Annotated in this window: 49 protein-coding genes and 2 tRNA genes; 19 read left to right on the top strand and 32 right to left on the bottom strand. The window is 28.4% G+C overall.

Annotation, left to right across the window (positions count from 1 at the left end):
- Positions 1-410: 410 nt before the first annotated feature.
- From cas2 to dnaX, 18 genes are all read right to left on the bottom strand, one after another.
- Entirely contained in the window at positions 411-677 is a 267-nt protein-coding gene (gene cas2, locus PLW95_01465; GenBank protein HOV21337.1) for a CRISPR-associated endonuclease Cas2, read from the bottom strand.
- Positions 678-1673 (bottom strand): type I-B CRISPR-associated endonuclease Cas1b, encoded by a 996-nt coding sequence (gene cas1b, locus PLW95_01460; protein HOV21336.1) that lies wholly within the window; start codon positions 1671-1673, stop codon positions 678-680. It abuts the gene before it with no gap.
- A 5-nt stretch (positions 1674-1678) separates the two neighbouring features.
- Complete coding sequence (cas4, locus tag PLW95_01455; protein ID HOV21335.1) at positions 1679-2176, bottom strand: CRISPR-associated protein Cas4; 498 nt, start codon at positions 2174-2176, stop codon at positions 1679-1681.
- Positions 2177-2203: 27 nt separating this feature from the next.
- Positions 2204-4621, bottom strand: coding sequence for a CRISPR-associated helicase Cas3' (gene cas3, locus PLW95_01450; GenBank protein ID HOV21334.1), 2418 nt, complete (start codon positions 4619-4621; stop codon positions 2204-2206).
- Entirely contained in the window at positions 4622-5431 is an 810-nt protein-coding gene (cas5b, locus tag PLW95_01445; protein ID HOV21333.1) for a type I-B CRISPR-associated protein Cas5b, read from the bottom strand.
- Positions 5432-5435: 4 nt separating this feature from the next.
- Positions 5436-6413, bottom strand: a complete 978-nt coding sequence (gene cas7b / locus PLW95_01440) for a type I-B CRISPR-associated protein Cas7/Csh2 (protein ID HOV21332.1) — start codon at positions 6411-6413, stop codon at positions 5436-5438.
- Positions 6406-8352 carry a TIGR02556 family CRISPR-associated protein gene (locus tag PLW95_01435; GenBank protein HOV21331.1) on the bottom strand — a complete coding sequence of 649 codons (1947 nt, stop codon included), beginning with the start codon at positions 8350-8352 and terminating at the stop codon, positions 6406-6408. Before PLW95_01435 ends, cas7b begins: the two co-directional genes overlap by 8 nt.
- A gap of 3 nt (positions 8353-8355) precedes the next feature.
- A complete protein-coding gene (locus tag PLW95_01430; GenBank protein ID HOV21330.1) occupies positions 8356-8664 on the bottom strand; it encodes a hypothetical protein in 309 nt (102 codons plus the stop codon).
- Positions 8665-8710: 46 nt separating this feature from the next.
- On the bottom strand, positions 8711-9472 hold the full coding sequence (gene cas6 / locus PLW95_01425; GenBank protein ID HOV21329.1) for a CRISPR-associated endoribonuclease Cas6: 762 nt from the start codon (positions 9470-9472) through the stop codon (positions 8711-8713).
- Between the two features lie 881 nt (positions 9473-10353).
- Positions 10354-11334, bottom strand: a complete 981-nt coding sequence (locus tag PLW95_01420) for a type II secretion system F family protein (protein ID HOV21328.1) — start codon at positions 11332-11334, stop codon at positions 10354-10356.
- A 34-nt stretch (positions 11335-11368) separates the two neighbouring features.
- Entirely contained in the window at positions 11369-12130 is a 762-nt protein-coding gene (locus PLW95_01415) for an MBL fold metallo-hydrolase (protein HOV21327.1), read from the bottom strand.
- A 20-nt stretch (positions 12131-12150) separates the two neighbouring features.
- On the bottom strand, positions 12151-13326 hold the full coding sequence (locus PLW95_01410) for a sigma-70 family RNA polymerase sigma factor (GenBank protein HOV21326.1): 1176 nt from the start codon (positions 13324-13326) through the stop codon (positions 12151-12153).
- A gap of 1 nt (position 13327) precedes the next feature.
- Complete coding sequence (gene dnaG / locus PLW95_01405) at positions 13328-15055, bottom strand: DNA primase (GenBank protein HOV21325.1); 1728 nt, start codon at positions 15053-15055, stop codon at positions 13328-13330.
- A gap of 60 nt (positions 15056-15115) precedes the next feature.
- Positions 15116-15997 carry a lysophospholipid acyltransferase family protein gene (locus PLW95_01400; protein ID HOV21324.1) on the bottom strand — a complete coding sequence of 294 codons (882 nt, stop codon included), beginning with the start codon at positions 15995-15997 and terminating at the stop codon, positions 15116-15118.
- Positions 15997-16590, bottom strand: a complete 594-nt coding sequence (gene recR / locus PLW95_01395; GenBank protein HOV21323.1) for a recombination mediator RecR — start codon at positions 16588-16590, stop codon at positions 15997-15999. The genes PLW95_01400 and recR overlap by 1 nt, the downstream gene beginning before the upstream one ends.
- A gap of 24 nt (positions 16591-16614) precedes the next feature.
- Complete coding sequence (locus tag PLW95_01390) at positions 16615-18909, bottom strand: hypothetical protein (protein HOV21322.1); 2295 nt, start codon at positions 18907-18909, stop codon at positions 16615-16617.
- A 14-nt stretch (positions 18910-18923) separates the two neighbouring features.
- On the bottom strand, positions 18924-19220 hold the full coding sequence (locus PLW95_01385; GenBank protein ID HOV21321.1) for a YbaB/EbfC family nucleoid-associated protein: 297 nt from the start codon (positions 19218-19220) through the stop codon (positions 18924-18926).
- A gap of 3 nt (positions 19221-19223) precedes the next feature.
- The gene (gene dnaX, locus PLW95_01380) at positions 19224-20753 is read right to left on the bottom strand and encodes a DNA polymerase III subunit gamma/tau (GenBank protein ID HOV21320.1); all 1530 of its coding nucleotides are present in this window, start codon (positions 20751-20753) and stop codon (positions 19224-19226) included.
- Between the two features lie 114 nt (positions 20754-20867).
- Between dnaX and PLW95_01375 the strand changes: the two genes are divergently transcribed.
- A tRNA-Cys gene (locus PLW95_01375) sits at positions 20868-20939 on the top strand.
- A gap of 183 nt (positions 20940-21122) precedes the next feature.
- Positions 21123-21392, top strand: a complete 270-nt coding sequence (locus tag PLW95_01370) for an HU family DNA-binding protein (GenBank protein ID HOV21319.1) — start codon at positions 21123-21125, stop codon at positions 21390-21392.
- A gap of 54 nt (positions 21393-21446) precedes the next feature.
- Here the strand turns inward: PLW95_01370 and PLW95_01365 are convergent, their stop codons facing one another.
- The 4 genes from PLW95_01365 to PLW95_01350 form a co-directional block, all read right to left on the bottom strand.
- Complete coding sequence (locus PLW95_01365; GenBank protein ID HOV21318.1) at positions 21447-22067, bottom strand: hypothetical protein; 621 nt, start codon at positions 22065-22067, stop codon at positions 21447-21449.
- A complete protein-coding gene (locus PLW95_01360; protein HOV21317.1) occupies positions 22045-22524 on the bottom strand; it encodes an NYN domain-containing protein in 480 nt (159 codons plus the stop codon). Before PLW95_01360 ends, PLW95_01365 begins: the two co-directional genes overlap by 23 nt.
- A 230-nt stretch (positions 22525-22754) precedes the next feature.
- Positions 22755-25499 (bottom strand): isoleucine--tRNA ligase, encoded by a 2745-nt coding sequence (gene ileS, locus PLW95_01355; protein ID HOV21316.1) that lies wholly within the window; start codon positions 25497-25499, stop codon positions 22755-22757.
- A gap of 19 nt (positions 25500-25518) precedes the next feature.
- Positions 25519-25998: an NAD(P)H-dependent oxidoreductase gene (locus PLW95_01350; GenBank protein ID HOV21315.1), complete on the bottom strand. Its 480-nt coding sequence runs from the start codon at positions 25996-25998 to the stop codon at positions 25519-25521.
- A gap of 104 nt (positions 25999-26102) precedes the next feature.
- Here PLW95_01350 and PLW95_01345 point away from each other — a divergent pair, with 104 nt between their 5' ends.
- Genes PLW95_01345 through PLW95_01335 form a run of 3 tightly spaced genes read left to right on the top strand, consistent with a single transcriptional unit; the run spans position 26103 to position 28388 of the window.
- On the top strand, positions 26103-26291 hold the full coding sequence (locus PLW95_01345) for a ferredoxin (protein ID HOV21314.1): 189 nt from the start codon (positions 26103-26105) through the stop codon (positions 26289-26291).
- A gap of 49 nt (positions 26292-26340) precedes the next feature.
- On the top strand, positions 26341-27825 hold the full coding sequence (gene trpE / locus PLW95_01340) for an anthranilate synthase component I (protein HOV21313.1): 1485 nt from the start codon (positions 26341-26343) through the stop codon (positions 27823-27825).
- On the top strand, positions 27825-28388 hold the full coding sequence (locus tag PLW95_01335) for an aminodeoxychorismate/anthranilate synthase component II (GenBank protein HOV21312.1): 564 nt from the start codon (positions 27825-27827) through the stop codon (positions 28386-28388). The genes trpE and PLW95_01335 overlap by 1 nt, the downstream gene beginning before the upstream one ends.
- On the opposite strand, the gene trxB is transcribed toward PLW95_01335, so the two are convergent.
- Positions 28385-29305 carry a thioredoxin-disulfide reductase gene (gene trxB / locus PLW95_01330; protein ID HOV21311.1) on the bottom strand — a complete coding sequence of 307 codons (921 nt, stop codon included), beginning with the start codon at positions 29303-29305 and terminating at the stop codon, positions 28385-28387. The two genes, PLW95_01335 and trxB, sit on opposite strands and share 4 nt — an antisense overlap.
- Before the next feature lie 206 nt (positions 29306-29511).
- On the opposite strand from trxB, the gene PLW95_01325 reads away from it, so the two are divergent.
- From PLW95_01325 to PLW95_01305, 5 genes are read left to right on the top strand one after another with little or no spacing between them, the layout of a single operon-like run.
- Complete coding sequence (locus tag PLW95_01325) at positions 29512-29847, top strand: hypothetical protein (GenBank protein ID HOV21310.1); 336 nt, start codon at positions 29512-29514, stop codon at positions 29845-29847.
- Between the two features lie 27 nt (positions 29848-29874).
- Positions 29875-30954 (top strand): RIP metalloprotease RseP, encoded by a 1080-nt coding sequence (rseP, locus tag PLW95_01320; GenBank protein HOV21309.1) that lies wholly within the window; start codon positions 29875-29877, stop codon positions 30952-30954.
- A complete protein-coding gene (gene ispG, locus PLW95_01315; GenBank protein HOV21308.1) occupies positions 30951-32024 on the top strand; it encodes a flavodoxin-dependent (E)-4-hydroxy-3-methylbut-2-enyl-diphosphate synthase in 1074 nt (357 codons plus the stop codon). Before rseP ends, ispG begins: the two co-directional genes overlap by 4 nt.
- Positions 32005-32916, top strand: a complete 912-nt coding sequence (locus PLW95_01310) for a Gfo/Idh/MocA family oxidoreductase (protein HOV21307.1) — start codon at positions 32005-32007, stop codon at positions 32914-32916. The genes ispG and PLW95_01310 overlap by 20 nt, the downstream gene beginning before the upstream one ends.
- Before the next feature lie 18 nt (positions 32917-32934).
- Complete coding sequence (locus tag PLW95_01305) at positions 32935-34296, top strand: neutral/alkaline non-lysosomal ceramidase N-terminal domain-containing protein (GenBank protein ID HOV21306.1); 1362 nt, start codon at positions 32935-32937, stop codon at positions 34294-34296.
- Here PLW95_01305 and PLW95_01300 read toward each other — a convergent pair.
- From PLW95_01300 to argJ, 8 genes are all read right to left on the bottom strand, one after another.
- On the bottom strand, positions 34291-35448 hold the full coding sequence (locus tag PLW95_01300; GenBank protein HOV21305.1) for a malic enzyme-like NAD(P)-binding protein: 1158 nt from the start codon (positions 35446-35448) through the stop codon (positions 34291-34293). The genes PLW95_01305 and PLW95_01300 overlap by 6 nt on opposite strands.
- Before the next feature lie 221 nt (positions 35449-35669).
- Positions 35670-37757, bottom strand: a complete 2088-nt coding sequence (locus PLW95_01295; protein ID HOV21304.1) for a sodium-translocating pyrophosphatase — start codon at positions 37755-37757, stop codon at positions 35670-35672.
- 14 nt (positions 37758-37771) lie between these two features.
- The gene (gene pth, locus PLW95_01290; GenBank protein HOV21303.1) at positions 37772-38332 is read right to left on the bottom strand and encodes an aminoacyl-tRNA hydrolase; all 561 of its coding nucleotides are present in this window, start codon (positions 38330-38332) and stop codon (positions 37772-37774) included.
- A complete protein-coding gene (locus PLW95_01285) occupies positions 38329-39018 on the bottom strand; it encodes a 50S ribosomal protein L25 (GenBank protein HOV21302.1) in 690 nt (229 codons plus the stop codon). The genes pth and PLW95_01285 overlap by 4 nt, the downstream gene beginning before the upstream one ends.
- A gap of 15 nt (positions 39019-39033) precedes the next feature.
- A tRNA-Ile gene (locus PLW95_01280) sits at positions 39034-39105 on the bottom strand.
- A gap of 6 nt (positions 39106-39111) precedes the next feature.
- Positions 39112-39783 carry a hypothetical protein gene (locus PLW95_01275; protein ID HOV21301.1) on the bottom strand — a complete coding sequence of 224 codons (672 nt, stop codon included), beginning with the start codon at positions 39781-39783 and terminating at the stop codon, positions 39112-39114.
- 299 nt (positions 39784-40082) lie between these two features.
- Positions 40083-42023, bottom strand: a complete 1941-nt coding sequence (locus PLW95_01270) for a V-type ATPase 116kDa subunit family protein (protein HOV21300.1) — start codon at positions 42021-42023, stop codon at positions 40083-40085.
- On the bottom strand, positions 42020-43222 hold the full coding sequence (gene argJ / locus PLW95_01265; protein ID HOV21299.1) for a bifunctional glutamate N-acetyltransferase/amino-acid acetyltransferase ArgJ: 1203 nt from the start codon (positions 43220-43222) through the stop codon (positions 42020-42022). The genes PLW95_01270 and argJ overlap by 4 nt, the downstream gene beginning before the upstream one ends.
- Before the next feature lie 186 nt (positions 43223-43408).
- On the opposite strand from argJ, the gene PLW95_01260 reads away from it, so the two are divergent.
- The 9 genes from PLW95_01260 (at position 43409) to PLW95_01220 (ending at position 51046) form a co-directional block, all read left to right on the top strand.
- Positions 43409-44497, top strand: coding sequence for an MraY family glycosyltransferase (locus PLW95_01260; protein HOV21298.1), 1089 nt, complete (start codon positions 43409-43411; stop codon positions 44495-44497).
- Complete coding sequence (gene pyrF, locus PLW95_01255) at positions 44472-45140, top strand: orotidine-5'-phosphate decarboxylase (protein ID HOV21297.1); 669 nt, start codon at positions 44472-44474, stop codon at positions 45138-45140. Before PLW95_01260 ends, pyrF begins: the two co-directional genes overlap by 26 nt.
- Entirely contained in the window at positions 45133-46221 is a 1089-nt protein-coding gene (gene alr, locus PLW95_01250) for an alanine racemase (GenBank protein ID HOV21296.1), read from the top strand. The genes pyrF and alr overlap by 8 nt, the downstream gene beginning before the upstream one ends.
- A complete protein-coding gene (locus PLW95_01245) occupies positions 46221-47000 on the top strand; it encodes a polyprenyl synthetase family protein (protein ID HOV21295.1) in 780 nt (259 codons plus the stop codon). Before alr ends, PLW95_01245 begins: the two co-directional genes overlap by 1 nt.
- Positions 47001-47061: 61 nt before the next feature.
- Entirely contained in the window at positions 47062-47817 is a 756-nt protein-coding gene (locus PLW95_01240; protein ID HOV21294.1) for an ABC transporter ATP-binding protein, read from the top strand.
- 3 nt (positions 47818-47820) lie between these two features.
- The gene (locus PLW95_01235) at positions 47821-48585 is read left to right on the top strand and encodes an ABC transporter permease subunit (protein HOV21293.1); all 765 of its coding nucleotides are present in this window, start codon (positions 47821-47823) and stop codon (positions 48583-48585) included.
- Positions 48582-49535, top strand: a complete 954-nt coding sequence (locus tag PLW95_01230) for a tetratricopeptide repeat protein (protein HOV21292.1) — start codon at positions 48582-48584, stop codon at positions 49533-49535. The genes PLW95_01235 and PLW95_01230 overlap by 4 nt, the downstream gene beginning before the upstream one ends.
- Entirely contained in the window at positions 49536-50099 is a 564-nt protein-coding gene (gmk, locus tag PLW95_01225; protein ID HOV21291.1) for a guanylate kinase, read from the top strand.
- Positions 50093-51046, top strand: a complete 954-nt coding sequence (locus tag PLW95_01220) for a Gfo/Idh/MocA family oxidoreductase (GenBank protein HOV21290.1) — start codon at positions 50093-50095, stop codon at positions 51044-51046. The genes gmk and PLW95_01220 overlap by 7 nt, the downstream gene beginning before the upstream one ends.
- Here PLW95_01220 and PLW95_01215 read toward each other — a convergent pair.
- Positions 51039-51242, bottom strand: a complete 204-nt coding sequence (locus PLW95_01215) for a hypothetical protein (GenBank protein HOV21289.1) — start codon at positions 51240-51242, stop codon at positions 51039-51041. The genes PLW95_01220 and PLW95_01215 overlap by 8 nt on opposite strands.
- Positions 51243-51349: the final 107 nt, after the last annotated feature.

Here is a 51349-nt window from a genome sequence, read left to right as displayed (position 1 = left end):
GTAGAGTTTCAATCCCTTATAGGTAGGCTAAAAACTAACATAACTGAAGAGAATATTAAACAAATAAACAAAGTTTCAATCCCTTATAGGTAGGCTAAAAACGCTCACCTTCTGCTATCTGTGAATTTCAAAAATATGGTTTCAATCCCTTATAGGTAGGCTAAAAACTTGTATCGGTGGATGGATTTTATGCAGAGTATCAGGGTTTCAATCCCTTATAGGTAGGCTAAAAACCAATCTTCTCTGCACCAAATAAGAAAACTTTTCAAAGACATTTTTGTTCTATTTATTATAATATATTAAAATTTCTGTCGTGTCAACTATTTTTTTTCTGTCGGTCTCCTGTATTTTTTTCACTATTGGTGATTGACGAATATATAAACTCCTGCAAATTGATAAATCAAAAAATTTTAAAGTATGATACCCTTATTCACTTTTTTTTCGCCAAGAATTTCTCTTTTAGTATATCTTTCATCTTTTAAAATATATATAATGACTGAATCTTCTGTGCTTTTTATTACTTTTTTATTTAATTCTGATTTTAATTTTTCAAGTTTTGGAAATGTTATTTCACCTTCAAATACAGAATTTTGAACCCAATATAAATATTTTCTACATATTTTCAATGCTTTTGAAACTCTTTTTTCATTTATATCATATACAAGTATTGCATACATTTACCACCCACTCACAAATGGTTTATATTCTTCTTCTCCTATAAGATGCTTTTCTATTTTATATAGTTCCATTCGTATTAACCTTCTATATGAAACATTTCTCCCAAGTCCTTTATGTTTTATTGTTGTTCTAAGACGATTATCAAATTCCTCAACAAATATTTGTTTTCCCGGGTCTTTTAGTATTAACCCACCCATTTTATCCTCAAAATGTTTTTGCTGAATAATTTTCTTATTAACAAGAGTAAATATTATTCTATCAACAATTATTGGTTTAAAAATTTCTGCAATATCAAGATTAAGGGTAAATCTTCTAAAATTTGTTGTATGTAAAAAACCAATTCTGGGGTCAAGATGTGTTTTATAAATTTCGCTCAAAACAGCAACATATAATAAACTATTTCCAAAACTTATCAGTGTATTTAATTTATTTCTTGGGGGTCTTCTACTCCTTTTCTCAAAAATAAATTCTTCGTCTTCAAGGATTTTATCAAAAGAAGAATAATAATGTTCTCTGATGTTCCCTTCAATAGCCATTATTTCTTCTATTGAATTACAATTATCAACCTTTTCTTTTAAGTTTTCTATTTCTTTAATATACCCACCAACTTCTTTTCCTCTATTTGAATAGTAAGTTAAAACCTTTTCAATATTTTCTACCGCTCCATTAAAAATTTTTTTTGCAAGAGATATTCTTTTTCTCTCATCATTATAAAACTCTGCCTGTTTAAGAATTATATATCCTGAATTATAATGTTGCCTTGGGTAAAATGAACCAATGTAATATCCATAGTGATTGAAAAAATGAAGAATAATTTCTGTTTGAGATAAAAATTCAAGAAACCTTTTATTTAAATCAACTTCTCCCATTACCATTATTTCGCTTATATTTTCAACTGGAAGATATTTTTTCTCTCCTTCTTTTGTCTCAAAATATAAAGTATTTCCTTTTCTCTGAAACTGCCCATCTGAAAAAACAAATATTGTTTTTTTCATATTTTTTAACTCCAACAGAACTCATCATAAGCACAATTTCTACAAAATTGATTTTTTACCTTTTCTGGTAGTTTATTCTGACTTATTATATTTTTTATTTTTTCTATATCCAGAAGTAATTTTCTCTCATTTTCTTCATTAAGAACAACTTCAATCCTTTTTTTCTCTTTTGGAATTAACAATTCCCCTTTTGCTTCTACCCCTTTTTCTTTTAATTGATATAAATAAAACAGCAATTGCATTTTTGCTGCCTCTAAATATTTTGAACTCTTCTTTACTTCTCCAATAAGAAGTTGTCCGTCCTTACATTTTATGATATCAATTATCATTGACTCTAATTTTATTTCTTTTTTCTCTCTTGGGTAGAATTCTTCACTAATTAATCTTCCAATTTCAATATATGGATTTTCTTGTGATGGTTGAATATTATGAGCCATAAACCACACTTCTCTTTTACAAATAAAATAGTACCAAACAAAAGTTCCTATTATTTTAAATTCCATTGATTTTCACTATTTTATGTTCATAAATTAAAATATTAAGGTATCTATTTCTGAACAAAACCCTGTTTCGGGTGAATAAAAATTTTTAATTTCGTTTTTTGGAATATATCTCATTCCACAAACCTCAGAAGGTAAAAAAATATCTTTATAATTTCTAATAGATATAATATAACTTCTAAATTCTTTACGAATTTTCAAATAATTATTTCGCCGAATTAGAAAATCTCTTTCTTCATATATTTTTTTACAATATCTCTCCCAAATATTTTTTGCATCTTCATCTATTTCTACAAAAATATCAATATATTCTCCCTTCTCTTTAATTAACTGAAAAGCACTTACCATTTTCTCAAATCCATTTCTTACTGGAGGGTTTTTTTCATAAAATCTCAGTTCAAGCATAGATTCCCAAATATATCTTGAAACATCATCATTTATTTTGAATTTTACTTTCTCAAAATAATTGTTAATTAGGTCATAAAAATTGCTTTCGGGTATTTCTTTAGCATTAAGTAATTCCCTTGAAATTTCTGGATGAATTTTCCCATAAACATAACTTGCAAATTGTCCAAGAGAAAAAACATAAAGTTCTTTTTTATCTTTTGTATATTCTCTGTTACATCTTCCTGCAACCTGAATAATTGAATCCAACGGGCCTATATCTCTTATTACTACATCAAAATCTATATCTACCCCTGCTTCGACAACTTGCGTTGAAACTAAAATTGGTATATTGTTTTTATCAAGAAGTGATTTAATCTTTTTTATTCGTTCTGCTCTGTGCTTCGGAATAATACTTGTAGATAAATAAAATAAAGGATTCTTTAATTTATAAGTTTTTATTTTTTCATAAATTTCTTTTGAGGATTTTATAGTATTTGCTACTATAAGATAAGAATTTTCTTGGTTATAGTTTTCTATAAACCATTTAATAAAATCGTCTATATTTTTCTTTTCTAAATCTGCTTTAATTAAAACACGGTTTAACTTTTCAAAATAAGTTTTAGGATTTTTTACAATTTCTGTGGCATATTCCTCTTTTAAAATTAATGGTTTTGTAGCGGTAAGTAAAATAAAGTAACATCCAAAATATTCAGCAACTATTTTTATAACTTTTTCAACCAAATCCCAATATTCAATTGGAATATTTTGAACTTCGTCAAGAAGAATTATACTTCCTGCAATATTATGATATTTCTTTAAAAAACTATTTTTAAAACCAATTATTGTGTGAAGAAGTTGAATAAAAGTAGTAATTACTACTTCTGAGTTCCATGATTCAATCAAAAGTAAGGACTCATCTAAAGGTTTAAGTTCATCTCCTTCTTTATACTCTAAATCGGATAAATAATGATGTTTCAGAATATAAGCAGTTTCATTCTCTTTAAAATCTTCTATTTCAGAACAAAGCACATTCCGAATTACTTCATAATTTTGTTCTATAATTGTTATAAATGGTAAAGAATATATAATTCTCGGCATATATCCTTTTTCTTTTTCTATACGAGTTCTAAGATTTAATGCCACAGAGAAAGAAGTTAAAGTTTTCCCTGACCCTGTGGGGGCTGTTAATGTATAAAGATGATTTTCAAGAGATACTTCTTCAATTTTTAATATAGATTCCTTGTAAATTTGATTTCGTATTATATCCATAGTTTTTCTTGAACAAAGATTAAACTGTTTTTCTCTATATCTATCAACTAAATCAGGCATTAACTTTTTTCTTTTTATTATAGAAACATTCCCAGCATCTCTTTTATCAGAATCAATAAGAATTGAATATAAAAGTAAGGTAAATAGGAAAAGGGCAATTTTAATTCCATCTCCTTCATTTTCATAATTTTGCCTTAATTCATTTAATTTTTTTAATATACTTAACCATGTATTTAAGAAATCTTTTATATCGCTTGCTCCCACCATTTCTTTATATTCATTTTCTATGATACTTATCCTATTTGGTCGTTTAAAATCTTCTATTTGTTTATACGTCATTTGTAATTTTTCTCTTGTGCGAGGTTCCGCGTAGGAAAAACAAGGGGGATTTTTAAAATCTTTGTAAGAAGGAATATCTTCTCCAATTGACCTTAAATCTCCATGATGATGAAGAACAATAAAATATCCAATTAAAGGAATATAAGAATAACTCTTAAAATTATTATTTACATCAAGATATTCTTGAATTTGCCATGCAGTAAATATTGCAGAGATAAAAGAATGCTGTGATAATTTATTTTCCTTTTGATTTATTAGATATTCCTGAAAAAAAGATGTATATTTCCCAAAATCATGAGAAATACCTATAAGATAGGATATATCCGAAAAAAAACATTTGTCTTTTATTGGTAATTCACATATAATATGCCTACTTTCTTCTCCAACTCCTTTCAGATGGTGTTTTAACTCTTTTTTACCCCCCTTTTCGCCTATATGTGAGTAGAATTTCATTTAACTTTCCATAAAAACAATATTTTCTTCTATCTCTTTTTTCTCAGAGTTATTATAATTTATTTTATAGTAATTCTCTTTAATTTTTAATTTAATGTTACTATTATTTTTTTCGTAAAGAAAATTTGCTCCTTTCTTAAAATTCCTTTGTGAATCAAATTCAAGAGGCATTTGTTCTTTTATGTATTGTAAAATTTTTCCTGAATCCTCTTCAAAAATAAGACCCCCCTCTTGAATTTTTTCTGTATTTACAACAGTTACTAAATCTGTTGTAGTATCTTTTTTAGAAGCATATACCATAATATCAGTTTCTTCAAGGCAGTCAATAAACTCTAATTCTCCAATAAATTCACTTAACCCTAAATAAGGTGGATAGACAAATTTTTTTTCTTTTAATACTTTCTTTAATTGTTCAAAAACTTGCTCTTTGTGATAAAAGTATATCCGATATTTAAGTTCTTCAAAACCTCTGTCTGGTAATATTATTTCTAAAGGTATCTGTGTATGTCCAGCACTAAGATTTACTCCTTTTATTCCACCTTTATCACTTTTTGTCTGTATATAATTAACTGTTTGCATAATTTTTCTCACTGGCGTTCTTATTGAGATTGCTATCTTACATTTTTCAGTACTAAATTCTTCATAATATTGGTCTCTTTCCCTACCTAAAATTCCTGCAATTAAACCTGTAATAGTTGTTCTTGGAGGAAATGAATATGAAAGCGAAGATGAATTGGTGTAAAACTTCCGGAAATGCGCTACTGCCCCTTTTATATCAAAAATAAGAAGTCTATCTATCTTATATTCCATTTATTTACTCCTCTGAATGAGGTAAATCTATAATCTTATCTTTAAAGCCATTTTCTATAAGTTCTTTAAAAATTTGCCCTTCTTTTAATTTTAAATCATCATCTTGCCAGAGATATATTTTATTAATCTTACTTTTATTATTTGTGACTAAATTTACTAACTTGTTTACTTCTAATTCAAACTCGTTTATATCTCGCAAATTATCATCAGGTTCTATCTTAATATATCTTCTTAAATCACCTAAAAAAGTTGTGTTATCTATATATTCAATCCTTACCAATAATCTTGGTTTCTGTCCAATTTTACTTCTGGTAGTTGCTTCTTGTGGTATTGATTTTAATAAGGCATTATCCAATATCTTTATATCTTGTTCTGAAAACATAGTTTTTTCTGCTCGTTTTCCACTAATTATCCCGTAAAAAGCAATTAAAGAATAATAAACTCGCCAATCCTTACCCATTGTGCTATATTCCTCACCTCTTCCTGCAAGCATAGAAGTTATAGTTGATGACTCTACAATTTGAACTTTGTTTAAAGAATATCCCCAATTAAACTGAACTGGTCCTGTAAAAGCATTAGATGCTCCTTTTGCTATTCCCTTTTTTGCCTTGATAGGCATAGTTGCTCCAAACATTCTGACATCAATAACTCTTTGTAATAGCCATTTAATATGTTTTTCTTCAAGTTTATTAATTTCAACTCCTCCTTTTTTCCCATTTTCTTCATAATTTTCAAAAAGTTTCTCTACCCTTTTTGTAGCATCGACTGTCATATCATCTATCTTGCTCACAAAAACTTCATATCCCTGTGCATATAAATAATCCCTTATGTATCTTTTTAACCTTACATCACTTACAAGATTCCTGCTAGTTTGATAATCCATACGCGGTTTATTCTCATCATCAGGGTCACCATTCGGATTACATAACTTTGCATCGTAAATAAAAATAATATCTGAATTTTTAATTTTTTCTTCATTCATTTTCTACCTCCTCATTTTTATTTTCTTTTAATTTGTTTTCATCAATTTTCTTCAACATATTATAAGCATATCCTGAAAGAATATAAAAAACATTTTCTTGATTAGAAAGTTGCCAGTTGTTTAGATTTTTATCCAATAATCTTTTACATTCAGCAAAAATTTGTTCATTATAAAGAATATTTCTTTTATACTGTTTTAATTTTTCAAAAACCTCATTAGTTAATCTTAAAATTTTTTTTACATCCATTCCTTGATAAACAAGTTTATTAAGAATTGGTTTATTCGGATTTTCTTTACTCCACTGGGCATTCCCAATTTCTCCTATCAGATATCCAAGTAGAAAAAGTGCAGATTGTTCTTCTCCATATCCCATTTCTTCAATATACTTTTTCATACCTTCGGAAAGTAAAGAAGTATCTATGTTATTCATATTATCACCTCCTCTTTGTAAAAGTTTTAGTTTCTTTAAATAGAGCAAAAGAAGATTTGCCTCTAATACCGAATAAATTAATCCAGTATCAGTATCTTTTGGCTTTTTTATATTATAACTATCAAATTTCCCAAATCTATAAACACCTATTAGGTCAACAAACTGTTTAATTAAAAATTTGTAAGATATAGATTTTGTTGAAAAAATAGCATCGTAGAAATCTAATACTTTCTTATAGTCCCCTATTTCTTGTTTACTTATCCTCACTGGAAAAAGATAATACATTCTTTCTAAATTCAAATACCATCTGTTATCTTCCCCAAAAATTTTTTTTGCTATTTCATATATTTCATTTTCCTTTTCTTTTAAAAAATCTAATCTGCTGGGTGGAACATCTAGTATTAGTTTAAGAATTTTAAATTCACTTTGATATTTTCTATAATACAGAAGATTTAAAATAAAGTTATTTTTATGTTGCTGAAATTCACTATACTCTTCTAATCTATCTTGAAATTTTCTTAAACCTTCAAGATTTACAACAGAATTCAAAGATTGTTTTATGTATTCTGCCCATTTGTCAAGTTTCTTTATGGGAAATGATATATCTCCAAAAATAAATTGTGGAATTATATAAAGATTTAAACCAACTTTTGTCCTCATCTTATTTTTTATAAAAGATTCCCCAACAAGAATTTTTTTATAACATTCTTCACAAAGAGTAAAATTTTTCAAAAATCCTTTTTCCTCTAACTCTGAAGCAAAACTAATTTTATCTGTTATATAATAACTAAATTTAAATCTCATATCTTTTGTAACTTCTTTTTCTTTTTGACAAAGGAAACATCTCCCTCTAATTGTTTTAGAAAACAACTTTTTTATTAAAGAATCTTCTAAATGTTTTCTATATTCTGGGAAATCAGATATCAGTTGATTATCAATTTTTAAATTGAAAAGTCCTATTTGTTTTTTAGTAAGATTTTTTTCTCTTTTCAAATATTCAAAAATTTCATTTTTAACAGTATTAACTAATTTTTTAGGATTATTATTTACTTCTTCTAATATTTGTTCTATACTTTTAGATGAAATTCTTATTTTTTCTATATCCAATATATACTGATATTTTTTATTCTGTTTACTATGGTCTCCCAAATCGTAATAAAACTTATTTTTCACTTTTTCTAAGAGTTTTTTTAATTCCCCATCAGAAATTGCCTCTATAACATTAGGAATTGTTTGTGATATTAAATATTCCAAATTATTCGTTGTAAACCTGTCTTGAGGATTATTTGACAAAGCATTACCTATCCATAAATATTTTTTAGGTGTATCGTCTTTCATTTCTTCAAAATCAAAGGTTACAGTTTCTTCATCAGTATTAAAATCAATAATAACAATATACTGTTCCTCCCCATTTATTTTTTTAGGTACTTCAACCAAATTTTCTAAAAACTTATCAGGGGAAGTATTAGATAAAATTTTCTCTCCGATTTCTTTAATTGCCTCTATCATTTTTTATTCCTCAGGGGTTTTAAGTTCAAGGTCATTATATTCTAACCATTTAAGAACACGCCTTTTTTCATAATGTTTTTCCCAGAAATTTATTGTTTTTGGATGTAGACCTTTTTTATTGTGGATAACTTTTTTTATGAGATAGTCAGGATAAATTCTAATCAGCCATTTCAGAGATGGAACATCACCATAATCCAATACTCTTTTGATAATAAATGTAGAGTGCTTTTCTATATCTAAATCTTCTTTTCTGACATCCCAGAAGAGTTTTTTTACATATTCAGGAATTGTTTTTTTGTTTTTATTTTCCATTTCCTTTTTTTATTTTAAGATAAATCATGTATTCTGGCAATATCAATCACCCCCTAACTTCCTTTTCAGAAAATAGAAGTAGTTCAAAACAACCAAATCCCTGAGGGTTTTTACTCCCAATACCACAATCATAAGCAACTTTTAAAATTTCTCCTTCTCCTTTTATTTTAAATTTCCCCATCCATCCCTTTATAATTGTCCCTTTATAATTTATAATTTTGAGATTTGAGGTATTAATGTCTATTGGAGTTATTTCAAAATTATTTATTTCAGTTTCTTCCTGATAAATTAGAAAATATTTTTTCTTCAAATTTTCTACAATAAGAGATTGAAATTCCTTTTCTGCTGGTGAATAATAATATGTTTTTTTCTTATTGTTTTCTCCTTTTAATGTAGAATAGACGGTAACAGGGGATAGCATTTTTATTTCATATTCTTTTTTTGAAAAATTAGGATAGAATTGGACTTCTACGCCTTCTATGTAAATAAAGTTATTATTTAAAATAAAGATGTTTTTTTTCACAAGAGTCTCAGCAAAACATTCTAAAATTTCTTCTTTTGGAGAGGATAGTATAAAAGAAATTGGAGGGGAGAAAATAAAATTTTCTTGTTCTTTTCTGAATTTCCCATTTATTCTTGAAAATGTGAAAAGTTTAAAACTTCTTTTTTCATATATATAACCATCTTTGTGAAGAAAATTACTTAAAAAGGTATTTAAATTCCTGTATATAAAACTTTGAAGAATATAATTGTAAGAAATTGGGAGTATAATTTCTTTTTCAGAAAAAAATGTTATATTGAGCCTCATTTTAAAAAATTATACTCTGATAAATTTTTACTTTCAAATTTATGAATTGAGATATACTAAATTTATTATAAAATTTCATAATAACTTTTGACAAATAACCTATTTATGGTCAAGTAATATGAAAATATCCGAAGTATCCTTCGGATATTTCCCTTCCTTTATAAACCTAAAATCCTGTAATATTAATAACTATTTTCTTATCTGATAAAATCTATTGAAAAATCAGGAATTGAAACAGATGACATTTAAATTTTAAATAGTTATATAGAATAGAAAATAGGGAAGAATGTTTATGTATATGAAGGAGAAAGTTATTGGGATAAAAAGAAGAAACAAGCGAGACAATTTTTAAGTTTCCTTTCTTTTATTCTACATTCAGGTGTTTGTAAAATTATGAGAGAAAAAGATATTTTTAAAGATTATACTCTTATAAAACTTCTTTATGAATTAAAAAAATCAAAATAGTAGAGATGGAAAATGGTAAAATATTTTTGACTGAAATTTCTAAAAAACAAAAAGCGATATTTTCCCAAATTCCGCCATAATTAGGCACTAAGTAAGTTTATTATATCATATATTCATCACAGCAACAGGGTTTTTTAACAAAGGTAGATGCTATACTTAATGCCTATATGAACATTATAAGAAGAAAATATGTCTTTATCCCCATTTGAGTTTATACATACAGTAAAAACAATATGAATATCTTAATGTCCAAAAATATGGGAATTTAGGATTTTAAAACTTGAGAAAGAAATTGAAGTTCTTGAAGTCCTGATTATTGATACTAAAGTAGAACACCTATGGCAGAGAGAATTAAGAGACCTGAGCGATATAAAAAATAAATTAGAGATTTGTTTAAGAGTTCTGACAAGCAGAAGTTAGAGAAAAGAATTTATTGTTTTTATATATCCGGAGTAAAAAGAAATTATTATATAACCAACATAAGCAGCAACTATAAGATAAATAACAACAGGAATAACTTTTAATATCTGGTTTATTATAAATTTTGTTTCTTCTTCTGTGTATTGGATAACTTTTTCAATTGTTTTATCCATATTTCCGCTTATTTCTCCTGTTTCAATCATCCCTTTAACTTCATCTGGTAAAAATTGATTATTTTTAATTGCTTCTGAAACAGGTATATTTTCTTTTAATAAAGCAAAATTTTTATCAAATTGTTTCTTTATTGTTTCATTTCCTATAACCTCTGTTGCATCTCTAAATGAACTTATAATATCAATTCCTGCTTTATACAAAATAACAAATGTTTTTAAAAATATAACTACTTGAAAATTTACTAAGATTTTTCCTAAAAAGGGGATTTTTATAATTATTTCGTCTAACTTTTCTCTCAAATTTCTCTTTTTATAAATATCAGGTAGATAACCAAAAACAAAAATACTTCCATAGATAATAATAAAAGGAATAATAATTTTACCCAAAAATGGGAAAAATCCCTTTAAGAAAAGAGTAGGGATGGCAGGAATAATAATTGCTAAATTTAAAAGTATAAATGGATAAGTTAAACCAGAAATAATGTTTCTTCTTATATTTTCAAGAAAAGAAAAATAGTCAGATAGAGAAAGGAGTGTCTCAGGAAGATTTCCTGATTTAATTCCAGCAGAAATACTCTTTATTTCAAAATTAGAAAAGAGAGAGAAATTTTTCATTGCTTCTGATAAATTTTTCCCTTTTGATATCTCTCTTTTTATAAAAGAAACAATCTCTTTTTGATGTAAGGGGTTATTCTTTTCAAGATTGGAAATAGCAGAAATTATATCAAATCCAGAAGAAAGCAAAGAGGATAATCTAAAATAAAATTCTTTTTTCCCAGAAAATATATTTTTTAACAAGAACAATTTTTTCCCTTTTGAAATACTTTTATATAAGAGTTTAAATTTCAAGATTCATTCCATCATATGCAATTATAACATCTGTTTTTGCCCTTTTGCTTATTTCTCCCTGTTTTTCCCATATTTTATTTTTAATCATTGTCATACCAAAATGTGTAATAATTGCCTTTTGGGGTTTTATTTGAGATATTATATCTTCTGCTTCCTGTAAAGAAAGGTGTAAAACATTTTCTTTTTTTTCATATAAAACAGTATTTATAATGAGAATATCACTTCCTTTATATTTTTCTATAATTTCTGGGAAAAAAGCAGTATCCGGGATATAAGAAATAACAGGTATATTTGCGCTTTTTAATTTAAATCCATATGTTTCTACTCCATGTTTATGTCTTACAGGTATTTCAAATTTTATATCTTTTAAATTATACTCTTTTCCCTCTTGTAAAATTTCTATTTTTTCAGGGAAGTTTCTTATGTATTTTAATATAACAGGGTCATTTGAGATAGCATCCAATGGAGTAAAAACAATTCCTTGCTTTTCTCTACCTCCTTCTGTCATTGCCTCAATCATTAAATTTATTTCACAGGAATGGTCTAAATGTTTATGAGAAAGGTATATTCCATCTAATTTTTCTGGGTGCAGTTTTGGTTTGCTTTTAATTATTCTAAAAAGGCAACAGGGACCAGGGTCAACAATAAAATTTGTGTTATTTATTGAAAACCACATTCCACCACTTGCTCTTAATTGTTTCAACATTACAAATCTTGCCCCTGCGGTCCCAAGGAATTTTATAAATGACATCTTTCTCCATTTCTATTATATTACTTGGTAGGTATTGATGTTTCAAAACTTCCTTCAAGAAATAATGCTAATTTTTTTGAATGAATTGAATTTTTTAATTTTTGTATTGCTTTTGATTCTATTTGTCTTATTCTTTCCCTTGTTAAATTGAAATAATCTCCAACTTCTTCTAATGTTCTTGAATATCTTTTTTCATCAAGACCAAACCTTAATCTTATAATAATTTCTTCCCTTTCATCCAAAACCTTTAATGCTTTTTCAATTTCTTCTGCAAGAAGAGATTGTTTTACTCGCTTTAATGGATTGGGACTCTTGTTATCTTCTATAAAATCACCAATTGTTGCTCTTTCTTCATCTCCAACAGGTAAATCAATAGATATAGGGTCTGGTCTCATAGACCTTCTTATATTTTTTATTTTCCCAACAGGTATTTTCAGTTTTTTTGCAATTTCTTCATCTTCTAATTCACCATTATTTCCTTGATTAGATTTTGCTTCTAATTTTTTCAGTTTATTTATTTTTTCAATCATATGGACAGGAATTCTTATAGTAGATGAATGGTCGGCAATTGCTCTTGTTATTGCCTGTCTTATCCACCATGTTGCATAAGTACTGAATTTAAAGCCAGTTTTATATTTGAATTTTTCAACTGCTTTCATAAGTCCAATATTGCCTTCTTGAATTAGGTCAAGAATTGAAAGTTTAGGATTGTTATATCTTTTTGCAATATTTATAACAAGACGAAGATTTGATTTTATCAAGAGTCCCCTTAATTCATTTAGTTGTTGACAACAATTCATGTATTGAACCTGGGAGATTTTTTTTCTTTTTTTCATTTGATTTATTTTTTTCTTCATTTCTTCAATACCTTTTGCAAGCTCAACCTCTTTTTCATGAGTTAGAAGAGAATAACTACCAGCAATTTTCATATATGACCTTAAAGCATTTTTTGCTTCCTCAGTATCAATTATTTTTTCTTTCTCAATAGAAAAAGGTTCTTTTTCATCAATATCAATATCCCAGTGGTCTAATTCATCAAAAAGATTATCTATTTCTGACTGGTCTGTTATATCAATTGGTAGGATATCATTTATTTCTTCTAATGAGAGATGTTTTTTCTTTCTTCCTAATTCAATTATCTCAGAAATTTTTTTCTTTTGTTCTCCTTTAGAAAGATTCTTCTTATTTCTTCCCATTTTACCTCCCTTTTTGCAATTGATATATTATTGTTTGTATTTCTTCTAATTCATTTTTTGAAGGAGAAGGACCCTTTTCAAATATTTCTTTTTTTCTCTTATTGAGGGTTTCCTTTAAAGATATTTCTTCTACTTTCTTTAAGCAATCATCAAAAATTTTTCTTTTTTTATCTTCTGAGATAAGATTATCTTCAATTGCAACATTTGAAATAAGATTTAAAATCTGCTCATCATCAATTATTCCTATTATATTTGCAACAGTTGGTTTTATGTTTTTGTTTATCAATATTTCAACTGCTTCAACAACTTTTTTTAATTTTTCTGTCAATTTCTCTTTTTTCTCAATTATTTGTTCTAAATATGTCTGGTCGTTTAAAATAATATCAAGAAGATAAATTTCCGCATTTGGTTTAAGAGGTTTTTTTTGCACTGGTTTTATTTCTTCTTTTGATTGGCTGTTTTCTTCTACATATTTTTCAATTGTTTCTTGTGGGATAGATGTTTTTGATGATAGATATTTTATATATTCTTCTTTTTCAATTTCATCAGGTATAACAGATAATAATTTACTTATTTCTTTTATAATAATGGATTTTCCTCTTGGAGAATTTATATCAAAATTTTTACTTTCATTGGTAATCATAAAATCAATAAAGTTTTGAGAGTTATTTAACAATTTTATAAATGAACTTGTACCAAATTCATCTATAAATTTATCAGGGTCAAAACCAGTTGGAAGAGGGCATAACTTTACTTCAAATCCGCTTTTCAGAATATTTTCAAGTCCTCTAATAGATGCATTTATTCCAGCAGTATCAGAATCAAAAACAAGTAAAATTTTATCAGTGAACCTTTTTAATATATTTAAGTGTCCTTCTGTTAAAGATGTTCCCATAGGTGCAACAACATTTTTTATGTTATTACTCAATAGTTTTAGAACATCAAAATATCCTTCAACGATAATTGCATAGTTATTCTCTTTTATTGTTTCTTTTGCCCAGTTTATTCCATAGAGAGTTCTGCTTTTATTAAAAATTATATTTTCTTTTGTATTTAAATATTTTGGCAGACCATTTTCTTCTATTGTTCTACCACCAAAACCAACTATATCATTATTGGTGTTTATTATAGGAAATATTATTCTATTGGTGAATACATCTTTTTCTCCATTCTCTGAAATAAGACCACTTTTTATGAAAACATCTTTTGCCAGAGAATGTTCATTTATTTTTTTTAAGAGAAAATTTCTATCATAAGGAGCATAACCAAGAGAAAAATTTTTTATTGCTATATCATCAAAATTTCTATTGTACAGATATTCAGATGCCTGTTTTCCCTGGGAAGAAAAAAGTACCTCAGAATAAATTTTTAAAGCAAACTCATTTGCTTTTACTATTTCCTGTTTATCTTTATTTGAAATTTGTTTTGTTTGAAAATTTATTTCTATACCAACTTCTTTTGCAATTTTGACAACAGATTCCGGGAAAGAAATATTTTCAATATTCATTATAAACTTAAAAACATCACCACCTATTCCACATCCAAAACAATGGAAAATTTGTTTTTCAGGATTTACAAAAAAAGATGGGGTTTTTTCTGTATGGAATGGACAAATACCTCTATAATTCTTACCACTTTTTTTAAGATTTACATATCTTGAAATAATTTCAACAATATCAACTTTTTCACTTACCCTCACAATCTCTTCTTGTGAGATATATCCTTTCATTAAACTGGTAACCTCCACATTTTTCCTTGTTATACCTTTGTGTTTTTTGAGTGTCAATAGTTAGGCGGAATTATCCCAGACATTTGAAAAGTTTAACCATTGAGATGGGTAGGCAAGAATAAGTTCTTCAATTATATTTGCCCCTTTTTGAGTTAAAAATTTAATTTTCTCTTCTTCTGTCAAATTTGAAGGTGGCTTTTCTATTTCCCTGAAAAACATTCTATAATTTTTCCCTTCCATAATTAAAAAACCTGCAATGTATTCGGCTTTTGTTTTAATAAATAAAGTTGCAGGACCTCTCGGGAATAATACATTTTCTCCCATGAATTTCACATATATTCCCTTTTCCGTAAATGGTCTATCCCCAAGTATTGCAAGAACCCTGTTTTCTCTTAATGCTTTTATTATATGTTTTGGATTACTTCCTGTAAGTATTACATCCACTCCTTTATCTTTTCTTCTTTCAACATAAATTTTTGTTACAGAAGGGGATAGATAAGGAATAGCAATAGCACTGACTTTATATCCAAGAATTGAAGCAACAATACCAGCAAGTTCCCAGTTTCCAATATGAGCAGTTAAAGCAATAACTCCTTTACCTTTTTCAAGACATTTATCAAGTAGATTGAAATTTTCTAAAAAAACCTTATTTTTAACAACTTCTATATCCCATTTTGGTATATTAAAAAAATCAGTCATATATTTAGCAAAATTCAAATATGCTTTTTTGGTTATTTTTATAACATCATAACTTTTATAATCAATTCCAAACTTTTTTTTTCTATATGCAAGTGTTTTTTTTATATTATTTCTGACAGTTTTTCTTAAAGAGGGAAAAAAAATATATCTTAATCTTGCGATTTGTTCAGCAATGAAATAAGCAACTTTTAAAGGCAAATGAATACCTAAAAAACAACAAAATTTGTAAATTAAACAAAACATTATAGTCCTCTTCTTCCTTCAATAGATTTTTTTATTGTTTGAAGGTCAACATATTCAATTTCTGCCCCAACAGGTAGGCCATAACCAATTCTTGAATGCGGGATATTCAATTTCTTGAGGATTTCAGATATATAAGCGGCAGTATCTTCTCCTTCTTTTGTTGTACTCGTTGCAATTATGACTTCTTTTGTCTTTTCTTTTTGAACTCTTTCAATAAGTTGCGGAATTCTTAAGTCATCAGGGTCTGTTTTATCAAGAAAGGAAATTCTTCCCCATAAAACATGGTATTTCCCTTTGAAAGATGCCTTTTCAAAAATTACCAGGTCTTTAATATTTTCTACAACACATATTATATTTTCTCTTGTTGTATCTTTACAGACATTACATATATTATCTTCAGAAAGATTAAAACAATTCTGACATATTTTTATTTTCTTTTTCAGGTTGGCAAGGTTTTCTACAAAATTATCAATGAATTCATTATCACCTGTAATTAAAAAATTCGCAATTCTTTCTGCACTTTTAGGTCCTATACCAGGTAATTTTGAAAAATTTTCAATAAGTTTTTCAACAATTTCAGGATAGTATTTCATTGGTTATATTTAGGCACAAACTTTTCAACAATTGCAATCTTTTTCCATTTGTCCAAAATTTATGATTTTCTTAACTACCTTCTTTTTAAATTTCAATGGCACTGCTATAACAAGGGTATTATAATTACCATCTTTTGATATATGCAAACCATCCGTCTTTTTAACATAAATGTTTTCAGGAGCATAAATAAATACTGTTCCACTTTCCCCTTTAGGTCTTTCAACTGTAAAACAGCATTCCATTTTTTTAGAATTATATTCAAAATCCTTAATTTCCATTTCCCCCATCATAATATGCATATCTGTTCCAAGTATTACTGGTTGTTCTTTATCTTTTACAAATCTCAAAACTGTAACACTTTCTTGTCGGACATTTATATCAATATTATCTATTCTCTTGCCTTCAAACTTTTCATTCCAGAAATCCCACACTAAATAACTTTGTCCTTTTTCCATTCCAAGAGTTTCAAAAGGCACTTTTATATTTTTAGGAACCGGGTCAAAATTGTATATTGCAAGAACTTTATATTCACCCCATGGTTTAACAATAGAGCGTAAAAATAATTTTGGATAATCAGGTGAAACAGATGTAAAAAGGTCTACAGGAAAACCAATTTCTTTACTTCTTGGTAATGTTTTTTTAATAATGTTTAATCTTTCTTCACTAATATTACGAATATCATCACCTAATATTGTTGGTCCACCACTGAATGCGTGAATAGTAGCATGTATTTGTGCGTGAGTAAGTGGGATAGGTTTATCTACTGTAAGAAGATTTGAAGAGTCAGCAATGTAAAATTTCCGGTGTGTGAAATAATTGGCTGCCTGTGAAAGCAATGCTTCTTTAGGTCCTGTCCAGAAATCACATTTGTTAATTACATAGGAAGCAGGATAAAAAAAGGACTCTTTATTAATATCCCTTCCTTCTCCAAAATCATTACCAACACGAACTCCATCAAGTATTCCTGCATTGTGAAGTTGAGGACCTGTAGAACTTAACAAATATGTGTCTTTCCCAGCAGTTTTTTTTAATATTTTAAGAGCATTTGTATATACCTCTGGACCTGCTACGAGTTTTTTATTAAAATGTTTTTTATAAGGAAAACGATGAATATTGCCTGCTCCCGCTTCAAGAAAATCCACCATATAATACCTTATTCCCCATTTTCTATATGTTTTAAAAACATTTTTAAGAAATTTTATTGTTTTTGGATGAGATGGGTCAAGAGCGTAAATACAAGGACGCTCTTTCTTAGGTAATTTACCTGCATCTCCGTGCCTCCATTCTTCACAAACTATCATTTTTTCACCTTCAAGATTTTGTAAAATAGCATCTTCCAACTCTTTCAATAAATCCGTAAGGGAACTACAGAGATAAAATGGTGCTATCCAGAAACCAGGCAAAAATCCTTTACTACGGACCATCTTTATAAATTTTTTCCTACCACAAGGAATATGCTTATAATTCCATTTAAGCCAGTTACCAGGTAGACCGCCTTCAAAATTATGCATACTTGTCCATAAATATTTAAATCCAAATCCAGCAAGGCGTTTATTTATAGCATTAAGATTTTCAGAAACAACTTTTGCATAATTATCTTTCCCATCAAATATAGCCCAGGCACAACCATTAAATCCTAATGGAGTATTTTCCCAGATGTCCGGTTTTATTATATCTTTTACTTTATCTGCCCAGTTTTCAAGTTGTGTATAAGGATTATCACCAACTATTATACGAAATATCTCTGTGGATGTTGATTTACCCGGTGCCAGTTCCCATCCTGCAAAATCACAATATGCTTGCAATCCATCAAGACCATGGACTGACCTTTTAACTACAAGTTTGGTATTGCACCTTTGGAAAGTCAGAAAAGCACCTTGGAGAGATAAATTCTTTGTATTATTGCAGAATTGAACTATTACTTGACTATTTTCAGGCATTTCGGGGTCATCTATTCTATAAACTTTCTGCCCATATATTTGTAATGGAAAAACAGCAACTTCATCTTGTTCATTCCTAAATCCTTCAATTTTAGTATCCAATAAAAATACTTTACCAAGTTTAACTGCTCTCTTACCATAATTCATTATTTTTGATTCAATAACCTGTTCTCCATTACTTTCCTTAAAAAATATCTCCCACTCAATATTTTTTTCTGGAAACTTACAATGCAAAATAAAATTAGATTTATCCTTAATTGAAATTTCTGAAGATACACTTTTAAGGATACCATCATCAACATCAAGAGACATCAAACATTCCTTAAACAAAATCTCATTTAAACAAAAACTTATAAGTCCATTTTCAATTTTAACCATTTTTTCTTGTATTATTAAAAAGGTAATTTAAAAGAACCTAATTGAGACCCGACTTCTGTTGCCATCCATTTTTCAACTTCTTTCTGACATTGAGAAAATGTTTTTTTAATAATTTTTTCAATATATGCTTTATTTTCCTTTTTTAAAATATCTTCTTTTATTTCAATAGATATAAGTTCCATCTTTCCATTAACTTTTATTTTAACTTCATCATTTGGAGATGATGATTCAAATATTTTAGACCTCATAAGTTGTTCAATTTTATTTGCCTGTTGTTTTAATTGTGCTAATTGTTTTAAGTTATCAAACATTTTTTATTCCTCCTTTTCAATTATTTGTCCATTGAATTCTTCAAGGATTTTTTTTACATCTTCATCTTCAATTATATTTTTTTTTGTATCATTTTTCAACAATGTCTCAATCTTTATGTTTTTCCCTGTTAATTTACTTATTATTTTTTCAATTTCTTTTTTATTTTCATCAGCCCTTTTTTTGTGAAAATTAAACTTTTTTTCATAAGAGATAAAAACAGTATCATTTTCAAATTTTTCAACTTTTCCTTCTCTTATCGCTGCTTCCAATATTCTGCTTTTGTTCTTTATTTCTTTTAAAATTATATCCCAATTTCCAATTATGTCATCTATTAAGTTTTCTCTGCTTTCCTTCTCTATTATCATCTCTTTTGTATCTTTTTTTATTTCCTCTTTTGTTTCTTCTTTTATATTTTTTTCTTTCTTTGTTATTTCAAAAATATCTACCTGTTGGTTTTCATTATTTTTAATTTCTTTTCCAAGAATAGAAGAAAGTTTAAAAAGAAGAATTTCTGATAATAGTATCGGTTGTGTTTCTCTTCTTAATTTTTCTTTAAATTCAATAACAATTGAACTTGCCTGTAATAATTCATCAGTTGTTATATTATCAAAAGAAGAAAAAATTTCTTTTTTTTCTCCACCTTCAATTTTGTAAAAAAGAATATCTCTAAATCGTTTAATAATACCTTCCATTATAAGAGATGGGTCTTTACCCAGTGAAATTAAATTATGTAGAAATACAATAGCATCTTTAACTTTTTTTTCAACTAAAAGTTTCAAAATTTCATCTATCCCTTTTTCATCAACTATCCCTAAAAGTTTTCTTACATCTTCAATTTTAATGTTGTTTTCTGAAAAAACAATCAACTGGTCTATTATACTTAAAACATCTCTTAAAGAGCCATTAGCAAATTCAGAAATTTCTTCTATGGCTTTTTTTTCTATTGTGAAATTTTCTTTTTTGCTAATTTCTAAAACCTTATTTTCTATTTCTTTCAACGTAAGTGGTTTAAAATCAAATCTCTGACATCTTGAAATAATTGTTGGCGGTATTTTTTCAGGAGCAGTTGTTGCAAATATAAATTTTACATATTCAGGTGGTTCTTCAAGCGTTTTTAAAAGTGCATTAAATGCTTCTGTTGTTAACATATGAACTTCATCAATTACATAAATTTTATATCTTGCTTTTGATGGTCTTAAATTTACATTCTCTCTTAATGTTCTTATTTCATCTATCCCCCTATTTGAAGCACCATCTATCTCAATTACATCTAAACTTGTTCCTAATGAAATTTCATTACAAATTTCGCACTTATTGCATGGATTTATAGTTGGACCATTTTGGCAATTTAATGCTTTTGCGAAAACCCTTGCCATTGATGTTTTTCCACTTCCTCTTGGTCCAGCAAAAAGGTAAGCATATGCAGTTTTATTTTTTTCAATTGCTTTTTTTAATGTTTCTACTATATTTTCCTGTCCAACAAATTCATCAAAATTAAGAGGTCTATATTTTCTTGCTAAAACCTTATACATTTTTTCTCCAATAATTTTAAAATTGTTCTTTACATCCTGAAAGTAATTTTATATCATAATTATATAGAAGTGTAAAAATATTTTATGAGAAGTTATATTTCCAGAAATATAATAGGCCTGGTAGCCAAGTGGCAAGGCAGCGGTCTGCAAAATCGCTATTCGCCGGTTCAAATCCGGCCCAGGCCTCTTTCTCCCATTAGGAAAATTATTCTGTTCGGGAAATTGCAAATTTTAAAAGTCGGAATTCCTTGATAGTAAAGAAAATTTTTGACAAATAATTTTAAATCCTTTATCATATTTGAAATTCCTCTTGACAAATTTTTAAAATAGTTTATAAATATATAAAAAACAGAAAGGAGGTGAGAAAAAATGAATAAAGGACAATTGGTAGATGAAGTCGCAAAAGTTGTTTGCTCAAAAAAAGAAGCAGTTGCAGCCGTTGATGCTGTTATAGAAGCAATTAAAAAGGCGTTGAAGAAAGGAGATGTTGTTACATTGGTGGGATTTGGGACATTTAAAGTAGCAAAAAGAAAAGCAAGAACAGGAAGAAATCCTCAAACAGGTGCAACAATTAAAATTCCAGCCAAGAAAGTTCCTGTTTTCAGACCAGGAAGTGAATTGAAAGAAGCAGTAAAGTAAAATTGAAATGAAGAAAGCGGACTTTATTCTAAAAAGTCCGCTTTCTTTTTTAACTTATTTCTTTTCATCTTTGCGAAAAGAAATTATAGCAGAAGTTACATCTGCTCTCGTTCTCTCAACAATTCCTCTCATATAATCAATCTGTCTTCTTAATCCTCTTGTTAAAGCATCTGTATATTGAAATTCCAAAACAAAATAATAAATTTCATCAATTATTTCAAGATATAATTCAATTTCTTCAATTTCTCCACTTCTTATTTTATCAAGTATATATCTTCTTATTTCTCCTGTACTTTCGCATAAACCATGTAAAAAACTTTTTACATCAAAATCATCTTTGTTAAATTCAGGAATTTTTTTGTCTCTTATGAGATATAAAGTTATAAGTGCTTCTATTATTTCTTTTTCAGCAGAGTGAAGAAAACCAGCATAATATATTTCTGGGAAATTAGATAATAATTTTTTTGCTTTTTTAAGGATTTTAAGTCCATTTTCTATTTCTTCTTCTGCCTCTTTTATTTTTCCCTGATGGATTTCTTTAACTGATTTAAATGCACTTCTTCCTATTTCTCTTACCAGTTTCAAAGTTTCTTCTCTCACATTATCCTGTTGTTCAAAAAAATCCCTAAATTCATTTTCCAATTTTTTCAAATTAAGTATTTTTTCGTAGTTCATAATAGTTTTTTAATTCCTCCTCTATTTTCTTTTTTTTACTATAACTTATTTTTTTTTCTATTGGACCTTTTGGCTTATTATTTCCTTTTGGATTTACAGTATTCAGAAATGTATCAACTGACATAACATTACATCCAAAAAGTTTAGATGATATTTGAACCTGTTTATCATCTGAAACAACTGTTATTTCTTCATTTCTTTTTCCTTTTTCAAGTATTTTTTTAATATATTCATCTGCTGTTATCTCACCAGAAAAGAATGTTTTTATTCTTTTATCTCTTAAAAAAGGGAAATCAGATGTATTAAAACCATCCAATACAACAGAAAAAATTACAGATAGATGGTTTGCTTTATAATTATCAAGGATTTGATAAAGTGACAATTTCCCCTTTAAGTCCCCTTCTTTCCCTAAATATGAACTTTTAATAACATTATAACCATCAATTAAGTATTTCATTTTTTAAACTTCCCAGAGTGCTGTTTATAATTTATGCACATATGCACAAAGCGAGTATTTCAGCGTCCACTGGTATTGTAGCGGATTAAAAGTGTAAAATGTAAAACGAAAAGTGCAAAACGAAAATGTAAAATTCAAAACTGACAATAGAAAAAAATTTAAAATTGTTTCGTTTTAAATTTTAAGTTGTAGTTTTAAATTTAGCACTTTAAATTTTAAGTTTATACTCTCTACTCACTACTTTCTAATCTGTTAACATTCTCTTTTATTACTTTTATACACTTATCACATAAGTCAGGAAATTCAGTATTTCTCCCTACTTCTGGAAAATATCCCCAGCATCTCTGACATTTTTTATAATCTGTCTTTTCAACAATTATTTCTTCTTTCCCTTCTATAAAATTAACTTGAGAAACCATTAAAAGTTTTTCTATATTCTGGAAACTTTTTAAAAACTCAATTTGTTCTTTTTCAGTTTTTATTGTAACTTTAACTTCTAAACTGCTACCTATCAATTTTTCTTCTCTTTTTTCTTCTATTTTTTTCAAAATATCTTTCCTTACCTGAAAAAATTGTTCCCATCTATCAAGCAATTTTTTATCCGGTTCCCCTAAATCTGGCCAGGTGTTAAGGAAAATACTCTCTTTGTCTTTCCATTTTAAAAATTGATATGCTTCTTCTGATGTAAATGAAAGAACAGGTGATATAATCATAAGAAGAGATGAGAGAATTTCTAAAAGAACCTGTTGTGCTGTTTTTCTCTCTTTTGAATTTTTACCATAAGTGTAAAGTCGGTCTTTAAGATAGTCAAGATAAAAAGAAGAAAGAGAGATATTACAGAAGTTATTTATTTCTTCAAATCCCTTATTGAAATTAAATGAATTGTAATAATTATCAACTTTTCTGACAACTTCTTTAAGTTTGTTGATTGCCCATCTATCAACTTCAAAAAGATTGTCATACTCAATTTTCTCTTCAATTTCAAAATCATATAAATTACCAAGTAAAAATCTTATTGTATTTCTTATATTTCTATATGTTTTTGAAAGATTTTTTATAATTTCTTCTGATATTCTAATATCTTTTTGATAGTTCTCACTTACTGCCCATAATCTTAATATCTCTGCTCCATATTTTTTAATTATCTGGTCTGGTGTTATAACATTTCCAATTGATTTACTCATTTTTTTGCCTTCTGCATCAACAACAAATCCATGTGTAACAACATCTTTATAAGGTGCTTTCCCTTTTGTTCCACAGGAGACAATTAAAGATGTCTGAAACCATCCTCTATGTTGGTCACTGCCTTCTAAATAAAGGTCTGCTGGCCATTTAAGTCCATATTTTTCTTTCAAGACAGATATATTACTTACTCCTGAATCAAACCATACATCAAGAATATCTTTTTCTTTCTCAAACTCATTACCTCCACAATAAGGACAGAGGAAATTTTCCGGTAAGAGTTGTTTTTCTTCTTTTTCAAACCATATATCTGAACCATTTTCTCTTATTTGTTGTTCAATTTCTTTTATTGTCTCTTCTGTGATAATTGGTTTTTTACAATTTTTACAATAAAAAACTGGAATTGGAACTCCCCATATTCGTTGTCTTGATAAACACCAATCAGGCCTTAATTCAACCATTGAATATATTCTGTTTTTCCCTTCTGGAGGAAACCAATTTACTTTTTCAATTTCTTTTTTTAACAATTCCCTTAAATTTTTGTGGTCCACTTTAAGGAACCACTGTTTTGTGCTTCTATAAATTACTGGCTTTTTACATCTCCAGCAATGAGGATAAGAATGAACAATCTCTTCTTCTAAAAATAAATTTCCTTCTTTCTGGAGTTTTGCTATTATTAATTTATCTGCATCAAAAACAACTTTACCAGCAAATTCCTTTACCTCATCTGTAAAAGTTCCTTTTTCATCAACAGGAGATAAAATTTCAAGTCCATTTTTAATCCCTGCATTATAGTCCTCTTCTCCATGCCCGGGTGCAATATGAACACAGCCAGTTCCTTCCTGGTCTGAAACAAAGGAAGCCATTATTACTTTTGATTTTCTTTTTATAATAGGTCCTTCATATAAAACTCCTTCTAAATCAGTCCCTTTAACAACTTTTTTAATATTCCCTTTAATGCCTTTTTTCTCAAGTAATTGGGAAACAAACTTTTCTCCTATAATTAAGTCCTCTTTTTCTGTTTGGACAATAGCATAATTAAGTGTAGGTGAAAGAGCAATACCTGTATTTGAAGGTAAAGTCCATGGAGTGGTTGTCCAGATAAGAAAATATGTATTATCTCTGAAATTATTTTTATTATCCTGAATAACCTTAAACTTCACATATATTGAAGGTGATTTTATATCATAATATTCAATTTCTGCTTCTGCTAATGCTGTTTCACAATTTATACACCAGAAAATTGGTTTATATGTTTGATAAATATAACCAGAAAGAGATAGTTGTCCAAATGTTTTTATAATATCTCCTTCATACTCCTTATCAAGTGTTAAATATGGTTCTTCCCATTCACCAAGAACTCCAAGTCGCTTAAATTCTTCTCTCTGGATATTTACAAATTGTTTTGCAAAAACACCTGCTTTTTTTCTAAAATCAATTTTATCTACTTGATTTTTCTTTAATTTTAATTGTGTAAAAATTTGATGTTCAATAGGCATACCATGACAATCCCAGCCAGGTTTATATGGAGAATAATATCCTTTTAATGATTTATATTTTATTACTATATCCTTCAAGATTTTATTTAAAGCAGTCCCTAAATGAATATGTCCATTTGCATAAGGAGGACCATCATGAAGAATATATTTTTCTCCATTTTCATTTTTTTTAATTATTTTTTTGTAAATTTCCTTTTCTTCCCATATTTTTAAAAAATGTGGTTCTCTTTCACTTAAATTTGCTTTCATTGGGAAATCAGTCCTTGGTAAGTAAACTGTTTTTGAATAATCCATTTTTTTTCCTTTATGTAAATTATTTATCAAATAATTTCTTTACTAACTTTCCTATCTTTTTCCCATAAGCCCTGCATTCATTTAAAACATTTTTATCTGGAAAACCAACTGATACAGGTCCATAATGACCTGATGAAATATTTCCTTGAATAACCATTCCGTGAACTAACATCATTTGCAAAAGTCCTAAAATTGTTGTTTCATTTCCACCAGCAATATTTGCAGAAGAGGCAAAAGCACCGCCAACTTTACCTTCAAGTTTTCCAAAATGCACTACACTTTCATCAAAGAACTTTTTTATTTCTGAACACACAAGCCCAAAATATGTAGGAGAACCAACAATTATTCCATCAGCAGTAAGCAGGTCATCAACTTTTATATCTGTTATTGATTTTAATTCAACATTTTGTATTATTTCTTTTACTCCATCATAAATACTTTCTGCCATTTTTTTTGTATTACCTGTTTTAGAAGAATAAATAATAACTACTTTGCTCATAATACCTCCTTGTCAAAAATTGAATTTTATTTTAACATATTTTATCTTTTTTGTTGACAAATTAAAACAATATTATTATAATTTTGCAAAAAAAGGAGGCAAAAGTGAGAGTAAAAATTGATGAAAGTTTATGCACTGGTTGTGGTCTTTGTGTGGATATTTGTCCAGAGATTTTTGAGATGGAAGACGATGTTTCAAATGTAAAAATAAAAGAAATTTCATCTGATTTAGAAGAAAAAGTTAAAGAAGCAGCAGAGAGTTGTCCAGTTGAAGCAATAATTATTGAGGAATAATTTTCTTGCTGGAGGTCCGTCCTAAAAAAGAGGGCGGACCTTATATAAAATGAAAATATATCCTGATTACAATGTTTTTTCATATCTAAGCAAAAAATATAATATAATTCCTATTTGTAGAGAAATAATTGGTGATATTGAAACACCTGTCTCTGCATTTATGAAAATAAAAAGTGGTGTTTATAATTTTCTTCTTGAAAGTGCTGAACAGGAAGAAAGGACAGGAAGGTATTCATTTATAGGGACGGGTCCAGAATTAATTATAAAAGGGAAAAATAATGAGATTGAAATTTATGACAATACAACCGGAGAAAGCAAAAAATTATATAACAACCAACCACTTAAAATAATTGATGAATATCTTAAAAAATTTAAAACACCAATTTTACCACAACTTCCTCCTTTTACAGGTGGTTTTATTGGTTTTATTTCTTATGACTTTATAAGAACAATAGAAAAATTGCCCTCACTTTCTTATGATGACCTGAAAGTTCCTGATTTCATATTTATCCTTTCAAAAGATATCATAGTTTTTGACCATTTCAAAAGAAGAATTTTACTTATTACAAATTTATCAATTGAAAAAGAAAATAAATCATTAAAAAGTTTATATGATGAGGGAATTGAAAAATTAGAAAAGATGAAAGTAAAATTAGAAAAGCCACTTTATATGGTTGAACCATTAAAGAAAAAGCAAATAACAAAAGAATTTAAAAGCAATTTTTCACAGAAGCAATTTTTAGAAAGTGTAAAAAAAATAAAAAAATATATAAAAAATGGAGATATAATTCAATGTGTTCCTTCTCAAAGGTGGGAAAAAAAATTGGATACACAACCATTAAATATTTATAGAAGTTTAAGGATGATTAATCCTTCTACATATATGTTCTTTTTACAGATGGAGGATACAAATTTAATTGGTTCTTCTCCGGAAATTCTTGTAAGACAGGAAGGAACAAAAGCAATTTTAAGACCAATTGCAGGAACAAGAAAAAGGGGTAAAGATGAAAAAGAAGATAAAAAACTTGAAAATCAACTAATAAATGATGAAAAAGAAAAGGCAGAACATATAATGCTTGTTGATTTAGGAAGAAATGACCTTGGAAAGGTCTGTATTCCAGGTAGTGTTAAAGTTACTGACTTTATGAAAATAGAAAAATATTCTCATGTTATGCATCTTGTTTCAAATATTGAAGGAATTATAAAAAAAGGTAAGAGTCCGATAGACCTTTTAATATCAACTTTTCCTGCTGGAACAGTAACAGGGGCACCTAAAATAAGGGCAATGGAGATAATAGAAGAAATTGAGCCAACAAGAAGAGGACCTTATGCAGGAGCAGTTGGATATTTTAGTTTTCAGAAAAATATGGATTTTTGTATTACAATAAGAACTATTGTTATTTCAAAAGAAAAAGCATATATTCAAGCAGGTGCAGGAATTGTTGCTGATTCAATACCTACAAGAGAATATTATGAAACAATAAATAAAAGTAAAGGTCCAATGGAGGCGTATGAGATTTCAGGGGAAATATAATGGTTCTTTTAATAGATAATTATGATTCATTTGTGTACAATCTTTATCAATATATTGGAGAATTAGGCGAAAAGATAGTTGTTTATAGAAATGATAAAATAAAAATAGAAGAAATAAAGAAAATTGCACCTTCAAGAATAATTATATCTCCTGGACCGGGCAGACCTGAAAATGCAGGAGTTTCCTGTGAAATAATTGAAAAATTTGCCGGACAAATTCCAATTTTAGGCGTTTGTTTAGGACACCAATGTATTGGGTATGTCTTTGGTGGGAAAATTATTGGAGCACAAAAATTGATGCATGGAAAAACATCACAGATATATCATAAAGGCAAAAACATTTATAAAAATTTGAAAAATCCATTTCAAGCAACAAGATACCATTCACTTATAATAGAAAAAAAGTCAATTCCTTCTGTTTTAGAAATTGATGCATGGAGTGAAGATGAAGAAATTATGGGAATAAGGCATAAAAATTATAAAATTTATGGAGTGCAATTTCATCCTGAATCAATTTTAACAGAAGAAGGGAAAAAACTAATAAAAAACTTTTTAGATATTTAATCAAGAGAATCAAGATATTTTTCAGCAAAAAAGGCAGCGATTGCTCCTTCTCCACAGGCAGTTATTATTTGATATAAATCCTTCTTTATAACATCACCACAGGCAAAAACACCTTTTGTAGATGTCTCCATTTTTTCATTTACTATTAAATATCCAGATGGATTTGATTTAAGTTTTCCTTTTAAAAATTCAACATTTGGTTTCTGCCCAACTGAAATAAAAATACCATCAACTTTTAATTCCATTTTTTCATCTGTTTTTGTATTTCTTAATAAGAGATATTCAACTTTTTCTTTACCTATAATTTCTTCAACAACAAAAGGAACAATTGGGGAAATTTTTTCATTATTTTCAATCAGTTCTTGAAGATATTTTGAACCTCTGAACTGTTCTCTTCTGTGAACTAAATAACACCTATTAACAAATCTTGTAAGATAAATTGCTTCTTTTAAGGCAGAATCCCCTCCACCAATAACAGCGATATTTTTGTTTTTAAAGAAAAATCCATCACATACAGCACAATAGGAAACACCCTTACCTATAAAAACATCTTCTCCTTTTACCCCTAATTTTTTTCTTGAACTCCCTGTTGCAATTATAAATACATCTGTATCAATAAATTTACCATCTGAAAGAAAAATTGTTTTTCTGTCTTTTTTAAAGTCAATATCAACTACTTCTTTTGTAATTATTTCTCCTCCTAAATTTAAAAATTGTTTTTTCATCCTTTCTGCGAGTTCAAGTCCATTTATACCATCTGGAAAACCAGGATAGTTCTCTATTGTCTCTGTAATTAACATATTTCCACCAGGAGAAAATTTTTCTATTATTGTTGTTTTTATTTTGCTTCTTAAAGCATAAATTCCTGCTGTAATACCTGCTGGTCCTGCTCCAATTATATATATTTCTTTTTCCATTTTAAATATCGCAGAGTTTATTATACCACATTATTAAATAAGAAATGTTAACAAATTTTTCCTCAATTTATGTAAATAAAAAAACAAGTTTAAAATGACAGAATTTTACATATATTTATTAAAATCTCGTAATTTTTCCCTAAGGTATATTTTAATAAATTTGACAGGATATTAAAGAAAAAGTAAAATTTTCCAAAAGGAGGAAAATGGAACAACAAAATATTCAAGAAGGTAAGTCAATTGCATGGCTTTCATATTTAGGGATACTTATTTTAATTCCAGTTCTTATTCAAAAAGATAATCCTTACACAAAATTTCATATAAAACAGGGACTTATTCTTTTGATAATTTCTATTGGCTGGTGGTTTATTCACTTTATTTTTATGTTTATCCCATTTTTAAGGACAATTTTTTATTTCCTTTCTTATCTTGTTTATATGTTTGTTTTTGTTCTTATGATAATAGGGATTGTTAATTCTTTACAGGGAAAAACAGATTGTCTTCCTTTAATTGGCAAATATGGTGAGAAAATAAACTTTTAAATTATATCTAAATGGGAAATATCTAAAATGATTATCTCAATAATAGCAGTCATTTTTTTATTTTCAGTTATAATTTTTGTTCACGAAGGTGGACATTTCTTATTTGCAAAAAGTGCAGGAGTAAAAATTGAAACATTTTCACTTGGTTTTGGTCCAAAACTTTTCTCATGGAAAAGGGGAGAGACCCTTTATCAGATATGCCTGATTCCCTTTGGTGGATATGTTAAAATGGCAGGAGAAGAATATTTAGATAAAGGAGAATTTGAAAAATGGGAATACATGGGAAAACCACCAGGAGTAAGAAGTAGAATTTTAGTGGGAGGTTCTTTAAATAATTTAATTCTTGGTTTTTTACTTCTTATACCATCTTTTATGCTTGGCTTACCTGGTTATGATGGAACTAAAATAGGTGGATTTGTTGAAAATATGCCAGCAGAAAAAGTGGGACTGAAAGTTGGAGATGAAATAGTTGAAATTAATGGGAAAAAATGTAAGGAATGGTTTGATGTTTTAACAGTTATAAAAAAAGAAGCAAAAAAAAACCCGGAAAAAGAAATTGAATTAAAAGTAAAAAGAGACAACAAAATATTACAATTTAAAATTAAACCAGTATCTTACACAGAAGATACGCTTACTGGAGAAAAAGAAAAAGTATATGTTATAGGGATATTACCAAAAGAAATAGAAGAAAAATATCCTTTTCAGCAGGCAGTGATAAGAGCAGGAAAAGAATTTTATAAAATGTCTTATAGTGTTTTTCTTGCTTTTAAGATGTTAATTAAAAAAGAAGTTTCAACGAAGCTTTTATCAGGACCAGTTGGTATAGCACAATGGTCAGCAGAAATTGTTCACTATGGAATTTCAAAATATATTTATTTTATTGCTTTTATAAGTATAAACCTGGGAATTATAAATCTTTTTCCAATTCCCCTTTTTGATGGTGGGCATCTTGTTGGTCTTTTTTTTGAAAAAATTACTGGGTTTAGAGCAAAAAGAAGATTTCTTGAAATTGTCCAGTATGTAGGAGTAATTCTTTTAATAACTCTTGCTTTATATGTTACATACAATGATATTTTAAGAGTTATCAGTTCTCTAATTAAAAAATGATAAGAAAAAACACAAGAAAAATAAAAATTGGTAATATTTATGTTGGTGGAGATAGTCCAGTTATTATTCAGGGGATGACAAAAGTTCCAACTTCAAATATTTCCTTTTTATTAAAAGAAAGCAAAAAACTTGAAAATGAGGGAGCAGAGATTATCAGAATATCTATTCTTAATGAAAAGGATACTGACTCAATAAAGGTTCTAAAAAAAGAAATAAAAGTTCCAATTGTTGCGGATATTCATTATAATAAGAAACTTGCTCTTTATTCAATTGAAAAAGGGATTGATAAAATAAGAATAAATCCTGGGAATATGAAGAGAAATGATTTAAAAGAGATTATAAAACAGGCAAAAAATAAAAATATCCCAATAAGAATAGGAATAAACTCGGGTTCAATTAAAGTTAAAAGATCTCTTGTAGAAAATGTAATTGAAAAGACAACAGAAACCACAAAATTTTTTCAGGATAATGATTTTAATGATATTATTATTTCTGCAAAAACCCCGTTTGTAAAAGAAACAATAGAAATTTATAGAAAATTGGCAGAAAAATTTAATTATCCCTTACATTTAGGAATAACAGAAGCAGGTAAAGGGTACATGGCAGAAAGTAAATCAATTCTTGGTATTGGTATTCTTCTAAATGAAGGTATTGGTGACACAATTCGTGTTTCATTAACAGAAAGTTCTGTAAAAGAAATAAAAATTGCTCAATCAATTTTACAGGCATTGGGGTTAAGAAGGTTTGAGCCAGAAATTATTTCCTGTCCGACATGTGGTAGAATTCAGGTAGCCCTTTTTGATGTTTTAAAAAAAGTTGAAAAAGAGATTTTGAGATTGAATAAAAAATATCCCTTTGTTAAAAATTTAAAAATTGCAGTTATGGGATGCAGTGTAAATGGCCCAGGAGAAGCAAAACAGGCAGATATTGGAATAGCAGGAGGTGTTGGGAAATTTGCTTTTTTTAAAAAGGGTATTATAATTGGGACATATAAAAAAGAAGAAATTATAAATAAATTGATAAAAGAAATTATTAAAATGGAGGAGAAAAATGGAAGAAAAAGAAATTAGAATTGGAATTATTGGTTTTGATACTTCGCATGTCACTGCTTTTACGAAACTTTTGAGTGATAAAAATGACCCTTATTATGTAAAGGGAGGAAAAGTTGTTTGTGGTTATCCTTCTTTCAGTCCCGACCTTGAAGCAAGTTATTCAAGAGTTGATGGCTTTAAAAAAGAATTAGTTGAGAAATGGGGAGTTGAAATAGTCAATTCAATTGAAGAATTGCTTGATAAGGTTGATGCAGTACTTCTTGAAAGTGTTGATGGAAGAAGACATTTAAAAGAGGCAAAGCCAGTTATAGAGGCAAGAAAGCCACTTTTTATTGATAAACCAATGGCAGCAAATTATAAAGATGCAGAAGAAATTTTTAAATATGCAAATAAGTTTAACTGTCCTGTTTTTTCATCATCATCATTAAGGTATGATTATAATATTCAGAATGTAAAGAAACAAGTCGGGAATGTTTTTGGATGTGATGCATTTTCACCTGCTTCACTTGACCCAACTAATCCTGGATTATTCTGGTATGGTATTCATGGAGTTGAAATTCTTTACACATTTATGGGGATTGGATGTAAACAGGTAATTTGTGAAGTAACAAATGATTTTCATTTTGTTGTAGGAAAGTGGAATGATGGAAGAATAGGTTCAATGAGGGGATTAAGAAAAGGAGCATATGAATATGGAGCAACTGTCCTAGAAGAAAAAAATGTATATCAGGTTATTTATTCAAAAGAAGTTCCTCTTTATTCACAATTGTTAAAAGAAATTATGAAATTTTTTCAAACTGGTAAATCACCTGTGGCAGAAGAAGAAACACTTGAAATTATGAAATTTATCCAGGCATCTCTTGTAAGTGAAAAAGAAAACAGAAAAGTAAATTTGTCAGAAATTAAGTGAATTTACAAAGGAGGAAAAATGAAAGTTGGATTTGGAAAGGTTGTAATTACACCTCCTGTTGGTTCTTCTCTTCAAGGTTATTTTCAGGATAGAAGGAGTGTTGATATAAGAGATGACCTATATGCAAGTTGTGTTGTTTTTGATGATAATGATGATATTTTTGTTGTAATTAGTTGTGATTTATGTAATTTATCAGATAATATAACAAAAAAAGTAAGAGAAATTTTATTGAAAGAAAATGGAATAAAAAAAGGCAATGTTTTAATTCATGCAACACATACTCATACAGGTCCTGTTGTTGATTTTACGGAAGAATCAATTTATACAAAAGGATTTTATATTGAAAAAAGTTATCTTGAAGTTCTCCCATTTTATATTGCTTCAAGTGTAAAAATTGCTTTAAGAAGAAGGCAGGAGGCAAAAATAGCAGTTGGTAAAAATGAAGTTGATGGAATATCTTTTAATAGAAGATATTTAATGAAAGATGGAAGAGTTATCACAAACCCTTTCAATCAAATTGAAAATATAGTAAAACCAGCAGGAGAAGTTGATAAAACATTGACATTTTTAAAGATAGACGACAATGAAAGCGGGAAAATAAAAGGAATTATTGTAAATTTTGCTCTTCATCCTGATACACTCGGTGATAATTTAATATCTTCTGATTGGCCTGGTTTTTTAAGGGATGAATTAAAAAAGGAATTTGGAGAAATTGAAGTTATTGTATTAAATGGTCCATCAGGTGATATAAATCATATAAATCCATTTGATTATAAAACAAGAAGTACAAACATTGGGAAAGAGATAGCAAAAAAAATAAGCGAGAAGGTAAAAGAAAAAATAGATGTGAAAGCAACAGAAATTAAAAAGATACAGCCATTTTATTTTCCAATGAACTTAGATTATAGAGAAATTACTGAAAAGGTATATAGAAAGGCAAAAGAAATTTTAAAAAAGGAGAAAAAAACTTTCCTTAAATATATGATTGCTTCAGGAATAGTAAGTATATATAAAGAGAAAAGGAAAAATAAAAGTATTAAAGTTGACTTAAATGGTGTTAAAATTGGAGATAAAACCATACTTATTGGTATTTGTGGAGAAATTTTTGTAGAAATAGGGATGAATATTAAAAAAATTTTAGGAATTGAGAATACAATAATTGCTCAAAATTCAAATTGGCATTTAGGATATATTCCAACAAAGAGAGCATTCCAGCAATATGAAAAAAATCTTGAAATAAAAGAAATTGAGGATATAGACCTTACAGAAGCAATAGGCATAAATACAAGTTATGAAACATTACCGATGGCAAGCAAAGTGAACAAAAATACAGAAGAAAAAATATACTCAACCATTTCAAAAATTAAGGCAATTTCATAAATAGGCAGAAGATACTTTTTCAGAGACCTTTTTTGCTACTTTTTTATCAAGAGGAGACGGAATTATATAAGAAGGAGAAAGTTTATTTTCAGGAATATAATTTGCAATAGCATAACTTGCTGCTAATTTCATTTCATCTGTTATTTTTTTTGCTCTTATATCTAAGGCACCTCTAAAAATACCAGGAAAAGCAAGTAGGTTATTTATTTGATTTGGAAAATCACTTCTTCCTGTCCCAACAATAAAAGCACCCGCTTTTTTTGCTTTATCAGGCATTATTTCAGGTATTGGATTTGCCATAGCAAAAATTATTGAATTTTTATTCATTTTTTTTACCATTTCTTCATTTAATATATCAGGTCCTGAAACACCTATAAAAACATCACTTCCTTCAATTACTTCATTGAGTGTTCCCTTTTTGCTTTTTTTTGATAGGTATTTAGTTATTTCTTCTTTTGCAGAATTCATATTTTCTTTTCTACCTTTATAAATTACTCCAACTCTATCACATAAAAATATTTCTCTTACTCCTGTTTTATAAAGCATTTTTGTTATTGCAATACCTGCTGCTCCTGCTCCATTTATTACAACTTTAATTTTGTTAAATTTCTTATTAGTCAATTTTAAGGCATTTATAAGTCCTGCTAAAACAACAACAGCAGTTCCATGCTGGTCATCATGAAAGACAGGTATATCAAGTATTTTTTCTAATTTTTTTTCTATTGAAAAACATCTTGGGGAAGAAATATCTTCAAGATTTATACCACCAAAAACAGGAGAAATAAGAGATATGGTTTTTACTATATCTTCAATTTTCTGGGATTTTATACAAATTGGGAAAGCATCAACATCACCAAATTCCTTAAACAAAATTGCTTTTCCTTCCATTACTGGTAAGGATGCATCTGCTCCAATATTCCCTAACCCTAAAACAGCACTTCCATCAGTAACAATAGCAACTAAATTCCATTTTGAAGTGTATTTATAAATTTTTGAAATATCTTTTTTTATTTCTTCACAGGGACCTGCTACTCCTGGGGTATAGGCAAGTGATAGGTCATTTTTATCTAGTAAAGGGACTTTTGATTTTATTTCAATTTTCCCTTTTGCTTTTTTATGTAGTTGAATTGACTTTTCAAATATATTTTTCATTTATTTAAAATAAATATTTTAAAAATGTAAAATGTAAAGCGTAAAGTGTAAAACTAAAATGTAAAGTTCAAAACGCGTATTTTAGCGTCCGATGCGCTTTTTAGCGGACGAAATACAAAAGATAAAAACTTTTTAAATTTTAAGTTGTATCTTTAACTTTTCCGCTTTTAGTTATAATTTTACATCCTCCAAAAAGATGAACGGATGGAAAAACGCACTTTCTATTTAAAAAGAGAATTTTTGACAATAAAACTGGCAAAAACAATTGAAATAATTGAGATTAATTTTATAAGAATATTTAATGATGGACCTGCTGTATCCTTAAATGGGTCTCCAACTGTATCACCTGTAACTGCTGCCTTATGCACTTCTGTTCCTTTCCCACCCAAATTCCCTTTTTCAATATATTTTTTTGCATTATCCCAACTTGCTCCAGAATTTGCCATCATAATTGCAACTGCAAAACCACTTGTTACTGCCCCTACAAGCAATCCAATAACTCCTTCTGTCCCTAAAAGTATTCCAACAATAATTGGTAAAATGACCGTGAAAACTGTTGGAATAACCATTTCTTTTTGTGCTGCTTTTGTGCATATATCAACTGCTTTTGCATAGTCAGGTTTTGCTTTTCCTTCAATAAGTCCTTTAATTTCTCTAAATTGTCTTCTTACTTCTTCAACAATTTTCTGTGCTGCTCTTCCAACTGCTCTTAAAGCCATTGATGAAAAGAAAAAAGGATACATTGCTCCTATGAAGATACCTAAAAGGAGTCGTACATTCATAATTGAAAAATCAATTTTTCCTCCTAAGAGAACTACCTGGTCTTTATAAGCAGCAATTAAGGCAAGAGCAGTTAAAGCAGCAGAACCAATTGCAAATCCCTTTCCTGTTGCAGCAGTTGTATTTCCAAGCGCATCAAGAGAATCTGTTCTTTGTCTTACAAAAGATGGTTGATGTGTCATTTCTGCATTTCCACCAGCATTGTCAGCAACTGGCCCATAACTATCAGTTGCAAGTGTAATTCCAAGTGTACTTAACATTCCTACACCAGCAAGCCCAATTCCATAAAGCCCAAGAGCAGGGTCGGCAAATCCGCCTGGTAATATATAAGCACATAAAGTTGCAACTACAACCGTTAAAACAGGAGCAATAGTGGAAAACATCCCTGTTGCAAGTCCTTCAATTATAACAGTTGCATGTCCTGTTTTTGCTGCTATTGCAACATTTCTTGTTGGGCTATAATTGTCTGATGTGAAATATTCTGTAAAAAATCCAATTATAACACCTGCGAATATCCCACTTATAACAGAACCATAAAGTCCAATATATCCCCTGCCAAGAATTTTAATAATTACAAAATACGAAATAATAAATGTAAGAATTGATGCTAAATAAGTTCCTCTTCTTAAGGCCTTTAATAAGTTTGCCTGACTTGCTTCTTCACCAACTTTAACAAATAAAGAACCAATTATTGAACATATAACCCCAACTGTTGCTATTACCATAGGAACTGCAATCCCTTTAATTGAAAGTCCAGCAGCATAAGCAAGAGCCATTGTTGCAATTATTGAATCAGTATATGATTCATAAAGGTCTGCTCCCATACCTGCTATATCTCCAACATTATCTCCAACATTATCTGCAATTACAGCGGGATTACGAGGGTCATCCTCTGGAATCCCTGCCTCTACTTTTCCAACAAGGTCTGCTCCAACATCTGCTCCTTTTGTATAAATTCCACCTCCAACTCTTGCAAAAAGTGCCTGAGAACTTGCTCCCATTCCAAAACATATCATAGTTGAAGTTATATTTTTTAATTTTTCTTCAAGAGGTAGGTGTCTATAAACAAAATTCAAAATATTATACCAGATACTTATATCAAATAAAGCAAACCCAACAACAACAAGTCCCATAACAAAACCAGCAGAAAAGGCAATTCTTAATGCCTTATTTAGAGATGTCTTAGCAGCAAAGGTTGTTCTTGAAGATGATTTTGTTGCAACTGTCATCCCAATATACCCGCTTAAAGCAGAAAAGAACCCTCCTGTAAGAAAAGCAAATGGAACAAAAATAGGCAGATATTTCAAAAAAGCAAGAAGAAGAAGAATTATAAAAACAATCCCAAAAAACATGCTAACGCCTTTATACTGCCTTTTTAAATATGCTCTTGCTCCTGTTCTGACTGCTTCTGCAACTTCTATCATTTCAGGAGTTCCTTCTTTTTCTTTTAATATCCCTTTTACAATAAAAACAGTATATCCCAATGCAAAAACAGAACCAATAATTGTAATTACCTGAGACCAATCCATTTTTGCCTCCTTCCTTATCTATTATAAATTGTCATTGCTCTTTCAATTCCTGACCTTATTATTTCTTCTATTGCACCTACTGCTTTTTCTATTGAACTTTTTATAAGTTCTTTTTCTTCTTCTTCAAAAGGAGAAAGAACATAATCAACATAAGTTATTTCTATTTTCCCCTTTCCTATTCCTATTCTTATACGGTAGAAATTTTTTGTCTCAACTGTATTAAATATTGAAATTATTCCTTTATGTCCATTATCTCCTTTATCAAATACAATTTTAATTTTTCCTGTCTCTATTCCTAAATCGTCATGGATAACAATTACATTTTCAACATCTACTTTATATGTATCAAGAACTTTCTTAAAAGATATTCCACTTTCATTAATATATGTTCTTGGTTTTACCAGGATTGTTTCTTTCCCGCCAAGAGAAATTTCATAAGAAATAAAATATCTATGTTTTTTTTCTGTATAATTTTCAAATTTGTCTAAAAAATTCTCAATTACCATCAAGCCGGCATTATGTCTTGTATTCTTATACTCATTTCCAGGGTTGCCAATACCAAAAAAAATTTTCACTTCTCTTCTTTTTCCTTTTCTTTTTCTTTTCTTCTTTCTTCAACTTTTTCTTCAGTTATAACTTCTGGTTCTTTTTTCACCTCTTCTTTTTCTACTGCTTCTTCTTCAACTTCAACAACTTTTGGAGCAAGAACAGATATAACTACCCTTTCTCCATTTTCAACTATTCTTATTTTTTTGTCTGTTTTAATATCTTTAACAAGTAATGTGTTGCCTATATCAAGAGAAGAAATATCAATTTCAAGAAAAGAAGGCGCATCTTTTGGAAGGCATTCAATTGTTATTTCTCTCATTTCTTCATCAAGAATTCCCCCTTTTTCAGTACCTGGAGCAGTTCCTATAAAATGAAGTGGAACTGTAATGAATATTGGTTTATCCATACTTACTCTATAAAAATCAAGATGCGTAATATTTTCCTTTATAGGGTTCACCTGAATTTCTTTTAATACAACTTTCACATTTTCTTTCTTCCCTGATTTTTCATCAATTATCAGGTCTGCCATAATACTATGTGATTCTATGTGTCTTATTGTTTTTTCTGTGTCCTTTCTTTTTAGTTTTAGCAACAAAGGGGGCTCTTTTGCTCCATAAAGAACAGCAGGGATATACTCATTTTTTCTCAATTTTCTTGTTATTTTTTTACCTGTTCCTTCTCTTATTTCAGCAGAAAATTCAATTTTTTCCATAACTTTCTCCTTTAATGGGCACGGGTGGATTCGAACCACCAGCCCCCGCGTTATCAGCACGGTGCTCTGCCCTTGAGCTACGCGCCCTTTAATTTATTCCTTCTTGTCCTTTTTAAAATGGTCTTCTAAATAATTTTTGATAATATCTTTACAACCAAGTGCAAAGGCAAGAGCAATTCCAAAACAGAAAGAACCTAAAACAATTATAAAAACATTTGCTATAAATGTGGGAGCAATTCCTATTTGTTGTAAAGCAATAACTGCCCCAAATGCAACAATTGAAATATGAGTAACTTTACCAAGAAGAGATGCTTTTTCTATTCCCATATTTCCTGCTGATGTTCTAACTATCCCGTTGAAAAAATTTCCAAGAAAAACAGAAAATATAAAAATAAGAAGCCCTAAGATGAATTTTGGTATAAAACCAAGTAAAGTGTTTATAACTTCCTCTGGAATTAAAATACCGGCAAAGTCAACTGCAATAAAGATAACTACAAGCATCAAAAGCCAGTACACACCAATACCAATCAATTCAGAAATGTCTCTTGTAACATTTCCTTTTTCAAGGAGTCCTTTAAGACCTGAGTCCTCACCCAACTTATCAATTTTTATTACCTTAAAAAATCTTATAATCAAATTTTTTAAAAGTCGTGCAATAAGCCATCCAATAAGAAAAATTAACACTGCTGCAATTACTTTTGACAGTCCGAGCCAGAATTTCTGTGCCAATGCCACTGTCGGGCTCCATATACTTTCTTTTCCCATATTCTCCTCCTTTTCATTTATTTGGTTCTGCCAAAATTGGCTATAGATTTTATAGTTCTTTTCTTTGTCTTTTAATGCTTTTATAAGTCTTTATATCCCTCCTCTTTTTTCTTTCTTCCCTCTCCCCTTGGGGAGAGGCTCGCCCGTAGGGTCCTCGCTTTTGGCTACGGATCCCTCTGGGCATAGCCCAACGGGTGAGCATATGAACTACGCCCGAGGGGTATGGGTGAGGGGGAATTTCATCTTTCTTTCATCTATTTTTTGACACTACCATTTATTTTACCTTTTTTTTCTTAAAATTAAAAATTTTTAAGATATGTATAAATCCGTTTCTCTGAAAATGGGCTAAATGGCTTTCCTCCTCCCTGATAAAACTTTGTAAAGAATTCAAGATATTGTAATCTACTTGTGTGAACATAACTACCCAATAAGTTTATTGCAAGATTCCCAAAGTGTCCAAGCAAAAATATTATAACAGCAAATAAAGGTCCTATAAATGGAATACCACCTGCCATAAATACAATTTGATTTACAACAATAGCAAGAACAGTTGATGTTAATCCAAGTCCAAAAAGACGACTATAACTTAAAACATCTCCTAATAAGTTACCTGCAATAACTGAATAAGCACTATAAATAGCCCAGAAACCCTTTATAAGAAGCCCCTTTTGTGAGGTTGCATTTACAGCCATAATTGTCAGAAAATTTAGAATAACAATAAAAATAGGAATATAAAAAAATATACCTGTTTTTAGCCCTTTTAAGAAAAGGAAAACAAGGACTCCTGCAAAAATCTGTACTGAAAGAGTTGAAGTTGCAAGTAATATATCTGTTATTACTTTGTTTTTTATTGAATTATAAAGATTTAATATCAAACCCCAGATTATTTGAATATAACCAATAATTAAAGCCCATGCAAGAAAAATTAAAGCATTATTTCCTTCTTTTAATGGGTCTAAAATTATAAATGAACTTAATGTTTTCGTAATAATGGACTTTTCTGGTAATTTGCTTATTATATCTCCAAACCATCCTCCCGTAAGAGCCCCAATTATTATAGCCCCTATCCCACCATATATAAGAAGTTTAAGAAATTTAATAAAAGAAGGATAGAACTTAAATTTTCTCATTAAAATTAAAGAAAGCAAAATCAGTAATATTCCATAGCCAGCATCAGAAGTACAGAAACCAAAAGAAATAACAAAAAATAAAGAAAGGGCAAATGTTGGGTCCATATTTTTATAAATAGGTCTTCCATATAGGTCAGTAACAACCTCAAATGGTTCAATTAAGGGCGGATTTTCAAGTACTATAGGTACATCTTCATCTTTTTGTGGTGGAACAATATGAAGAAAACTATCTGGTGATGTTTCTTTAATGGCCTCCTTTAATTTTTCAATATCTTTTTCTTTAATCCAGCCACAAAAACATTTTATAAATTTTGAAGAGGTAACTTTCTCTTTTGTTTTTAAATAATCGAGCAATGAAATATAATGGTCATAAATAACAAAGATTTCATTCTTAATTTTTTTTATATTTTCACCTATATACTTTTCAAAATTATTAATTTTTTCTAAATTTTTCTTTTTTGTTTTTAGAAGTTTTTTTATAATATCTTCTGGATATTTATTCCACTTTTTTACTTCAATTATTTCTCCTTTATTTTCTTTTATCTTCTCAAAAATTTCTTCTTTCTTTCCAGAAGGGAAAACAATTAAATAGAATATTTCTTTTTTATCCTGATATACTTTTTCAAAAAGAATATCTTCAGATATTAAAGAAATAGGTTTTTTTGATGTAAAAATGTAAAAAGAAAAATTTTTCAAAGAAAAAAGAGTTGCAAAATTTAATTTTATATTTTTAAATTTATTCAGTTGGTTTATTATTGTTTCTATTTTCCTATCCACTATTTTCCTTCTTTCAATTTCATCATTTAATTTTTTGAAATTATCAAATGTTTCATCAACTAAGAAATTAGATATTATTTTTTGTTCCTGACTTTCTGTAAGTAAAATTTTTCCACTAAATTCTTTACCATCAATTTTTTTAACAATGCCTTTAAGAAATTCAATTTTATTTATTTTTTCTTCAATGGAAATTACCCTCTCTTTTAAATTTTCAAAACCATATTCTTTTTCTAATTGGTTAATTTCCACAATACCTTTTTTTTGTAGTGTTCTTAAAAGTTTGTTTTCATCTCCAAGAAAAAATAGATGAAACTTCAACATTTTAGCAATCATTCGTATTCCTTGTTTATTTTTATATATTTTTCTGTCATATCACATCCAAAAGAAGATGTCTGGTATTTTCCCTGTTTTAAGTCAATTTCTATCAAAATTTCTTTATCCTGTAATTTTTGTCTCAGTAGATTGTTATCAAAATTAATTACATTCCCATTTTGAAAAATGTTTATTCCACAAATTTTAAGTTCTAATTTTTCTGGATTAAACTTTACTTTACAACTACCAACTGATGCAATGATTCTACCCCAGTTTGGTTGACACCCATAAATTGCTGTTTTAACAAGATTGGAACCACACACTTTTTTCGCAACTTTCTTTACATCTTTTTCGCACCAGCCACCTTTAACTTTCACTTCAATGAATTTTGTTGCTCCTTCTCCATCTTTAGCAATCATTTTTGCTAAGTTTATACATACATTTTCTAATGACTGGTAAAATTTAAAATATTCATCCGTATTATAATGAATCCTTTTATTTCTTGCTGCTCCATTTGCTAAACATATAACCATATCATTTGTACTTGTATCATTATCAACTACCAACATATTGAATGACTTATCTACTGCTTGTTTTAAAGCAGTTTCAAGTGCATCTCTTTCAATAACTGCATCTGTTGTTATAAAAGACAGCATTGTTGCCATATCTGGATTTATCATACCTGCTCCTTTTGCCATACCCCCAATAAAAATTTCTTTTTTTCTTCCTTTTATACCGGTATTTATCTGAAATTCTTTTAAAAAAGTATCGGTTGTAATTATACCTTCTGCTGCGGCAGTATGTCCAGAACAAGATAATGAATTTATAAGTTCATCAAGAGAAGAAATTATTTTTTGATAGGGTAAAGGAGCACCGATAATACCTGTTGAACCAAAAAGTATATTTTCTTCTTTTACTTTTAATTTTTCTGCTAATTTTCCAACTACTTCTTTTGTTTTTATATAATTTTCTTTCCCATTGCAAGCATTAGCATTTCCGCTATTCACAATAATAGAATGTATTGGATTTTTTATATTTTTCATAGTTACTATCAAACTATATGACTTGAATTTATTTGTTGTAAAAGTTCCAACTGCTACACAAGGTAATTTTGAATATATTAAGGAAAGGTCTTTTCCCTCTTTTTTTATTCCACTATAAATACCAGAAGATAAAAACCCATCTGCATAAGTAATCCCGCCTCTTTTATTATTTCTCATCTTTTTCCTTTTCCATCTTTAATACCTGCGATATTTTTACTGAATTATCTTTTTTGCTGTTCCTCTTAGAATATTCATATTATACACCATTTTATTCAATTTGGCATTTTATTTATTGTCTGAAATTTAAATGGTTAAAAATACTTATGTCTTGAAAAACTTCTTTTTTCTTTTATAATTTATTTTATGTGGAATGTTGTTTATCTTTTGGGTTTTTTAGGAAGTTTTTTGTTGTCAATTTTTTTTACTCCTTTTTCCGGGAAAATTGCTAGAAAATTTAATATTATTGACATACCTTCTGAAAGAAAGATTCACAAAGTTCCAACTCCTCTTTTAGGTGGTCTTGGAATTTTTCTTTCAATTCTTGCTACTGTTCTTTTAGGTATTCTATTTGTAAGATTAAATATTATTTTCTTACAATTGAAAATTTATATTCCTGGAATTATTCAGTCATTACCAAAACTTTTGTTAATTTTATCAATTGGTTTTATTGTTGTTCTTTTTGGTATTTTTGATGATATTTTCCATCTTAAGCCATTTGTCAAATTATCCTTACAAATTTTTGTATCAATTGCTTTATTTTTCTCAGGAATAAAAATTTCTCTTTTCATTCCTAACAATTTTATTTCTTTTATTATAACAACTGGATGGGTCATTTTTATGATGAATAGTTTTAATCTTTTGGATAATATGGATGGACTAAGTGCTGGAGTTTCCTTAATTTCCGGGTTTATACTTTTTATTTTTGCAGTACAGATGGGACAACTTTTTGTAAGTACATTACTATCTGTTTTCCTAGGGGCTATTTCAGGATTTTTGATTTATAATTTCCCTCCTGCAAAAATTTTTATGGGAGAATCTGGAAGTAGTTTTTTAGGTTTTTTTCTTGCAACAATTTCAATTATTATTACTTTTTATAAGTATGAGACAACAAATCCATACCTGCCAATTTTTGCTCCTCTTGTTATTTTTTCTGTTCCATTTTTTGATACAATTTCAATTATCTGGATAAGAAAAAAGAGAAAATTACCTATATTTAAAGCAGATAAAAACCATATTTCCCATCGTTTAGTTAATTTAGGGATGAATAAAAAACAGGCAGTTATTTTTATTTATTTTCTGACAATTTGTACAGGACTTGGAGCGTTATTGATGAAAAATTTAAACATATGGGGATGTTTAATTATTATAATTCAGGTTATAATAATTCTTTCAATAGTAGGTATACTTGAACTTGTGGGGAGAAAAAATGGCAAATTTAATAATATCTCTTGATATAACAGAAGAAGAAAAAATGGATTTTATAATTGAAAAAACAGAAAATTATGTTGGCTGGTATAAAATTGGTCCAGTTGCTTTTTTAAAATTTGGTTTCTGTTTAATTGACAAATTAAAAAAGAAAAACAAAAAAATTTTTTTTGATTTTAAATTTTTTGATATTCCTAATACAGTAAAAAATGCAGTAAGAAATTGCTGTGATATTGGTATTGATATGATTTCTCTACATATTTTAGGTGGACAGGAAATGATAAAAGAAGCAATTGAGGAGAGAGAGAAAACAAACAAAATTACAAAACTTATTGGAATAACTGTTTTAACATCTTTAACAGAAAATGACTTTGGATTTTCAAATATAAAGAAAAAAGTTTCAATATTAGGAGAAAATGCTTTTAATTGGGGACTTGATGGAGTTGTAGTTGGAGGAGAAGAAATTTCTGTTTTGAGAAAATATCCTTATTTACTTGTTGTTCCAGGAGTGAGATTAAAAAAGGAAAATGACGACCAGCAGAGAATAATAACTCCTAAACAGGCAGTAAAAGAAGGGGCTGATTTTATTGTTGTTGGTAGACCTGTTTATGATAGTAAAGAACCAGAAGATTGTGTTAAAAAAATATTACAGGAGATAAAAAATGGATAGATGGATTGAAATTGATTGTGGAAAAATAATTGAAAATATAAAAAAGATAAAAAATTTTACAAAAAGAAAGTTTATGGCAACAGTAAAAAGTGATTTTTATGGGATGGGTGCAAAATATGTTTCAAAAAAAATTGAAAGTGTAGTTGATTATTTTGGAGTTGCAATACCTTCAGAAGGTATTGAGTTAAGAGAAATTGGAATTAAAAAACCAATCCTTGTTTTAGGACCAATTTTACCTTCTGATGTTGAAGAACTTATAATGAGAGATATTGAAATTACATTATGCAGTGATGATGTTTTTGAGCAGTTAAAAAGAGTTTCTAAAAAAAGACAAAAAAAGGCAGTTGTTCATATAAAAATAGACACAGGAATGGGAAGGATAGGTATTCAAAAAGAAGAAGCAGAAAATTTTATAAAAAAAGTAAAAGAAGAAAAAAACATTTTTACCAAAGGGATTTATACTCATCTTGCAACTGCTGAATGGGAAAATAAGGAATATGCAAAATACCAAATAGGAAACTTTTACAGTGTTCTTGAAAAAGTAAATGAACTTAAAAATATACCTTTGAAACATATAGCAAATTCCGCAGCAATAATAAACCTGCCTGAAACATATAAGAATTTTGATATGATTAGAATAGGACTATTAACTCTTGGAATCTATCCTTCAAAAGAACTTGCAAAGAAATTAAAACTCCAACCAGCATTAAAGGGATTCTGTAAAGTCCTTTTTTTGAAAGAATTACCAGAAGGGAGATATTTAAGTTATGGAATTACTTATAAGACAGAAAAGAAAACAAAAGTTGCAACACTCGGCATTGGATATGGAGATGGGCTAAGAAGATTTCTCTCAAACAAGTTTGAGCTTAAATGGAATAACAAAAAAATAAAGATAATTGGTAATATCTGTATGGACCAGACACTTGTAGATGTAAGTGGAAAAAATGTTAAAATAGGAGATGAAATATATATTTTTGGTGATAATTTTGAAATTGAAAATATGGCAAAAATAGGTAATACCGTTCCACAGGAAATTTTATGTGGTTTTGGCGCCAGACGGATGCAAAAAGTTTATAAATAATGGATAAAATAAAAAAATTAAAAAAGGAAATTGAATATTATCTTGATAAATATCTACCATCTGAAAAAATAACACCTTCTATATTGCATAAAGCAATGAGATATTCTATTTTTTCAGGTGGAAAAAGATTAAGGCCTATAATAATTCTTCTTGTTGGAGAAATTTTAAATATTGATAAAAGAAAATTGATGCCTTTTGCCTGTGGAGTAGAATTTATTCATAATTTTTCTCTTATTCATGATGACCTACCTGCAATGGATAATGATGATTATAGAAGAGGAAAACTTACCTGTCATAAAAAATTTGGAGAAGATATAGCAATTTTAGCAGGTGATTCACTTATTGCTCTTGGTTTTCAAGTTATTGCAGGGACAAAAATATCTTCTCTTATTAGTTATGTTGCAAAAGCAATTGGTTCAGAAGGCATGGCAGGTGGACAGGTTCTTGATATTATTTCCAAGGATAAAAATGTTAGCGATAAATTTAAAAGACAAAGAGATGAAAAAAAAACAGGTAAATTATTTGAGGTGTGTTTTTTGGGCCCAACTTTTTTCAAAAGAGTAAATGATAAAGAGAAAAAACAACTTTTAAAAATTTCTAAAAATTTTGGAATTGGATTTCAGATAAGAGATGATATAGAAGATAAAGAAGGTGATATAAAAAAATTAAAAAGTAAATTATCTTTTATACATAAACAACTTAAAAAAGATATTGAATTATTTGGTAAAAAAGGAACTTCTCTTCTGTCTATTATTGATGAACTTTTTAGATTAGATTAAAAGAATATTTGACAATTGTTCTTAATTGGTATAAACTAATGAAACAAATTGGAGGTGTTTTATGGCAATTATAGAGACAAATGACCTTACAAAAATTTATGTTCTCGGAAGAGGGAAAGAAGTAGTAGGTTTAAATAAAGTAAGTTTAAAAGTTGAAGAAGGAGAAATATTCGGAATTCTTGGACCAAATGGTTCAGGAAAGACAACATGTCTTAAACTTTTACTTGGAATTTTATTTCCTACTGAAGGAGAAATAAGTATAATGGGGAAAAATCAATTTGATGTTGAAGTTAAAGAAAATATTGGGTTTTTGCCTGAAAATCCCTATTATTATGACTATCTTACTGGTCCTGAACTTCTTTATTTTTATGGACGGCTTTTTAATATGAATAAAGAGGAAATAAAAGAAAGAACTGAATATTTGATTTCTCTTGTTAAATTATCAGAAGTAAAAAAATTAACATTAAGACATTATTCAAAAGGGATGCTTGAAAGAATTGGTTTAGCAGCAGCACTTATCAATGACCCTAAAATACTTATACTTGATGAACCGACAACAGGGCTTGACCCGATTGGATGCCTAGAAACAAGGGACTTATTAATTCAGTTAAAAAAACAGGGAAAAACAATTTTACTTTCAAGCCATTTTCTTTCAGAAGTTGAAAGAGTTTGTAGTAGAATAGGTATTTTTCATAGAGGTTATCTTCTTACAACAGGTACTCTTGAAGGATTGATTTCTCAATATAATGCAAACAACCTTGAGGAACTTTTTGTTAAAACAATAGAAGAATTTGATAGTAATTATAAAAAGGAGTGAGGGATGAGAAAAGTATGGGTTATTGCAGTTAATACATTTAAAGAATCATTAAGAAAAAAAACATTGTATATACTTGTTGTTTTTGCTTTGATTGTAATAGGCACTTCAAAATTCTTTTCTTTTCTCACAGCAGAAGAAGAACTTAAAATGATTAAAGATGTGAGTTTTTCTACAATAGAATTTTTTGGTGCTTTAATTGCAATATTTGGTGCTTTGGGTGCTTTATCAGGGGAAATAGAGAAAAGGACAATTTATACACTTCTAACAAAACCAGTTACAAGAAGAAATTTATTCATTGGAAAATTTTTAGGTATGTGTTTGATAATTTTAGTTAATTTTATTCTTATCAGTTTGTTTTTTATAGGGCTTCTTGTTTTCAAAAAAAGCCCACCAGATGTTGAAACATTTAAAACACTTCTTTTAATATATTTTGAACTTGTTTTAATAAGTACGATAACTTTAAGTGTTGCTACTTTTGCATCAGATGCTTTTAACATTATTTTTTCCTTTTTCCTTTATATAATTGGTCATTTAACTTCTTATGGAAGACAACTTGTTGATAGAACAGAAAGTGTTATATTAAAAGGTTTAGGTCAGATGCTTTATACAATTGTTCCAAATTATGAAAACTTTGCGATAAGAGATAAAGTTGTACTTGGAGTTCCTGTTTCATGGAGTTATGTTTTAAAGACATTAACTTATGGGATTTTATATACATTCATTGTTATACTTATTGGTCTTTATTTCTTCCAGAAGAGGGAAGTATGAGAAAAAACAAAATTAATAGTAAAAACTGGGTTTTTCTTTTTACTGCAATTTTATTATACATTCCATTAGGATTTTTGCAGGTGAGTATTGATTATAATAAAAAATTAGAAAATCTTGAAAGTGGACTATTACTTATGCCAGGACAGGTAGCAGGCAGTTTAGTTCTTTCTGGTTTTAAGGGATTGGCAGCAGACCTATTATGGTTAAATATAGAAAATTATTGGCACGAAGGACAGCACTATAAAATGCTACCTCTTTTAGAATCAATTGCATGGTTACAACCCCAATATGTTACTGTTTGGTCTGTTGGTGGTTGGCATATGTCTTACAATATTTTTGCCCAGGTTAAAATTAATAAAGAAAACTTGATAGAAGAGTATAAAGAAAAAGTTAAAAATTTACCTGAAAAAGATAAAAAGGACTTACATAACATAATTAAAATAGGGGAGAAATTAAATTTTTTGATTGAGAATTTGGGATTAAAAGAAGGGATGGAGGAAGATAGAATAACGAAATTGCTTACAGAGTTGGGTAATTACCAGTACTTTTTGGATAATTATAAGGTAAATGAGGAAAATAAATTTTTTATTGATGCCTTAAAAGAATTTATAGGTATAGTTGATGAGATGCTTTATTGGTACAATCAGGGAATTGAATTTTTAAAAAAAGGGGTTGCCTATAATCCTGAAAAATATGACCTTTATTTTGAACTTGGATGGACATATTATCACAAAGGCAAGGATTACAAAAATGCTGTCAGGTATTTAGAAAAAGCAATAAAATTTCCTCATCCTGATTATGTTGATGATGTTTTAGCACATGCATATGAGAAAAATGGGCAAATTGACCTTGCTATGAAGCAATGGGAAAAGTTATTAAATACTGGATTCAAAAGTATTGCTGAAAGAGCAATACAAGAGTTAGAAACAAAAGGAAAATTTACTCCATAAATGGGCGGCAAAATTTTTGTTATTTCTGCTCCTTCTGGAACTGGGAAAACCACTATTCAAAAGCAATTAGTTAAATTATTACCATATCTTAAAACTGTTATAACTTATACTACAAGAAAACCAAGAATTGGTGAGAAGGATGGAATTGATTATAATTTTGTGCCTATAGAAAAGTTTAAAAAAATGATTGAAAAAGATGAATTTCTTGAATATGCAAATGTTTATGGAAATTTCTACGGTACACCCAAAAAAGAAGTAATAGAAAAATTAAAAAAAGATGAAAATGTCTTACTTGTGATTGATACTCAAGGTGGAATGAATATTAAAAAGATATTTCCAGATGCAATTTTAATTGGTATCTTACCTCCTTCTATAAAAGAACAGGAAGAAAGATTGAGAAAAAGAGGTGACCTGAGTGAAGAGGAAATAAAGAAAAGAATAAAATTAGCAAAATATGAAAGGAAAATATTGATGAAGTATTATAATTATAGAGTAATAAACAAAGATATTGAAGAAACAGTTGAAAAAATAAAAAAAATTATTGAAAGGTCAAAAAAATGGTGAAAGTATGTATTATTGGAGCAGGAGGAATGGCAAATTTAGTTCATTATCCTTCACTTTCAAAAATTGAAAATGCTGAAATTATAGGTATATGTGATTTGAATGAAGAACGATTAAGAAAAACATCAGAAAAATATAAAATTTCAAATGTTTATACTGACTATAAAAAAATGCTTGAAGAAAAAAGTCCTGATGCTATCTATATAATAATGCCACCACACCATCTTTTTGATATCGTTATTCATTGTTTAAACAAATGCCTTAATGTTTTTATAGAAAAACCACCTGGAATAACACTTGAACAGACAAAACAAATGGCAAAATTGGCAGAAAAAAAGGGTGTTTTGACAATGGTCGGTTTTCAAAGGAGATTTGCCCCTTTAATAGTAGAAGGGAAAAAAAGAATAGAAGAAAAAGGGGAAGTTATATTAACACAGGCAAATTTTTTTAAAAATTATTTGGGCCAACCACCTTATTACAATGGGGCAATTGATATTTTGACCTGCGATGTTATTCACTCAGTTGACCTTTTAAGGTATATTGGAGGAGATGTAAAAAAAGTTAAAAGTATTGTTAAAGGGCTATTTGCTGATTATAATAACATTTTTTGTTCTTTAATTGAATTTTCTTCAGGAGCAATAGGGATTTTATCTGCAAACTGGACGAGTGGAAAAAGGGTTTTTTCTTTAGAAATACATGGTAAAGGGATTGTTGTATTTGTTGACCCTGAAAATCAAGCAATGATTTATTCTGATGGAAAAGAAGAAGGAGAGAGTATAGATGCAAAAGAGTTTACAGGAGGAAAAGAATTATTTGAAATTGCTGGTTTTTTAGATGAAAACAAACACTTTATTGAATGTATTGAGAAAAAGAAATTACCAGAAACAAACTTTTATGATGCAGTTAAAACAATGGAACTTGTAGAAAACATTTATAAAAACACTATTTAGTTCTTGCATCATCTTGAACTTCTGTTGCCCTTTTTATGTATTCTTTATAAGTAATGAGTTTATATTTTTTAATTATTTCATCAATTTTTACATCTTTTGAAATTGGTTCAATAGTAAATAATGCTTCATCACCAAATGTTTCTATTTTTATTCCTATCTTCTTCTTTTCTCTAAACAAAATACTATTATTAACCAAACCTCTAACAAAATAAATACTTTTGACCCGTTCCTTATTTATTTTATTTGAAATAATCTTTGTAAAATTTCCTTTTTTGCTTTATTATATTCAGAATAAGAAATTCT

The organism is bacterium, from assembly GCA_035370465.1.
GTDB lineage: Bacteria > Ratteibacteria > UBA8468 > B48-G9 > JAFGKM01 > JAGGVW01.
The sequence above is the reverse complement of the archived record's forward strand: the minus strand, read 5'-3'. Positions and strand labels throughout refer to the sequence as shown.

Coding starts and splice junctions, on each gene's coding strand:
- cas2 (HOV21337.1), bottom strand. CDS start 677: ATGTATGCAATACTTGTATATGATATAAATGAAAAAAGAGTTTCAAAA.
- cas1b (HOV21336.1), bottom strand. CDS start 1,673: ATGAAAAAAACAATATTTGTTTTTTCAGATGGGCAGTTTCAGAGAAAA.
- cas4 (HOV21335.1), bottom strand. CDS start 2,176: ATGGAATTTAAAATAATAGGAACTTTTGTTTGGTACTATTTTATTTGT.
- cas3 (HOV21334.1), bottom strand. CDS start 4,621: ATGAAATTCTACTCACATATAGGCGAAAAGGGGGGTAAAAAAGAGTTA.
- cas5b (HOV21333.1), bottom strand. CDS start 5,431: ATGGAATATAAGATAGATAGACTTCTTATTTTTGATATAAAAGGGGCA.
- cas7b (HOV21332.1), bottom strand. CDS start 6,413: ATGAATGAAGAAAAAATTAAAAATTCAGATATTATTTTTATTTACGAT.
- PLW95_01435 (HOV21331.1), bottom strand. CDS start 8,352: ATGATAGAGGCAATTAAAGAAATCGGAGAGAAAATTTTATCTAATACT.
- PLW95_01430 (HOV21330.1), bottom strand. CDS start 8,664: ATGGAAAATAAAAACAAAAAAACAATTCCTGAATATGTAAAAAAACTC.
- cas6 (HOV21329.1), bottom strand. CDS start 9,472: ATGAGGCTCAATATAACATTTTTTTCTGAAAAAGAAATTATACTCCCA.
- PLW95_01415 (HOV21327.1), bottom strand. CDS start 12,130: ATGTCATTTATAAAATTCCTTGGGACCGCAGGGGCAAGATTTGTAATG.
- PLW95_01410 (HOV21326.1), bottom strand. CDS start 13,326: ATGGGAAGAAATAAGAAGAATCTTTCTAAAGGAGAACAAAAGAAAAAA.
- dnaG (HOV21325.1), bottom strand. CDS start 15,055: ATGAAAGGATATATCTCACAAGAAGAGATTGTGAGGGTAAGTGAAAAA.
- PLW95_01400 (HOV21324.1), bottom strand. CDS start 15,997: ATGTTTTGTTTAATTTACAAATTTTGTTGTTTTTTAGGTATTCATTTG.
- recR (HOV21323.1), bottom strand. CDS start 16,590: ATGAAATACTATCCTGAAATTGTTGAAAAACTTATTGAAAATTTTTCA.
- PLW95_01390 (HOV21322.1), bottom strand. CDS start 18,909: ATGGTTAAAATTGAAAATGGACTTATAAGTTTTTGTTTAAATGAGATT.
- PLW95_01385 (HOV21321.1), bottom strand. CDS start 19,220: ATGTTTGATAACTTAAAACAATTAGCACAATTAAAACAACAGGCAAAT.
- dnaX (HOV21320.1), bottom strand. CDS start 20,753: ATGTATAAGGTTTTAGCAAGAAAATATAGACCTCTTAATTTTGATGAA.
- PLW95_01370 (HOV21319.1), top strand. CDS start 21,123: ATGAATAAAGGACAATTGGTAGATGAAGTCGCAAAAGTTGTTTGCTCA.
- PLW95_01365 (HOV21318.1), bottom strand. CDS start 22,067: ATGAACTACGAAAAAATACTTAATTTGAAAAAATTGGAAAATGAATTT.
- PLW95_01360 (HOV21317.1), bottom strand. CDS start 22,524: ATGAAATACTTAATTGATGGTTATAATGTTATTAAAAGTTCATATTTA.
- ileS (HOV21316.1), bottom strand. CDS start 25,499: ATGGATTATTCAAAAACAGTTTACTTACCAAGGACTGATTTCCCAATG.
- PLW95_01350 (HOV21315.1), bottom strand. CDS start 25,998: ATGAGCAAAGTAGTTATTATTTATTCTTCTAAAACAGGTAATACAAAA.
- trpE (HOV21313.1), top strand. CDS start 26,341: ATGAAAATATATCCTGATTACAATGTTTTTTCATATCTAAGCAAAAAA.
- PLW95_01335 (HOV21312.1), top strand. CDS start 27,825: ATGGTTCTTTTAATAGATAATTATGATTCATTTGTGTACAATCTTTAT.
- trxB (HOV21311.1), bottom strand. CDS start 29,305: ATGGAAAAAGAAATATATATAATTGGAGCAGGACCAGCAGGTATTACA.
- PLW95_01325 (HOV21310.1), top strand. CDS start 29,512: ATGGAACAACAAAATATTCAAGAAGGTAAGTCAATTGCATGGCTTTCA.
- rseP (HOV21309.1), top strand. CDS start 29,875: ATGATTATCTCAATAATAGCAGTCATTTTTTTATTTTCAGTTATAATT.
- ispG (HOV21308.1), top strand. CDS start 30,951: ATGATAAGAAAAAACACAAGAAAAATAAAAATTGGTAATATTTATGTT.
- PLW95_01310 (HOV21307.1), top strand. CDS start 32,005: ATGGAAGAAAAAGAAATTAGAATTGGAATTATTGGTTTTGATACTTCG.
- PLW95_01305 (HOV21306.1), top strand. CDS start 32,935: ATGAAAGTTGGATTTGGAAAGGTTGTAATTACACCTCCTGTTGGTTCT.
- PLW95_01300 (HOV21305.1), bottom strand. CDS start 35,448: ATGAAAAATATATTTGAAAAGTCAATTCAACTACATAAAAAAGCAAAA.
- PLW95_01295 (HOV21304.1), bottom strand. CDS start 37,757: ATGGATTGGTCTCAGGTAATTACAATTATTGGTTCTGTTTTTGCATTG.
- PLW95_01285 (HOV21302.1), bottom strand. CDS start 39,018: ATGGAAAAAATTGAATTTTCTGCTGAAATAAGAGAAGGAACAGGTAAA.
- PLW95_01275 (HOV21301.1), bottom strand. CDS start 39,783: ATGGGAAAAGAAAGTATATGGAGCCCGACAGTGGCATTGGCACAGAAA.
- PLW95_01270 (HOV21300.1), bottom strand. CDS start 42,023: ATGATTGCTAAAATGTTGAAGTTTCATCTATTTTTTCTTGGAGATGAA.
- argJ (HOV21299.1), bottom strand. CDS start 43,222: ATGAGAAATAATAAAAGAGGCGGGATTACTTATGCAGATGGGTTTTTA.
- PLW95_01260 (HOV21298.1), top strand. CDS start 43,409: ATGTGGAATGTTGTTTATCTTTTGGGTTTTTTAGGAAGTTTTTTGTTG.
- pyrF (HOV21297.1), top strand. CDS start 44,472: ATGGCAAATTTAATAATATCTCTTGATATAACAGAAGAAGAAAAAATG.
- alr (HOV21296.1), top strand. CDS start 45,133: ATGGATAGATGGATTGAAATTGATTGTGGAAAAATAATTGAAAATATA.
- PLW95_01245 (HOV21295.1), top strand. CDS start 46,221: ATGGATAAAATAAAAAAATTAAAAAAGGAAATTGAATATTATCTTGAT.
- PLW95_01240 (HOV21294.1), top strand. CDS start 47,062: ATGGCAATTATAGAGACAAATGACCTTACAAAAATTTATGTTCTCGGA.
- PLW95_01235 (HOV21293.1), top strand. CDS start 47,821: ATGAGAAAAGTATGGGTTATTGCAGTTAATACATTTAAAGAATCATTA.
- PLW95_01230 (HOV21292.1), top strand. CDS start 48,582: ATGAGAAAAAACAAAATTAATAGTAAAAACTGGGTTTTTCTTTTTACT.
- gmk (HOV21291.1), top strand. CDS start 49,536: ATGGGCGGCAAAATTTTTGTTATTTCTGCTCCTTCTGGAACTGGGAAA.
- PLW95_01220 (HOV21290.1), top strand. CDS start 50,093: ATGGTGAAAGTATGTATTATTGGAGCAGGAGGAATGGCAAATTTAGTT.